This window comes from Sphingosinicella sp. (genome assembly GCF_013911755.1).
Classification (GTDB): domain Bacteria; phylum Pseudomonadota; class Alphaproteobacteria; order Sphingomonadales; family Sphingomonadaceae; genus Sphingosinicella.
Genome location: NZ_JACESP010000003.1, coordinates 1 through 57289 on the forward strand (window position 1 = coordinate 1; position 57289 = coordinate 57289).

At 65.2% G+C, this 57289-nt stretch carries 52 protein-coding genes, 1 tRNA gene and 1 pseudogene (1 of these 54 cut by a window edge); 37 read left to right on the forward strand and 17 right to left on the reverse strand.

All coding sequences use genetic code 11. The features are described from left to right. From H2052_RS03100 to H2052_RS03125, 6 genes are all read left to right on the forward strand, one after another. On the forward strand, nucleotides 1-1441 hold a 1441-nt coding region (locus tag H2052_RS03100), incomplete at its 5' end, for a DUF3363 domain-containing protein (protein ID WP_293777965.1). Between the two features lie 116 nt (nucleotides 1442-1557). Then, nucleotides 1558-1836, forward strand: coding sequence for a hypothetical protein (locus tag H2052_RS03105; RefSeq protein ID WP_293777968.1), 279 nt, complete (start codon nucleotides 1558-1560; stop codon nucleotides 1834-1836). Between the two features lie 78 nt (nucleotides 1837-1914). Then, the gene (gene dcm, locus H2052_RS03110) at nucleotides 1915-3177 is read left to right on the forward strand and encodes a DNA (cytosine-5-)-methyltransferase (RefSeq protein WP_293777971.1); all 1263 of its coding nucleotides are present in this window, start codon (nucleotides 1915-1917) and stop codon (nucleotides 3175-3177) included. After that, nucleotides 3170-3628 (forward strand): very short patch repair endonuclease, encoded by a 459-nt coding sequence (locus H2052_RS03115; protein ID WP_293777973.1) that lies wholly within the window; start codon nucleotides 3170-3172, stop codon nucleotides 3626-3628. The genes dcm and H2052_RS03115 overlap by 8 nt, the downstream gene beginning before the upstream one ends. Next, a complete protein-coding gene (locus H2052_RS03120) occupies nucleotides 3625-4848 on the forward strand; it encodes a type II restriction endonuclease (protein WP_293777976.1) in 1224 nt (407 codons plus the stop codon). The genes H2052_RS03115 and H2052_RS03120 overlap by 4 nt, the downstream gene beginning before the upstream one ends. Before the next feature lie 87 nt (nucleotides 4849-4935). After that, the gene (locus H2052_RS03125) at nucleotides 4936-5589 is read left to right on the forward strand and encodes a competence protein CoiA family protein (protein WP_293777979.1); all 654 of its coding nucleotides are present in this window, start codon (nucleotides 4936-4938) and stop codon (nucleotides 5587-5589) included. Nucleotides 5590-5838: 249 nt separating this feature from the next. Here H2052_RS03125 and H2052_RS03130 read toward each other — a convergent pair whose 3' ends face one another. The 6 genes and pseudogenes from H2052_RS03130 to H2052_RS03155 all read right to left on the reverse strand — a co-directional run bounded on the left by H2052_RS03130 (nucleotide 5839) and on the right by H2052_RS03155 (nucleotide 10681). Further along, nucleotides 5839-6519, reverse strand: coding sequence for an IS3 family transposase (locus tag H2052_RS03130; RefSeq protein WP_293777982.1), 681 nt, complete (start codon nucleotides 6517-6519; stop codon nucleotides 5839-5841). A gap of 82 nt (nucleotides 6520-6601) precedes the next feature. Next, nucleotides 6602-7456 (reverse strand): IS21-like element helper ATPase IstB, encoded by an 855-nt coding sequence (gene istB / locus H2052_RS03135; RefSeq protein ID WP_293777985.1) that lies wholly within the window; start codon nucleotides 7454-7456, stop codon nucleotides 6602-6604. After that, nucleotides 7453-8706, reverse strand: a pseudogene (istA, locus tag H2052_RS03140) (IS21 family transposase). Before istA ends, istB begins: the two are co-directional and overlap by 4 nt. 129 nt (nucleotides 8707-8835) lie before the next feature. After that, nucleotides 8836-8970, reverse strand: a complete 135-nt coding sequence (locus H2052_RS03145) for a hypothetical protein (RefSeq protein ID WP_293777987.1) — start codon at nucleotides 8968-8970, stop codon at nucleotides 8836-8838. After that, a complete protein-coding gene (locus tag H2052_RS03150) occupies nucleotides 8970-9323 on the reverse strand; it encodes a helix-turn-helix domain-containing protein (protein ID WP_293777989.1) in 354 nt (117 codons plus the stop codon). Before H2052_RS03150 ends, H2052_RS03145 begins: the two co-directional genes overlap by 1 nt. Before the next feature lie 164 nt (nucleotides 9324-9487). Then, on the reverse strand, nucleotides 9488-10681 hold the full coding sequence (locus tag H2052_RS03155; protein WP_293777991.1) for an RES family NAD+ phosphorylase: 1194 nt from the start codon (nucleotides 10679-10681) through the stop codon (nucleotides 9488-9490). A 329-nt stretch (nucleotides 10682-11010) separates the two neighbouring features. Here H2052_RS03155 and H2052_RS03160 point away from each other — a divergent pair, with 329 nt between their 5' ends. The 6 genes from H2052_RS03160 to H2052_RS03185 all read left to right on the forward strand — a co-directional run bounded on the left by H2052_RS03160 (nucleotide 11011) and on the right by H2052_RS03185 (nucleotide 18016). After that, nucleotides 11011-11946 (forward strand): hypothetical protein, encoded by a 936-nt coding sequence (locus H2052_RS03160; protein ID WP_293777992.1) that lies wholly within the window; start codon nucleotides 11011-11013, stop codon nucleotides 11944-11946. A 5-nt stretch (nucleotides 11947-11951) separates the two neighbouring features. Next, nucleotides 11952-12896, forward strand: coding sequence for a Shedu immune nuclease family protein (locus H2052_RS03165; RefSeq protein WP_293777994.1), 945 nt, complete (start codon nucleotides 11952-11954; stop codon nucleotides 12894-12896). After that, complete coding sequence (locus H2052_RS03170; RefSeq protein ID WP_293777997.1) at nucleotides 12893-13759, forward strand: restriction endonuclease; 867 nt, start codon at nucleotides 12893-12895, stop codon at nucleotides 13757-13759. The genes H2052_RS03165 and H2052_RS03170 overlap by 4 nt, the downstream gene beginning before the upstream one ends. A gap of 462 nt (nucleotides 13760-14221) precedes the next feature. Next, the gene (locus H2052_RS03175; protein ID WP_293777999.1) at nucleotides 14222-15985 is read left to right on the forward strand and encodes an ATP-dependent endonuclease; all 1764 of its coding nucleotides are present in this window, start codon (nucleotides 14222-14224) and stop codon (nucleotides 15983-15985) included. After that, nucleotides 15982-17685, forward strand: a complete 1704-nt coding sequence (locus tag H2052_RS03180) for an ATP-dependent helicase (protein WP_293778001.1) — start codon at nucleotides 15982-15984, stop codon at nucleotides 17683-17685. The genes H2052_RS03175 and H2052_RS03180 overlap by 4 nt, the downstream gene beginning before the upstream one ends. A gap of 103 nt (nucleotides 17686-17788) precedes the next feature. Further along, nucleotides 17789-18016 (forward strand): hypothetical protein, encoded by a 228-nt coding sequence (locus tag H2052_RS03185; protein ID WP_293778004.1) that lies wholly within the window; start codon nucleotides 17789-17791, stop codon nucleotides 18014-18016. A gap of 115 nt (nucleotides 18017-18131) precedes the next feature. Here H2052_RS03185 and H2052_RS03190 read toward each other — a convergent pair whose 3' ends face one another. Both H2052_RS03190 and H2052_RS03195 read right to left on the reverse strand, forming a co-directional pair. After that, the gene (locus H2052_RS03190; protein WP_293778007.1) at nucleotides 18132-19331 is read right to left on the reverse strand and encodes an XRE family transcriptional regulator; all 1200 of its coding nucleotides are present in this window, start codon (nucleotides 19329-19331) and stop codon (nucleotides 18132-18134) included. Nucleotides 19332-19366: 35 nt separating this feature from the next. Further along, nucleotides 19367-20068 carry a hypothetical protein gene (locus H2052_RS03195; RefSeq protein WP_293778010.1) on the reverse strand — a complete coding sequence of 234 codons (702 nt, stop codon included), beginning with the start codon at nucleotides 20066-20068 and terminating at the stop codon, nucleotides 19367-19369. A 377-nt stretch (nucleotides 20069-20445) separates the two neighbouring features. Between H2052_RS03195 and H2052_RS03200 the strand changes: the two genes are divergently transcribed. The 13 genes from H2052_RS03200 to H2052_RS03260 all read left to right on the forward strand — a co-directional run bounded on the left by H2052_RS03200 (nucleotide 20446) and on the right by H2052_RS03260 (nucleotide 34173). Next, a complete protein-coding gene (locus H2052_RS03200; RefSeq protein ID WP_293778013.1) occupies nucleotides 20446-22476 on the forward strand; it encodes a conjugal transfer protein TraG in 2031 nt (676 codons plus the stop codon). A gap of 4 nt (nucleotides 22477-22480) precedes the next feature. Next, complete coding sequence (locus tag H2052_RS03205; RefSeq protein ID WP_293778015.1) at nucleotides 22481-22903, forward strand: CopG family transcriptional regulator; 423 nt, start codon at nucleotides 22481-22483, stop codon at nucleotides 22901-22903. Then, complete coding sequence (gene trbB, locus H2052_RS03210) at nucleotides 22900-23877, forward strand: P-type conjugative transfer ATPase TrbB (RefSeq protein ID WP_293778018.1); 978 nt, start codon at nucleotides 22900-22902, stop codon at nucleotides 23875-23877. The genes H2052_RS03205 and trbB overlap by 4 nt, the downstream gene beginning before the upstream one ends. Further along, nucleotides 23877-24206: a TrbC/VirB2 family protein gene (locus H2052_RS03215; protein WP_184070424.1), complete on the forward strand. Its 330-nt coding sequence runs from the start codon at nucleotides 23877-23879 to the stop codon at nucleotides 24204-24206. The genes trbB and H2052_RS03215 overlap by 1 nt, the downstream gene beginning before the upstream one ends. Beyond that, the gene (locus H2052_RS03220; RefSeq protein WP_293778024.1) at nucleotides 24203-24478 is read left to right on the forward strand and encodes a VirB3 family type IV secretion system protein; all 276 of its coding nucleotides are present in this window, start codon (nucleotides 24203-24205) and stop codon (nucleotides 24476-24478) included. The genes H2052_RS03215 and H2052_RS03220 overlap by 4 nt, the downstream gene beginning before the upstream one ends. Then, the gene (gene trbE, locus H2052_RS03225; RefSeq protein WP_293778027.1) at nucleotides 24472-26937 is read left to right on the forward strand and encodes a conjugal transfer protein TrbE; all 2466 of its coding nucleotides are present in this window, start codon (nucleotides 24472-24474) and stop codon (nucleotides 26935-26937) included. The genes H2052_RS03220 and trbE overlap by 7 nt, the downstream gene beginning before the upstream one ends. Next, complete coding sequence (gene trbJ, locus H2052_RS03230) at nucleotides 26934-27659, forward strand: P-type conjugative transfer protein TrbJ (protein ID WP_293778028.1); 726 nt, start codon at nucleotides 26934-26936, stop codon at nucleotides 27657-27659. The genes trbE and trbJ overlap by 4 nt, the downstream gene beginning before the upstream one ends. A gap of 126 nt (nucleotides 27660-27785) precedes the next feature. Continuing rightward, nucleotides 27786-29075, forward strand: a complete 1290-nt coding sequence (gene trbL, locus H2052_RS03235) for a P-type conjugative transfer protein TrbL (protein ID WP_271259255.1) — start codon at nucleotides 27786-27788, stop codon at nucleotides 29073-29075. Between the two features lie 3 nt (nucleotides 29076-29078). Continuing rightward, nucleotides 29079-29861, forward strand: a complete 783-nt coding sequence (trbF, locus tag H2052_RS03240) for a conjugal transfer protein TrbF (protein ID WP_271256916.1) — start codon at nucleotides 29079-29081, stop codon at nucleotides 29859-29861. A gap of 161 nt (nucleotides 29862-30022) precedes the next feature. Next, entirely contained in the window at nucleotides 30023-30793 is a 771-nt protein-coding gene (trbG, locus tag H2052_RS03245; RefSeq protein WP_293778032.1) for a P-type conjugative transfer protein TrbG, read from the forward strand. Further along, on the forward strand, nucleotides 30790-31995 hold the full coding sequence (locus tag H2052_RS03250) for a TrbI/VirB10 family protein (RefSeq protein WP_293778034.1): 1206 nt from the start codon (nucleotides 30790-30792) through the stop codon (nucleotides 31993-31995). The genes trbG and H2052_RS03250 overlap by 4 nt, the downstream gene beginning before the upstream one ends. After that, nucleotides 31992-32210 carry a DUF2274 domain-containing protein gene (locus H2052_RS03255; protein ID WP_271256913.1) on the forward strand — a complete coding sequence of 73 codons (219 nt, stop codon included), beginning with the start codon at nucleotides 31992-31994 and terminating at the stop codon, nucleotides 32208-32210. Before H2052_RS03250 ends, H2052_RS03255 begins: the two co-directional genes overlap by 4 nt. Nucleotides 32211-32484: 274 nt before the next feature. Next, nucleotides 32485-34173, forward strand: a complete 1689-nt coding sequence (locus tag H2052_RS03260; RefSeq protein ID WP_293778435.1) for a recombinase family protein — start codon at nucleotides 32485-32487, stop codon at nucleotides 34171-34173. Here the strand turns inward: H2052_RS03260 and H2052_RS03265 are convergent. The 3 genes from H2052_RS03265 to moaA all read right to left on the reverse strand — a co-directional run bounded on the left by H2052_RS03265 (nucleotide 34157) and on the right by moaA (nucleotide 36111). Then, nucleotides 34157-34231, reverse strand: a tRNA-Asn gene (locus tag H2052_RS03265). The genes H2052_RS03260 and H2052_RS03265 overlap by 17 nt on opposite strands. A gap of 75 nt (nucleotides 34232-34306) precedes the next feature. Continuing rightward, nucleotides 34307-35089 carry an NAD kinase gene (locus H2052_RS03270; protein WP_293778039.1) on the reverse strand — a complete coding sequence of 261 codons (783 nt, stop codon included), beginning with the start codon at nucleotides 35087-35089 and terminating at the stop codon, nucleotides 34307-34309. Beyond that, nucleotides 35086-36111, reverse strand: a complete 1026-nt coding sequence (gene moaA / locus H2052_RS03275; RefSeq protein ID WP_293778042.1) for a GTP 3',8-cyclase MoaA — start codon at nucleotides 36109-36111, stop codon at nucleotides 35086-35088. Before moaA ends, H2052_RS03270 begins: the two co-directional genes overlap by 4 nt. 136 nt (nucleotides 36112-36247) lie before the next feature. Here moaA and H2052_RS03280 point away from each other — a divergent pair, with 136 nt between their 5' ends. From H2052_RS03280 to H2052_RS03290, 3 genes are all read left to right on the forward strand, one after another. Beyond that, nucleotides 36248-38332, forward strand: a complete 2085-nt coding sequence (locus H2052_RS03280; RefSeq protein WP_293778045.1) for a bifunctional diguanylate cyclase/phosphodiesterase — start codon at nucleotides 36248-36250, stop codon at nucleotides 38330-38332. A gap of 66 nt (nucleotides 38333-38398) precedes the next feature. Then, nucleotides 38399-39757, forward strand: coding sequence for a diguanylate cyclase (locus tag H2052_RS03285; RefSeq protein ID WP_293778047.1), 1359 nt, complete (start codon nucleotides 38399-38401; stop codon nucleotides 39755-39757). 26 nt (nucleotides 39758-39783) lie between these two features. Continuing rightward, the gene (locus H2052_RS03290; protein ID WP_293778050.1) at nucleotides 39784-40404 is read left to right on the forward strand and encodes a DsbA family oxidoreductase; all 621 of its coding nucleotides are present in this window, start codon (nucleotides 39784-39786) and stop codon (nucleotides 40402-40404) included. 38 nt (nucleotides 40405-40442) lie between these two features. On the opposite strand, the gene H2052_RS03295 is transcribed toward H2052_RS03290, so the two are convergent. The 4 genes from H2052_RS03295 to H2052_RS03310 all read right to left on the reverse strand — a co-directional run bounded on the left by H2052_RS03295 (nucleotide 40443) and on the right by H2052_RS03310 (nucleotide 45167). After that, nucleotides 40443-40823, reverse strand: a complete 381-nt coding sequence (locus tag H2052_RS03295) for a VOC family protein (protein WP_293778052.1) — start codon at nucleotides 40821-40823, stop codon at nucleotides 40443-40445. 90 nt (nucleotides 40824-40913) lie between these two features. Then, complete coding sequence (locus H2052_RS03300; RefSeq protein ID WP_293778054.1) at nucleotides 40914-41327, reverse strand: thermonuclease family protein; 414 nt, start codon at nucleotides 41325-41327, stop codon at nucleotides 40914-40916. A gap of 94 nt (nucleotides 41328-41421) precedes the next feature. Next, on the reverse strand, nucleotides 41422-44898 hold the full coding sequence (gene mfd / locus H2052_RS03305) for a transcription-repair coupling factor (RefSeq protein ID WP_293778056.1): 3477 nt from the start codon (nucleotides 44896-44898) through the stop codon (nucleotides 41422-41424). Next, nucleotides 44895-45167, reverse strand: a complete 273-nt coding sequence (locus tag H2052_RS03310; protein ID WP_293778058.1) for a succinate dehydrogenase assembly factor 2 — start codon at nucleotides 45165-45167, stop codon at nucleotides 44895-44897. The genes mfd and H2052_RS03310 overlap by 4 nt, the downstream gene beginning before the upstream one ends. An 86-nt stretch (nucleotides 45168-45253) precedes the next feature. On the opposite strand from H2052_RS03310, the gene recG reads away from it, so the two are divergent. From recG to H2052_RS03325, 3 genes are read left to right on the forward strand one after another with little or no spacing between them, the layout of a single operon-like run. Then, a complete protein-coding gene (gene recG / locus H2052_RS03315; protein ID WP_293778060.1) occupies nucleotides 45254-47317 on the forward strand; it encodes an ATP-dependent DNA helicase RecG in 2064 nt (687 codons plus the stop codon). Nucleotides 47318-47340: 23 nt separating this feature from the next. Further along, entirely contained in the window at nucleotides 47341-47850 is a 510-nt protein-coding gene (locus H2052_RS03320; RefSeq protein WP_293778062.1) for a hypothetical protein, read from the forward strand. A 59-nt stretch (nucleotides 47851-47909) separates the two neighbouring features. Beyond that, complete coding sequence (locus tag H2052_RS03325) at nucleotides 47910-48266, forward strand: GFA family protein (RefSeq protein WP_293778438.1); 357 nt, start codon at nucleotides 47910-47912, stop codon at nucleotides 48264-48266. A 9-nt stretch (nucleotides 48267-48275) separates the two neighbouring features. Here H2052_RS03325 and tyrS read toward each other — a convergent pair whose 3' ends face one another. After that, nucleotides 48276-49499: a tyrosine--tRNA ligase gene (gene tyrS / locus H2052_RS03330; RefSeq protein WP_293778064.1), complete on the reverse strand. Its 1224-nt coding sequence runs from the start codon at nucleotides 49497-49499 to the stop codon at nucleotides 48276-48278. Nucleotides 49500-49530: 31 nt separating this feature from the next. Between tyrS and H2052_RS03335 the strand changes: the two genes are divergently transcribed. Together H2052_RS03335 and H2052_RS03340 are read left to right on the forward strand one after the other, a co-directional pair. Continuing rightward, nucleotides 49531-50616, forward strand: a complete 1086-nt coding sequence (locus tag H2052_RS03335) for an anhydro-N-acetylmuramic acid kinase (RefSeq protein WP_293778065.1) — start codon at nucleotides 49531-49533, stop codon at nucleotides 50614-50616. 105 nt (nucleotides 50617-50721) lie between these two features. After that, complete coding sequence (locus H2052_RS03340; protein WP_293778067.1) at nucleotides 50722-51807, forward strand: branched-chain amino acid aminotransferase; 1086 nt, start codon at nucleotides 50722-50724, stop codon at nucleotides 51805-51807. A 23-nt stretch (nucleotides 51808-51830) separates the two neighbouring features. Here the strand turns inward: H2052_RS03340 and H2052_RS03345 are convergent, their stop codons facing one another. After that, nucleotides 51831-52478, reverse strand: a complete 648-nt coding sequence (locus H2052_RS03345; RefSeq protein WP_293778069.1) for an alpha/beta hydrolase — start codon at nucleotides 52476-52478, stop codon at nucleotides 51831-51833. A gap of 95 nt (nucleotides 52479-52573) precedes the next feature. Here H2052_RS03345 and H2052_RS03350 point away from each other — a divergent pair, with 95 nt between their 5' ends. The 4 genes from H2052_RS03350 to H2052_RS03365 all read left to right on the forward strand — a co-directional run. After that, nucleotides 52574-53632 carry a cysteine desulfurase family protein gene (locus tag H2052_RS03350; protein ID WP_293778072.1) on the forward strand — a complete coding sequence of 353 codons (1059 nt, stop codon included), beginning with the start codon at nucleotides 52574-52576 and terminating at the stop codon, nucleotides 53630-53632. After that, on the forward strand, nucleotides 53629-54756 hold the full coding sequence (locus H2052_RS03355) for a cysteine desulfurase family protein (protein WP_293778074.1): 1128 nt from the start codon (nucleotides 53629-53631) through the stop codon (nucleotides 54754-54756). The genes H2052_RS03350 and H2052_RS03355 overlap by 4 nt, the downstream gene beginning before the upstream one ends. Continuing rightward, entirely contained in the window at nucleotides 54753-55088 is a 336-nt protein-coding gene (locus H2052_RS03360; protein ID WP_293778077.1) for a 2Fe-2S iron-sulfur cluster-binding protein, read from the forward strand. The genes H2052_RS03355 and H2052_RS03360 overlap by 4 nt, the downstream gene beginning before the upstream one ends. A gap of 196 nt (nucleotides 55089-55284) precedes the next feature. Next, nucleotides 55285-57289, forward strand: partial view of an indolepyruvate ferredoxin oxidoreductase family protein gene (locus H2052_RS03365; RefSeq protein WP_293778080.1) — the 5' portion only. Its footprint extends 1451 nt past the window's final position; the window shows 2005 of its 3456 coding nt (coding positions 1-2005); the start codon lies at nucleotides 55285-55287; the stop codon falls past the right edge of the window.

The following is a 57289-nucleotide window of genomic DNA, read 5'->3' on the forward strand; positions in this document are numbered from 1 at the left end:
CTTCAATACCGGACATCCGCACACGCATATCATCGTCCGCGGCAAGGACGTCCGCGGCAAGGATCTCGTCATCGCGCGCGAATATCTCTCGCAGGGCATGCGCGAGCGTGCCGCCGAGCTTGTCGATCTGGACCTCGGGCCAAGGCTGGCACGCGACGTGCGCGCGTCACTCCGGCGCGATGTGGAGCAGGAACGCCTGACGGGCATTGACCGTGCCCTTCTTCGGGATGCCGATGCAGCAGGATGGCTTGAGGCCGGCGGCAAGGATGTATTCGACCGGGCCATCCGTATCGGGCGTCTTCGCAAGCTCGAACGCCTGGGGCTTGCAGCGCCCGCGGGGAAACAGCACTGGCAGCTCGCTCCTGACCTTGAAGCGGCACTGCGGCAGATGGGTGAGCGCGGCGATATCATCCGCACGATGCAGCGCGCGTTCAGCGCGCGGGGCGAGGCGCCCGCTCTGGCCGATCAGCTCATCTATGCTCCCGCCGGGCCCGGGGCGCGTCCGCTTGTCGGCCGTGTGATCGAACGCGGGCTCGCCGACGAGCTCGAGGATCATCATTATCTGATCGTCGAGGCCACCGATGGCCGCAGCCATTACGTTGCACTCGGCAAGGTCGAGTCTGTTGAATTGTGGGCTGACGGTGCCATCGTCCGGATCACGCCTGAAACGCCCCGCATCCGCGAGGTCGATTATACCGTCGCAAGGGTCGCGGCTGCGAATGATGGCCGGTACGACGTCGAGGCGCACCTTCGCCATGACCCGGCGGCCAGCCGCGCCTTCGCCGAAATGCACGTCCGGCGCCTTGAAGCGCTCCGGCGAAGAATCGGCAGTGCCGCGCGCGAGGCGGATGGCAGCTGGAGCATTGCGCCGGATCATATCGAGCGGGTTGCGGCGTACGAGAAGGCGAAGCTGAGGGACATGCCCGTCAAGGTCGACGTCCTCTCACCGCAGCCGCTTGGCAGCCTGATCGGCGCGCACGCCGCGACCTGGCTCGACAGGCAGCTCATAGCAGGCGTTTCGGATGTCGAGCGGGACGCAGGGTTCGGACATGCCGTGAACGGAGCGCTCGAGCGGCGGCGACAGTGGCTTATCGCCGCCGGCTTTGCCGAAGAGGTTGCGGGCGAGACAATCTATCGGCCCGACCTTCTCGAAACACTGCGTCGGCGCGAGATCCTGCGCGTCGGATCGCAGCTCGCGCGCGAACTGGGTCTGGAGTTTGTCGAGTCCGGGGAAGGCGCGCAGATAAGCGGCGTCTATCGCCGCTCGGTCGAGACACCGGGCGGCCGCCTTGCGGTGATCGGACGCTCGCGCGATTTTACGCTGGTTCCGTGGCGGCCCGTGCTCGAACGGCATGTGGGCAAGGCCGTCTCGGGCATCGACCGCGGCGACGCCATCGACTGGACGATCGGTCGGGGGCGAAGCGGTCCGGAAATATCGTGACCGGCATTCGAACGGGCGCTGACGATTCGGCCGTCGGGGGGGCGACTCCCGCGCTGCGGCCGGACGATGTTTTTACGTGTTTGTCAGGCCGCCCGTCGGTGTGCCATCGTGCCGTCATGCGCACCGTGCCCATGCTTCCCGACGGGAACTACCCGTTCAACGACGAGCGCCTGCCGTTGGCACAGCTGGCGTGGATCGAGATGCCGCGTGAAATGGAAACGCTGTTGCGCGCGCAGGCTCGCGAGAACGACACGCCAATCATCCGCGGCGTGCCCGTGGAGCTGCGCTGCCAGGGGCTTGAGACCGGCGATGCCGTCTTCATGGTGTACTGGCCGCACGAGGACGACAGGCTGCACATGCTGGCGCCGCAGTCGTTCCAGACGGGCCGGGCTTGATAAGAACAAAAAAAGAACACTTGCTGTCCGGGAGTCTTTCCGCCAGGGTGACGTAAATCGACACAGATGGGGGCGACGATGCGCAAACCGGCGGTACGGCGGAACGAGTTCACGAGGCTCTGCGCCCGCGCCGGACTCACCCTCGGGGAAGCCGCGACGCTGATCGAGGTATCAGAACGCACTGCGTACCGCTACGCCGATGGTACGGGCCGTCCGTCGCGCCTTGCCCTTCGCGTTCTGCGCGATGCTGCGCACACGGGCGGGGAAGATAGGGACACCGACGGAGAGGTTCCGTTCCGCTTTATCGACCTGTTCGCGGGCATTGGCGGCCTGCGAATCGGCTTCCAGGGCATCGGCGGCCACTGCGTGTTCACGTCGGAATGGGACCCGCACGCGCAGAAGACCTACGCGCTCAACTTCCGCGACAACCATCCGGTGGCGGGCGACATCCGGCCCTATGCTGAAGACCCCGACCTTGTCCCCGGGCATGACGTGCTGCTGGCGGGCTTCCCCTGCCAGCCCTTCTCGATCGCGGGCGTTTCCAAGAAGAATGCGCTCGGTCGTCCGCACGGCTTTCTGTGCGACACGCAGGGGACGCTGTTCTTCGACACGGCGCAGATCATCGCGCACCACCGCCCGGCCGCGTTCGTTCTGGAGAACGTCAGGAACCTCGAACGCCACGACAAGGGGCGTACATTCGCGACGATCATGAACGTGCTCGAGAAGGAACTCGGCTACCACGTACAGGCGCGCGTCATCAGTTCGGCGCCGTGGGTGCCGCAGAAGCGCGAGCGCATCTTCATCGTTGGCTTCCGCGAGCCGGCTGCGTTCGACCTGAACGCGCTGAAATTGCCTGAAGGCGGCCCGAAGCTCGGCAGCATCCTTGAGCCGCACGAAGCTGTCGATCCGAAATACACGCTGACCCCGAAGCTCTGGGCCTATCTTCAGGCCTACCGCGAGAAGCACAGCGCGAAGGGCAACGGGTTCGGCTACAGCCTGTTCGGCCCCGGCGACGTCACGCGCACGCTCTCCGCGCGCTACTACAAGGACGGCTCGGAGATTCTCATCGACCGGCCCGGCGGCCGGCCACGGCGCCTGACCCCGCTCGAGTGCGCGCGGCTCATGGGATTCGACCGCGGCGAGCGACGCTGGAAGATCGCGGTCTCGGACACGCAAGCCTACCGCCAGTTCGGGAACGCCGTCGTCGTGCCCGTTGTCGAGTTCCTCGCAAACGCCATGAAGCCCCATATCGAGGCGGCGCTGCGGAAGCCGCAAGCCGCACGTCAAGCTGCCGTCACCGTGAGCCGTCCGGACCGGGCGCCGCGCTACGCGCATGGCTGACGTCGTTCCGGCTGACGTGCGCAGCCGGATGATGGCGGGCATCCGCGGCACGAACACGAAGCCCGAACTGCTGCTGCGCTGGGGCCTTCACGCGCGCGGCTTCCGGTTCCGCCTGCATGACCGCACGCTCCCCGGCAAACCCGACATCGTGCTGCCGCGCTACCGGGCCGTCATCCTCGCGCACGGCTGCTTCTGGCACGGCCATGACTGCCACCTGTTCAAATGGCCCTCGACACGGCCGGAGTTCTGGCAGGCGAAGATCGCGCGCAACCGGGAGGTCGACGCACGGGCTGAGGCGGCCCTCGCCGAGCTGGGGTGGCGGCAGGGCGTCGTCTGGGAGTGTGCGCTGAAGGGCAGGGCGCGGCTGCCTCTGGACGCGGTGATCCTTGCCTGTGCAGACTGGCTCGGATCGGACCGGCCCCGGCTGGAGATCAGGGGGAGAGAGGCATGAGGCGGGGACAGCTCTCGGATTTTTTCGAAGGTGTCGTGGTCAAGCGGCTGAGCGCCGTGGAGACGACGCCTGCGACGTCCAACCAGCATGAGTTCAACGGTGCAGCACCGCTGCGCCGCCTGCTCGGGGATGATGATCGCAGGAACATTCGTGCCCGCTTCATCTGGCTTGGGCAGGAACAGGAAGCAGTGAGCGTCGACGGGATGGTGAGCTGGTACGACGCCCGCCGCAAACATCCGACACGCAGCGAGCACAGGCTCTACTATCCGGCCAATGAGGTTACGGGGATGATGGAGGCCGGTGACGTCTTCTTTCTTGCCCTCTGCCGCGACGGCTCCGCCATGGTAATCATTGTACCTTCAGGCAGCACGATCCAGAACCAGCTGCTGTGGCTTTTCGGTCTCGAGGCGCAGCCGGAGTTCAGCTTCACGTTCCAGGAGATCGATCCGGCGCACAATGCCGAGCTCGATTTTGCCGCACGCTACATTCTCGACGAACTCGGGATCGAGCCGGACGAGCCCGAGGCCGATATTCTGGACGGGCTCATTGACGGCTTCGGGTTCACCTTTCCGACAACCCGCATTTTCTCGCAGCTCGCCCGCACTTCGCTTCCGGATGTCTCGGCCGCCGATGATCCGGACCGGGCGCTGATCGAATGGATGGACCGGGAAGAGCAGCTCTTCCGCCGCCTTGAAAGACGGATCGTCGCGGCGCGGATCAGCGACGGCTTCCGTGCCGCAGACGGCGCCGACGTCGACGGGTTCCTGTCTTTCTCGCTTAGCGTGCAGAACCGCCGCAAGGCGCGCGCAGGGCAGGCGCTCGAGAACCACCTCGAGGCTGTTTTTACCGCGCAGGGCATCCGCCATGCGCGTGGCGCCGAAACCGAAAACCGCAACAGGCCCGACTTCCTGTTCCCAGGACAGGCAGAATACCGCGATTCAGCATTCCCGGCCGCACACCTGACCATGCTCGGCGCAAAGTCGACGCTGAAAGACCGCTGGCGACAGGTCCTGTCGGAAGCCGTCCGCATCGAGGAAAAGCATTTGCTGACCCTCGAACCGGGCATCTCCGAAAACCAGACTGAGGAAATGCAGGCCAAGCAGCTCCGGCTCGTCGTTCCGCGCCGTCTGCACGGAACCTTCCGGCCTGCCCAAAAGGGCTGGCTGATGGATGTGTCCGACTTCCTCTCGGTGGTCCGGGCCCGTCAGGACAGGGCCTGAGGCCGGGCAGGAGACCGGACGATGCCGCTCAGCTGTCTGGGACCCGCATGGCACACGTATTCAGGCGTTCGACCTCGATGAGGCCGCGTGGCAGGCGCTCCGGACAGGAACCGGCAGAAGCGCCATTTGCGCATGACGTGCTGCCTGGCAGAGGTTGTTCTCAAGCAGTCCGCGCGCGGGACGCGGTTTTTCTCGCACAAACGTACCGGAGCGTGCACCACTGGTGACGAAAGTGAGGAGCACCGTCACCTGAAGCTTCTGGCGGTCGAGGCCGCGCGGGCGGCGGGCTGGCATGCCGAGACCGAGGTTTGCGGTATCTGCTCCGACGGCGCGCAGTGGAGGGCTGACGTCCTTGCGACACGGGGTAAGGCGCGCGTCGCTGTCGAGATCCAGTGGTCCGGACAGACCGACGACGAGACAATGAGACGACAACGGCAATATCAGAGCGCAGGTATCAGGGGGCTCTGGCTTCTACGCCAGCCACGCTTCCCCGTCCTGCACGATCTCCCTGCTGTCTGCGTGGGCGGTAGCCTGTCCGAAGGTTTCATCGCGCTTCTGCCGCATGCCGGTAGGCGCATGACCCGCGCAGACCGTGTTGACCATGGTCAGTGGCGTCAGGCGGTGCCGATGGCGGAATTCCTGAGGGCGGCGCTGGAGCGGCGCCTCAGGTGGGGCACGGCGGTGGATGTCTTCGGCGCGAGTGTCGAGGTCGACGTTCGCGCAGCACGTCAAGCCTGCTAGCATGACAGCTGTAACGCCCGCACCGATATCATAACGGCGGTAACGCTCTCCAATCCGGGGATGTGTCTGGAATTTTCGCTGGCCGACGTTGGTGAATATCCATCGGTTGCAGACCGGATCGTCGGAAGTCTGCCTCAGAACCCGGATGGCAGCATATCAAGCCGCGATACAGCCGTACACAAAAGCGGACTGTGAATCGGCCTGCAATATTGACCCTGTTTGGAGTGGGCCCTTTGGGTCGGACAGAGGTTATGCAGCTGATTTGACCATGGCGCGGGCGTGATGCTCCTCGAACTGCGCGGGGCTGAGGTAGTCCAGTGCGGAATGCAGGCGACGTTGGTTGTACACGTGATCGATGAAGCGCGGAAGTGAGGCGGTTACGTCCTCGAAAGTTTCGAACGCCATCGGGTAGACGGCCTCGACCTTGAGCGTCTTCATGAAGCTTTCCGCCTTTGCGTTGTCGTACGGATTGCCGCGCCGGCTCATCGATCCAGCAACCTCGTGTGCTGTCAGGATCTCGCGGTAGGCTCGAGCCGCGTATTGCGATCCGCGGTCCGAATGGTGAATGAGACCGGGCGGTGGCCTGCGGCTCTCAAGGGCGACCTTGAGCGCCGCCATGGCGAGGCGGGCGTCGATCGAGCGGCCGATCGCGTAGCCGACCACCTTGCGTGACCAGGCATCCAGGATGATGGCGACGTAAGCAAAGCCGCCCGTGATCGCGACATAGGTGAGATCGGCAACCCAGAGTTGATCAGGGCCGGTCAGTACGAGTGCCTTGGCCAGATCCGGGAAAGTCGGCAGGTCATGAGCGCTGTCAGTGGTGGCGATATAGCGCCGCCGACGGCGCGGCTGCAGATCATGCTCGCGCATCAGGCGACGGATGCGCTTGTGGTTGGCAACGATGCCCTGGTGTCGGAGGGCCGCGCGCACGCGGTGTCAATGGGCACCGAAGTTTCCGCAGATGTGGGCACTTAAAATTCCCTATGTTGGTGGTTTGGGTGTGTTGCGGTGATCAGCCGTATTCGTGATCGGATTTTCCTTTCGTCGGTGGTCGTCCGCGGCGTTTTTGCGGCGGATTGAACGCGGCGCCGTTGCGCACGTTTTCGGGGACGAGCGCGGCGTGCTCGCGCATGCGGTAGCTGGAGCCCTCGATCTGGATCACGACGGCATGGTGCAGCAGCCTGTCGAGCAGTGCGGTGGCGACGACGGGATCGCCGAAGACGTCGCCCCATTCGGCGAAGCCCCGGTTGGAGGTGAGGATCATGGCGCCCTTTTCGTATCGGGCGTTGACGAGCTGGAAGAACAGGTTGGCGCCGCCCGGCGTGACCGGCAGGTACCCGATCTCGTCGACGACGAGCAGCGATGTCCTGGCGAGGAAGCGGATCTTCTCCCTGAGCATGCCTTCACGCTCGGCTTTGGTGAGTTGAGCAATCAGATCGGCGAGCGGGATGAAGTAGACCGCTTTGCCGGCGCGCACCGCCTCGACCGCAAGTGCCGTGGCAATGTGGCTCTTGCCGGTGCCGGGCGGGCCCAGCAGATGGACAACTTCGGCGCGTTCGATGAAGTCCAGGCCGGCGAGCGCCAGGATGCGGTTGCGATCGAGCGATGGCTGGAACGAGAAGTCGTAGCCGGCCAGCGTTTTGACGACCGGCAGCCGGGCCATGCGCAGGGCCGCCTTGATCCGCCGGTTCTCGCGCAGCGACAGCTCTTCGCCCAGCAGCTCGTCGAGCGCCTCGATTCCGTCGATCTGTCCCTGCTCGATACGCCGCAGGGTCGCGTCGAGGATTTCGAGCGCGCGAGGCATCTTGAGGCTGACCAGGCTCCGGCGGATGGAGTCGACGCGCGCCGATGGTGCCACGCCGTTCATGGCCGGCTCTCCATGGCGAGGCTCGCGCCGATGGCCTCGTAGACCGCCAGCGAGCGCAGCGGCACATGGTCGCCGATCCGTCCTACCGTCATCGGCCGATCCTGTGGTCGCGACGTGGGTCGTCCCATGCGATGGTGCCGGTCGATACGATATTGTCGGCGCCCTTCGAGCACGGGGTGTTCGGCAACGACGATGCCGCGGTCGATGATGCGGACCAGATCCGGCAGCTGCTCGATCTCGACGACCCGGCGCGTTCGGTCGGGAACGCTGTAATAATTGCCGCCGACGGCCACGAGCCCGTCGTGGCTGACCCGCCGCTCGAGCTTCAGGACCGCATTGAAGCGGTGCTCGGGCAGGCGCTGCAACTCTTCCTGTTCTTCGGCGAAGGCCTCGGCCACCACGCGCTGGGTCGTACCGTGCACCCGCGCATTGGCGACGGTGTCGAGCCAGTCGATGAGCTGGGCGTTGAGATCCTCCATGTTGCGGAAGGATCGCCCGAGGAAGAAGTCCTCCCGGATATAGCGGAAGGGCCGTTCGACCTTGCCCTTCGTCTTGGCGCGGTAGGGACGGCAAGCTCTGGGCTGGAAGCGGTAGTGCCTTGCCAGCCCCAGCAGCGAACGATTGTAGACGATGTGCCCCTGGTCATCCTCCCCGGTCACCGCCGTCTTCATGCGGTCGTAGAGAATCTCGATCGGCACGCCGCCCAGCGCCTCGAAGGCCTGCATGTGACAGCGCAGCAGCGTCTGCAGGTCCTGGTGCAGGACATAGCGGGCGAACAGGAAGCGCGAGTAGCCGAGCACCAGGCTGAACAGCCAGACGATGCGTACCACCCCCGGTTCGTCGGTAAACTCGACGACGAAGCGGGCGAAGTCGACCTGGCCCTGAACGCCGGCCCTGGTCTCGAAGCGAACCTCGTAGGGCTTGGGATCGTGCTCGGGGCGGATCGCCGCCAGATAGCGCTTCACCGCCGTATAGGCGCCGGAATAGCCCATCTCCCTGATCTCGCGGGTCAGTCGCGAGGCCGTCAGATCGGGGAACGCCGTCACCCGTTCGCGCAGGAAATCCATGTAGGGCGCGATCTTGCAAGGCCGACCCAATTTGCGCGGGCCGTACGCCGGCACCTCCACGCCGCGCTCGATTTATTTGCGCACGGTCTTGGGATCGCGCCCCGTTCGGCGCGCAATCGCCGTCACCGACAGCCCCTGCCGGTGCAACTCCAGTATCATCATGGCTTCTCCAAGTCGGATCATCGGCGCCGCCTCCCACAGGAGGTCATCGCGCCGATTTTGGCGTTGCCCAATGCGCCGGGGTTAACCCCGGCGCATTGGGCAACCACGTCCAACAATCAGGGAATTTTCAAAGCCCACTTTCGCGGAGAATTACACGCCCACTGACACGCGGCGCCAGCCATAAGCCTCGAACTCATCGCAGATCGCCTTGATCGCGTCGAGCAGTTCAGCCTCGGAAAGGCTTGGCGGCGGCTCGCGGTAGTAGGTCGAGCGGGCGATCTTCATCAGCTGGCAGCCCCGCTCGATGGATATACCGCTGGGCCGGCGATCGCGGATGTAGGCGCGCTTCTCGCGCGCTGTGTGCTGCGAGCAGCCCCTTTTAGAAACTCAAGCTCGAGCGCCTGCTTGCCGACCAGGCGTTCGAGTGCGGCGATCCGCGCCTCGTACTGCTGGATCAGGTCGGCCGCGTGGGCATCGTCGTCGAAGGCTCCTGCTTCGTACTTCTCGATCCAGACACGGACCAGCTGGCGGGAAATGTCATGGCGCTTCGAGAGCCCATGAAGCGTCTCACCCCCGAGGTACTCCTGGACGACCTGCCGCTTGAACTCGAGGCTGTGGGATCGGTGTTGTCTCGACATAGGCTCTTCTCCAGGAGCCCGACACCAGGGTCAAACAATCTCATTCCGCGTGTCCGACCCAAAGGGCCCACTCCACTCGGGGGTCAAGATCCCGCGCCGGTTGACAGCCAACGATTATTCCTCCGAAGTATCCCATGTGCGGGCTCGGTCGGCACGTACACCCTCTACCCATTCGAGGTCCGTCTCTCCGCGTTTCCAATAACCCGCAGCCCATCCTTGCGCACACGCAGATAGGCTTCGCGGCCGTCAGCGTTCGGATCGAAGCGAAGCTCGTGCGGTCGAAATCGCGCCCAGTCACCCAAGCCGAGATCGTCGGCCTCTTCCTCAGCCTTTTCCGGCTTCGGCGGCACCTCTTCAAAGACGGCGTAGTCGCGCTCAGGTCCGTCCTCACTCGTCGAGAACTGGTGCACCGACAACTCGGTCCCATCGGGAACGTCCAAAGGATCGACGCGGGACGCATGATGAAAAAGCACGACATTGCGCTGATCGCCCGGCTGCTGGACCGAACGGAAGAGGATGCCGTCCAGGCCCGGCGCGGGTCGCCGCGCAAGATAGCCGGCAATCATCTGCGTGATCAGATACTCGGTCGGCTCGTCGTCCGGCATCACTGGCGTCGTGATCCGGTCGCTCAGCCGCGCCATGAATTTCGCGAGCGCAAGGCGCCTCTCATAGTCAGGCTCGAACAGGCTGCCCTCGACATACAGCGACTGCAGCGCCGTTACGTCCAGGAGACGCACGTCCCTCAACAACTCGAACTCGCCTATGACGGCCCTGCTGCCGACCGGCGGCCGCACCTCGGCGAGCGCCACCTCGGGATCGGATGCGCCATAGAAAGCCGCAATGCCATGGGCGTTCATCCGCCCGGCTCTCGCTTTCGTGGCCGGCGGGGGTCCTAGGTGAAGGTCCGGCCGCAATAGCGCGTCGTCCAGCTCGGTGTCTTGATGGAACGCCCGTGCCCGGAAGAAGGTCTTGATCTCGTGATCGGGGCCGGCGGTCACGATCACCGGCTTGCCATCCCGCGTGACCTGCCCGTCGACTTCGTCGAACAGGCAACCCATCAGGGCCTCGGCGGCAGGATTGAAGTAGCGCGCCTCGACCTTCAGCGAGCGTTCCAGCTCGTGCCACTCTGCCGCGATCTCGCGATCGTCGACCCCCTTCGACTCATAGTGGCTGTCGCCTCCGAACTCGCATTCGTCGCCCATCTGCGCCGCTTCGAGATCCGCGTGTCGTTCCTCAAGGATGTCGAGTACGGCTTGAGCAAGCTCCTCGCTGATCGAGGCAGCATCGGCTATCGCGTAGAGCACCGGTTCGCCATGACGGTACCACTCAAAACTGATCTCGCGGTCGCGGATCAGCATTTCCTCGAACATATCGGGATCGGGCGACGTACGTTCGAAATGGCGGTCGAATGCGCCTTCGACATGGTCTGCTAGCTCCTCGACCGTAATCGTCGCTTCCTCCTCGGCACCGCAGAACGCGCACTCCGCTACGACGCCGTCTTGATCGATCAGCCCGCGAAGGAAGTCCTCGCCGACACAGCCGCGGCAGACCCGTTACTCATCATCCTTATCATTCGCCATCGACTCCTCCCGCGGAAGATCGCTCTATCCGGTAAGCGTGGTATTGCCATTTTACGTAAAATGATATAGTTACGTCAAACAATGATTCTGCGTGAAGGGCCAACCCTATGGAGTTCCGCTCGCCTACCGTCGCCGCCCAGCAGAACGCCGAGGCAATCGCCTATCTCACCAAGAACCTCGCAGATCAGGACGCCGGTCGCGCCCAGGTCAATGAGCTGATCCATGAGCTTGGCAACGCGGTTGACCGCTATCCCGACTGGCATCCCATCCTTACCGCGGCCGCACGGAAGGCTGGTGAGCACATCTCCAGCATAGAACAGCTCGAAGCCTATAAAGGCATCGACCACACGCGGCAGTTCGTCCGCGGCTTCGTGACCTGCCCCTATTCGCGCGAAAGAGCCGATAAGATCGTGGCCTCGGTAGGGAAGATACCAGACTTATATGCGCGCAGGCTCGACACACCGCTTTACGCGAACGATGCCCACCCGGTCGTCGTCGTCGCCATGAACGTCGAACTGGAGGCCGATGGCACCATCCGCAGCCGAGACGCGATCGCCTGGTTCGTGCAGCGTGCCGCGGCCTCTGCCAACGGTGCTCAAGTGGCGGAGACTTGGTGGAACATCCGCTCCCATATTCTCGGCAAGCCGCACGGCTCGCGATCGTCGCTCTTTGTGAACCAGCATGCCGGCCTTCACATGCGCAAAATCCTCGAGGCAATGAACGCCAGCGGCATGTTCGGCCCCGTCCTCGAATACTCGCTCGACATGCTATCACCCAAGAAGCGCGATGCCGTTGCCCGGACACTCCTCCGAAGCGCGATAGATGCTTGGGATGGGGAGAGCCCCTCATTCGAATTCGAGCTGCGCGGCGAGACCTGCATGGCGGCCATTCGGGACACCTGGAGCGACGGTATGGAATTGTCCATCCGCATCGAAATCGGCAAGCACGACCTTTACGTCACTGGGTTCCACTACCCAAAGGAAGACAAGATCACGCATGCGGACCCCACCGGCCGCCGCGATGTTGCGGAAAAGTTCTTATAGGATCCATGCCCCGAACAGCGGCCCGTCGCCCCCGCCAACAACTTGGACAAGAGATAACGGTCATCATGCGAGAAGTGCCCAACGAAGCGCTAGCCTCCGCGTTCGAGCAGCTTCTCGACGACGCGGACAAAGACGAGAACGACGTTCAGGCTTTTTTGGAACAGCACACCGAGCTGCTCGACACCAGCCCTTGGCTGCTCAATCACCGCCTTCACATGAACTGCGTGATTGCGAAGTTCCCGATCGGCGGCCGGACGGCTGACTTTGCCTATCTCACCAAATCATCCGACCGATGGACCTTCGTGCTCGTCGAAATCGAGCGTGCCAGCAAGCCGCTTTTCACCTCCAGCAGCAAGCACGTTGGCAACTCGTCGGAATTCAATGAGGCGCTCGCCCAAACCGCCGTATGGCGCGACCATTGGGAGCAACATCAAGCGGAAGTGCGCGAGCGTCTTCTGCCGCTGCTCGTCCCGCCCCCGATGGCGCGGAATCGCATCGAACTGCGCCGAGTCCTAGTCATCGGTCGGTCGACCGGAAAGGATTTCAGCCAGGCACAGCGCGATCGTATCGCTAGCATCGAGGAGGATCAGAAGATCAAGATCCTCACCTATGACTCGCTCCTGCGGAGCTACCGATCCGGATGGGGCGAGAAGAAGTGCGTCCTGTCGCCGCGCTCCACCGGCTATGCGATCAAGCACCTGGACGGCTGGCCCAAGCTGATCTTCGCCTATGTCCTGCCCGAGCACCTCTCTGTGCCGGCATCGATCGAGGCACGGCTGAAGACGGAGGGCTACCAGATGCACGCGTGGCGCAACAATCAGCTGCTGCGTTTCAACGAGAAATGGGCAACCGAGCCGACCGACGAGGAGGCCGGCGACGTGCACCCTGCGGTGCTCAGGGTCATTCGCGCCGCTGACAGAGCGCGCCCATCAAAGGCGAAGCGGCGATGAGCAGCCTGCGCTCGATCGAGCTTGGGCTGATCGACGAGGTCTTCCGCGGCGGCGAGAAGGGCTATGTGCTCGATTTCTCGAACCGGACCTTCGCCGAGTTCTTTGTGCGGGAGCTCGATATCGACATTGACGCCCCTCAATACGCCGTCGATGGGTCCTCCAAGGCTAAGCGGTTGCGCTGCTTTCTGGGCCAAGTGGACGACGGGACGGCAGCGCGGACACTGCGCGTCCTCTGGGAGCAACGTGAGGCGCTCCGTGGGCCCGGCACGCCGGATCCGATGCCTCGGGCAGCCGCTCAGGTCGCCGGATTAATCGCCAGGCTCGAAGGCACCGCTCCGCTCACGCCAGACAACGTCGTGCCGGCGCCGATGCTCGATGCGATCGATTTCGCACGGCTGCGAGACCGGCTGATCGCCATTCGTGATCTTGAGCCGCATCGCCGAGGCTATGACTTCGAGCGTTTCCTCACCGAACTCTTCGACGGCTTCCGTCTGAAAGCGCGCGAGCCCTTCCGCCTCGACGGCGAGCAAATCGACGGCAGCTTCGAACTCGGGAACGAGACCTACCTGGTCGAAGCGAAGTGGCTCAACCGCAAGGTCGGCGTTGCTGAACTCCACACCTTCCACGGCAAGGTGGAGCAGAAAGCGTCTTGGGCGCGTGGGGTGTTCATCAGCTTTGGCGGCTTCACTGAAGAGGGACTCCGAGCGTTCGGTCGCGGCAAACGCGTGATCGGTGTTGAGGGCAAGGATCTGTACGATGCGCTGGACCGCTGTATCGGCATCGATCGGCTGCTGGCGCTTAAGGTGCGCCGCGCCGCCGAGACCGGGGAGGTATTCGCGCCTCTCGCAGGTCTAATGCCCTGAGTCGTTGAACGTACGGGCGCAAAGCCGACCGGCTGATCTGCGCGACACGAATGACGGGTTTCAGCAAGAGCCGCCGCTCACATCGAAGACGCTGAACCTCTTGAGCTGGTCGAGTGCTGCCCGTGCGATCGGCACCAGTAGCGTGGCAAGTGCCGCCGCCAAAGGCGCCATCCGGTAGGTTGATTCGGATCCCTCAAACCTGCCTTTCATCTGTCAAACGGCCACACCGGTTCGTCAAATGGGTTTGGGACATTCCCGCCGTCCGCGGGCCTGAAGACGAAAGTCTGCTTTTGGCAAAACCGGCCTTGCCTAGGCGGTTAGCTGCTACTTTTGATCTGACTTTGCGACAAGAATCCTGAGCCACTAAGGAGCAATAAGCGGTAATGGGGGTGGTGCGGTGCTCGTCATGTCCGTTCCTATTGGCGAGAATCCGGGGAAGTTCGCCAATCGGGGGTGAAGAGCATGCATCTGGCGCAGCTGACGATCAAGAATTTCAGGCGTATTGCCGAGGCGACCTTGCTCTTCCGGCCCGGCCTCAACGTTATCGTCGGGCCCAACAATATCGGCAAGACTGCGGTGGTCGACGGCCTGCGCGCGCTGCTCGCTGGCGTCGACGATCCCTATCCTCGCTTCACGCTGGACGACATCCATCTACCCAAGGGGGGCACGGCATCCGGCGAGATACTCTTCGAATATGTCTTCCGCGGGCTCAGTCTGGATGACGAGGCCGACTTCATCCATGCACTGCGGGAGCGTGAAGACGGGACAATCGAAGCCGTGATGGGTGTGACCTACGGCGATGCCGATAAGTCCGGTCGCCTTAAGCCGCGGCGCTGGTGCGGCGACTTCAACGAAATCGCGATGACCTCCGCGATGCTAGAGAACCTGCGGAGCGTCTATCTCCAGCCACTGCGCGATGCCGAGCTCGGCCTGCGGCCCAGCCGCAACAGCCAGTTGTCGCGGCTGCTGCATCTCCTATCCGACGATGCCGGCAAGGTCGCGATCGCGACGGCACTCCGCCAGCTCGACGTTACACTGCGTGGCCATAAGCCGATCATGGATACGCACGCAGCGATCACCAGCCGGCACGGCGCAATGTTAGGTCCAAAGCTTGCCCAGGCGGTCGAAGTCGGGCTCGCCGGGACCGATTTCAGCAAGCTCGCAGCGCGCCTGTCGCTCGTCGTCGACACGTTCGAGATCGAGCGCAACGGCCTCGGCTACAACAATCTAATCTACATGGCGGTGGTGCTAAGCGAACTCGCTAAGAATGCCGACGCCGCCTTTCGCAGCCTAATTGTCGAGGAGCCCGAGGCGCACCTCCATCCCCAGCTTCAGGCCGTTCTGCTGCGCTATCTTGCCGAGATTGATTCGAGCACGACGGGCGAACATGCGGTCCAGGTGTTTGTCACCAGTCACTCGCCGAACTTCGCCAGCATCGCCGATCTCGACTCGGTCGTCTGCCTGGTCGAAGCGGGCGGCACCGCGACCGCCTTCCACCCCCGCACCGTGCCGTTCGGCAAGGGCAAGCGCGAGAAGCTCGCCCGCTATCTCGATGTCACCCGAGCAGAGCTTTTCTTCGCGCGACGCGCGCTGTTCGTCGAAGGCGCCGCCGAATTGCTGCTCGTCAGCGTGCTGGCGAACGTCCTCGGGCACGACTTACGCGACCACGGGGTCAGCCTGATCAGCGTGGAGGGGCTGAACTTCGACTGCTTCATGCCGCTGTTCGGCGACAAGGCCATCGCCATCCCTGTCGCGGTCCTCACCGATGCCGATCCGAGCATCAAGGTTCCTAAGCCTGGAACCAAGCCAGGTGAGAAAGTGAAGTACGACACGGTGGCGCTCTATCCCACGCTCGCCGACGTCATCGAACCCTCGGCCACCGCGCAATCAATGCTGGCGTTGCAGGACAGCTTGGTGAAGGTGTTCCACGGCCAAAAAACCTTCGAATATGATCTCGCGCTCATCGCTGGAAACCGCCCAACGATGTTGGCGGCGCTCAAAGACCTTCATCCTCAAATTGCCGAAGATCTCGCGGCCGAGGTCGGCGCTGCGGTTGGCGAGGCCGAAAAGGCGAAGGTCCTGTTCAGGGGCATGTTCGAGCGCGACAACGGTAACGTGTCGAAGGGTCGCTTCGCGCAGGCGTTGGCATCGCAGATCCAGGACAACAAGCTCGCGATCACCGCGCCGGCCTATATCCGCGACGCGATCGAGCATGTCTGCCAATGACCGCGTTGCTGTCGGACGAACAGGCCGGAATCGTCGCGCTGCCGCTTGGCCCGCTCGCGGTCTCGGCCTGCGCGGGCAGCGGCAAGACGCGCACCGCTGTCCACCGGCTCGCCGCGATGCGCCGGCTTTACGAGGGCAGGGGTATCGTTGCCTTGCTGTCCTTTTCGAACGTCGCGGTCGACACGTTCAGCAAGGAATATGCGTCCCTTCTGCGCGACCTGCCGGTGATCGGCCGCTCTGCCACCGTCGAGATCGACACGATGGACGGGTTCATCACCACCAACATCCTCCGTCCACACGGCCACCGCGTCATGAAATGCGCGCGCGCGCCGTTTCTGGTCGATGGCGCCGAACCGTTTCTGAACAGCTTCACCGTATGGGACGGCAGCCGGCCGAGGCCGACCACCGAGATCGATTTCGCCTGCGACGGCGCAAACTTCAAATTTTTGATCGGCAAGAACAAGGCAGAGCTCCCGGCTAACTGGGCCGCACCCGCGGTCGCCAGCCTTGGCAAGACCGGTGCCTATACCCATAATGCCGGGCGCTATTGGGTCCTGCGCGTGCTGCGCGAAAAGCCCTTCGTCCTGCGCGCGCTCGCGCGCCGCTATCCCCATATCCTTGTCGACGAGGCCCAGGATATTGGGCCTGAGCATCAAGCGGTCCTCGAACTGCTAATCGGGGCGGGTTCGCAGGTGTCGCTGATCGGGGATCCACATCAGGGCATCTTCGACTTCGCGCGCGCCAAGGGCGCGTTCCTCAAAGCTTATGGCGACCGCGCAGGCGTCGCGGCGCGGAGCCTCACCGTAAACTACCGCTCGCTGCCGGGGATCGTCTCCGTCGCGAACAGGCTGATCGGCGCGCGCGACACCGCGGCCAGGGTCGCCACCACCGAGCGCCCTTCGGCCTTCTACATGCCGTACAAGGCCGCGTCGCGCGACGCGGCGCTGGACTCGTTCCGCAGTCTGCTCGTTGCTGCGGGCCTCGATCCCGCAAAAGGCGCGGTCTTGTGCCGTTCGAACGATCTGACTGCCGAGTGGCGCGGTGAGATGGACGCGCAGGGAGTCGGTGTCGTCCGCTGCCTAGCCGAGGCGGCGATCAGCCGCGAACGTCGCGACTTCCTGCGCGCGTACCAGCAGACCTGTCTTGGACTCACGGGCCTACTCGCGCCGAAGCACGGTTCGCTTGCGGTCGACCTCGCGCGGCCCGCTGACGAGACGATGCGGGGGCTGCGCCAACGCATCTGGGCGTTCGTGCGCGATCCTGCGTCCGGGCTGCCCGCAGCGAGCTTGATTGCCGATACCGGCTGGCACCCCGCGCTGAAGGCGCGCGTTACCGGTCTGGTCGCGGTGCTCGGTGCCGAGTTTGGGCTACAGGCCGCCGAAAATCTCGGCCAACGCCTGGCGAAGAAACAACTTCCCAATGCACCGTTGCTCGCAGCCCCGATCCTAACGGCGGCGGCAGCGCCCTCGTTCCGCACCTCGACCGTGCACCGGGTAAAAGGCGAAAGCATTGATGCCGTCCTCTACGTTGCCAAGAAGTCGCACGTCCGCGCTTTGCTCGACGGCACCGACACCGAAGACGGGCGGATCGGCTACGTTGCGCTGACGCGTGCCAAGGACCTGTTCGTTCTGGCGGTGCCGGACACGGCCTTGCGCGCATTCGAGCCGGAGCTGCACGCTTCTGGCCTGGTGCGTGCGTGACGGCTGTCCGCGGACGCCGAACCGCTCGTCGCGACCGGTAGTGCGTTGTGCGCGAGGAGGGCGTTGCGATGGACAGGCTCAGGCCGTCCATCAGATAGGTAAGGTGAACGCGCGTCGGGCTGTTCGATGGTCGCCCGAAATCCCGACGCCGCTGACCAACGTCAACGGTCTGGTCGTCGAGGGGCTCTGCCGTGTGCGCAACAGCTATCATCACGGCGAGAAGTTCGTTGGCGGGCCCGAGGGACAATATCATCGCGACAGGGTGCTGGTCGCCGAGGCGCATGCGGTGCTGGACGAGGCGGTCGCTTGGTCGCATCTTATCAAGGGCTGACTTGTGGCATTGATGACGCCGTTTCCGGGCGTAGAGACCTGGGTCGCTTGCCAACCGGCATGGCGCACGCGGCACCTTCTTCTGGTGTGGGCGCAAACGACTGATGCGAAGCTAACTAAGGTTTGCGCCGATCGCTCAATGACACGACTTCAGCATCCCCGTCCGTACGCGCGCTAACGACGCGCATCGACGGTTTCAGTCGCACCAAGTTCGGCGGCGCGGGAGAGAGATATTCCTCTGAAAGTCCGCTCAGGTTCGCGATGTCCGCAGCGCTGAGTCCGATCTCTCGAACGAGGTCGGAGCGACTGACGATGCCCTCATCGAGGATCATCTCAATCGACGCAGCAAGATTATGAGGCTGCTCAACCGGCAACTCGCCGTCCAGGGGCTCAAACCCGCGCCAGCGCCGATAGCTGTAATACTGCCAGAGTCGCCGCTCGTATTCGGGCGTGATGCGTTCCATTGCGGCCAGGCGCTTGATCATTGCGGCGACGGCGACTTTCCACTTGGGCTTGATGCTGAGCAGCGCCTCCAGCGAAAGCGAGTAGACGTCGTCGCCGAACGAGGACTCGGGCAGCAGGAAGGCGCCGGCGAAGGCCATGGCCTGTTCTTCGATGAGTGTGAAATGTTCAGCCAGGTTTTGAGGACTGACTCGGCGATGCAGGACGACGTGCCCGAGTTCGTGACCAGCATCGAACCGGCGGCGCACACCGACGTTCTTATCCCGCGCTAGAAGAATGTAGGGTCGGCCATTCTCGGCCCAACGCGAAACCCCGTCGAGCTTGGCCGAACCGATCTCGTCCTGGGCAACGACGATGCCGGCGTTCTCGATCACCAGCAGAAGGTCCTCTATAGGCTCCTCGCCGAGCGACCAATGTTCGCGCAGTGCGCGCGCATAATGCTCGATGTCCGCGATCCGCAGCGTCCGGAAATCGCGATTGCCGATCAGGTCCGGAACATCGACCGTCGGCAGTTCGACGTGCTCGCTCACCGCATTGTCGATCGCCTCGACAAAACCGAGCTTCGCCTCGGCCTTGTCCCGCATGCGCCCCAGTTCCGACTTCATCGAGCGGAAGAAGGCAGCGCCTTTCGCTCGGTCGACCGGCTTGAAGAACCAGCTCACCTCGACTCCGAGCACCTCCGCGAGACGTGGCAGAACGGCAGGGTCGGGCTTCTGATCGTGATCGTCGCTCTCCCACTTCGAGATCGTCGTGTCGGCCCGCTCGACAAGCTCGGCCAGTTCCTTCTGTCGAAGTGCGCGCGCGCCGCGCGCCATGCGCAGCCGCGCTGGCACGAACCCTTCAACGCCGGGCATGATGCATCCCGTTCATTACGAATCCTTCCCGACCGTCACTTCTTGGGTGCGGGCTTTTTCCTGAGTTTCGGCAGCTTGCGCTGTACGGCTTTGCGGACAGGCTTCTTCGTACCCGCGATCTTCTCGCGCAAATACCCCATGATCTGCTCGAACGAGTAGCTGTGATAGCGCTGCTTCAGGTCAGTCGATGGCACCCACAAACCTACAAACGAAGGAATCTCCGGCGTCGCTGCGTTGTGTTCCGAGACGATCAGGCCGCCGAACGCGCCGTCAGGGATGAGCGTGGACACGGCACCCGCCGCTGGTTCGAAAAGCGTGCCTTGGGGATCGAGCGGTGCGTTACGGGCGCACAACGTCTCGACATAAGAGGACCGCGTCCGCAGTTGGCGCGGCGCGCCGTTGTAGCGGCTGAAAACCAAACCAAGGACCAGGGTGAAAGCACCGATCCGAACCGTCGGGTAGCTCCAGGTTGCGGGCGTGGTCCAGCTGGTGCCGACTTCAAGAGCCGTCCGAGCTCCGGCGGCGCGGACCGCCCGCTCCATGAAATGACGCCGCAACGTGCCTCGCGCCTGCTTTGCGGACGGCACGTTCGCCTCGGGAATCGTCCGGACCGCATCAGCGGTTGCCGCGACCATCTCCTCATCGAGCGCCTGAAAGAACCGTAACAGCTGTTCGAGGTCGGCTGAGCGGGTCAGCAGATCAAGCGGGACGAGGGGTCGATGCGGCATCTGGCGCACTTTCGTATCTATGACAAATGACGTATAAACTTTCGTGCGACGGTTGCAACCCCTATCCTGTTGGCGTCGCGTCCGTAGGTAATGGCAGGTTCGGGCTTGAGCGGACGTTCCTGCAACTGCTTCGGAACGGCTCGTGTTGGTCGGTTCGAGACGTCGACACCGACGCATTTGAATGTCTGCCGTCCCGTTTTCTGATCTCCGAAGCCGCCGTTCCGGTCAGTCCGACGTTGCAGTCGAACCCCTAATGCCGGGCAAGAAACGAGCTGTTTGCGTCAATAAGCACTAATATGCATCAAAACTGTACTGTCCCGGACTGCCCACAGATCTGATCATCCCGACTCGTGAAGACGCGGCTTTTGCCCGTCGGGAGGTGCGGGATGACGCCCACAAAACTTCTCATTGGCCAGATGCTGGCGGTTCTTGCCGTCATGACGCTGGGCGTGTGGGCGGCGACACAGTGGACTGCGGCGATGCTGGGCTATCAGGGCGCGCTCGGGGTGGCATGGTTCAACCTCTTCGGCACACCCATCTACGATCCCTGGTCGATCTTTTTGTGGTGGTACCACTATGAGGCGTATGCGCCAGAAATCTTCGACGAAGCCGGTCTGATTGCCGGGGGAAGTGGATTTCTGGGCTGCGCTGCGGCTATCGGCGGCTCGCTGTGGCGGGCCCGCCAACAGCGCCGGGTCACGACCTATGGTTCAGCCCGCTGGGCGGGACGACGGGAAATCGCCCGCGCCGGGCTGTTTGGATGCTCCGGCGTATTTCTGGGTGGTTTCAGACGGCATTACCTCCGCCACGACGGCCCCGAACACGTCATGGCGTTCGCGCCGACGCGGTCGGGCAAGGGCGTGGGCCTCGTCGTTCCGACGCTGCTCAGCTGGACCGGTTCGGCCGTAGTCCACGATATCAAGGGCGAGAACTGGGCGCTGACCGCGGGCTGGCGGCGTTTGTTTTCCCACTGTCTCCTCTTCAACCCGACCGATGTGCGCTCGGCATTCTACAATCCGCTGCTTGAGGTGCGGCGCGGTGAGCACGAAGTGCGCGACGCCCAGAACATCGCCGATGTGCTTGTCGATCCCGAAGGCGCGCTTGAACGCCGCAATCACTGGGAGAAAACCAGTCACAGCCTGCTCGTCGGCGCGATTCTTCATGTTCTTTACGCCGAGGAGGAGAAAACGCTGGCCCGCGTCGCGGCGCTCCTCTCCGACCCTGAGAGGAGCTTCGTCTCGACCCTCGGGCGCATGATGGCGACCAACCATCTTGGCACTGCAGAGGCGCCCCGGGTCCATCCGGTGGTTGCATCGGCGGCGCGCGAGCTCCTCAACAAGAGCGAGAACGAGCGCTCGGGCGTCCTGTCGACCGCGATGTCATTCCTCGGGCTCTACCGCGATCCCACGGTTGCGATGGTCACGTCGCGCTGCGACTGGCGCATTGCCGATCTTGTCGAGGCTGAGCGTCCGGTCTCGCTCTATTTTGTCATCCCGCCCGCCGACATTTCCCGGACAAAACCGCTCGTCCGGCTTGTTCTGAACCAGATCGGACGGCGGCTGACCGAAGATCTCGAGGGCGCGAAGGACGGGCGCCGTCACCGCCTGCTTCTGATGCTCGACGAGTTTCCGGCGCTGGGGCGGCTCGACTTCTTCGAATCCGCGCTCGCGTTCATGGCGGGCTACGGAATCCGTGCCTTCCTGATCGCGCAGTCGCTCAACCAGATCGCCAAAGCTTACGGCGAGAGCAACGCTATCCTCGACAACTGCCATGTCCGCATCGCGTTCGCGACCAACGACGAGCGCACCGCGAAGCGGATCTCGGACGCCCTCGGCACAGCAACCGAGCAGCGGGCAATGCGCAACTATGCTGGCCACCGTCTCGCGCCGTGGCTCGCGCATGTCATGGTCAGCCGCCAGGAAACCGCGCGGCCGCTGCTGACCACGGGCGAGGTCATGCAGCTGCCGCCCTCCGATGCGATCGTCATGGTGTCGGGGCTAGCGCCGATCCGCGCGAAAAAGCTGCGCCACTACGCCGATGCCAATTTCACGCAGCGCCTGCTGCCGGCGCCGAGGCTCGAAGGCGACGTTTATTCAGATCGGCCGGTTCTACGCGTCCACGACTGGGAAGGATATGGCCCGAGGCCGCTCATTAAGCGTCCGAAGACCACCCCAGACGTGTCCGAAGCCGGAGACGGGGGACTTCAGCGCCAGCGGGTGCCGGGACAGAAGCCGCGAAAGGTGAAGGCTGTGCAGCCAGCGCCCGAGCGCGCCCATGTAGGCGGCGGCGCCGATGCGGCCACAGACAAGCTGGCAATGGATCAGGCGCGCGCCGCCGGAAGGGGCCAGCAGCAGGGCGTGCAGCGCGCGCATGCGATGAATCAGGGTCGCGGTCGCGACCTCGTCCCGGGGATCTGACGCGATGAAGACGCGGCACAACCTCTATCTGGAGCGCGAGATCGGCGACGCGCTGACGGCGATGGCGGCGGCGCCGGGGACAAACAAATCGAAGATCGCGACCGAGGCAATTGCCGCCTACATGGCGCGGCGCGCACAGCGTGAGATCGATGCGCTGATCAAACCGCGCTTCGACCGGCTGTCGCGAAATGTCGGTCACCTGCAGCGCGATCTGGGCGTGCTCATCGAGGCGTTTGGCCTGTTTGTCCGGCATCAGCTCATCCTTTCGGCAGGAGCGCCGGACCCGAGCGCGGCCGTACTCGCACTCGGACATCAGCAATTCGAGGCCTTCATCGGGCAGCTGGGGCGGCAGCTTGCCGCCGGAAAATCCGCGTTCGCTTTCGAAGAGGCGGCGGACGAGGACGGCGATACGGAGATTGCCGCATGAGCCCCGCGATCGCCCTCGAACGGCGCCGCACGATGCTGCAAACGGCGATGGGACCGGCGATCGGCGCCGCGCTCGGCGATGCGCGCGTCCTCGAGATCATGGTCAATCCCGACGGTGCGCTCCGCCTCGACATCGCAGGCGAGGGTTGCGTCGATACCGGCGTGCGAATGGGCGCCACCGACGTCGAACGCATCATCCGCCTCGTCGCCAGCGGCGCGCGGACACCCGTGCATGCGGGGGCGCCCATCGTCTCGGCGGAGCTGCCGGCGGACAAGGGCGGGGCAGGGGAGCGATTCGAGGGCGTGCTGCCGCCGGTCTCGACCGCACCCTGTTTCTCGATCCGCAAGCCGGCGGCGCGCATCTTCACGCTTCTCGATTATGTCGAGGCGGGTGTTCTGACGGCTGAGGCTGCGCGCATTCTGGCGCTCGCTGTCGCCGGGCGCCGCAATATCCTGATCGCGGGCGGGACCTCATCGGGAAAGACGACGCTTGCCAACGCGCTGCTCGCCGAAATGGCGGGTATCAACGAGCGTGTCATCCTCATTGAGGACACACGCGAACTGCAGTGCGCCGCACGCGACAGCATTTCCCTCAGGACCCGTCCGGGCAGCGTCAGCATGGCCGACCTCGTCCGCTCGACGCTGCGCCTGCGGCCCGACCGGATCGTCATCGGCGAGGTGCGGGGCGGAGAGGCGCTCGACATGCTGAAGGCCTGGAATACCGGTCACCCCGGCGGCATTGCGACCGTCCATGCCAACAGCGCGCTGGCAGCGCTCGACCGGCTCGAACAGCTTGTCGAGGAGAGCGTTGTGAACGCGCCGCGCCGGCTCATCGCCGATGCGCTCGACATGGTCGTGTTCATTTCCGGGCGCGGTCCCGGCCGGCGCGTGAGCAGCATTCTCGGCGTCCACGGCCTCGATGCCGCCGGCGTCTGGTCAGTCACACCCATTCATCCCGAGCAAGGAGACAAATGATGACCCGTAATTTCTCGTGCCGCTGCGCCCTCGTCCACGCGGCAATCGTTGCGCTTGGGGTGGGCATTGCGACCAGCGCCCATGCGGCAGGTTCCGGCATGCCGTGGGAAGAACCCCTGCAGCAGGTTCTCGAATCGGTGCAGGGACCCGTCGCCAAGATCGTCGCGGTGATCATCATCATCGTGACCGGCCTCACGCTAGCGTTCGGCGAATCGGCGGGCGGATTCCGGCGGCTCATCCAGATCGTCTTCGGCCTGTCGATCGCGTTTGCCGCGAGCTCGTTCTTCCTCTCGTTCTTCAGCTTCGGTGGCGGGGCACTTGTCGGATGAGTGTGCACATCGATGCCCCGCCCGAAGGCTTTGAGGTGCCCATGCACCGCGCGCTTGTCGAGCCGATCCTGCTTGGCGGAGTGCCGCGCACGATCGCGATCGTGAACGGCACTGCCGCCGCCGCGCTCGGGCTGGGATTGCAGCAGTGGATCGCGGGGCTCGCGCTCTGGGCGCTCGGTCATACGCTCGGCGTGTTCGCCGCGCGGCGCGACCCCGACTTCGCGACCGTACTTGCGCGTCACATACGCCAGAAGGGTTACTGGTCGTGCTAGCGCTCCATGAATATCGCCACCGCGCCGATCGGCTCACAGACCATCTGCCGTGGGCGGCGCTTGCCGCGCCCGGCGTCGTCCTCAACAAGGACGGGAGCTTCCAGCGCACGCTTGCGTTCCGCGGCCCCGATCTCGAAAGCGCGGGCGAGGCGGCGCTTGTTTCAGTCTGCGCGCGCGCCAACAATGCGCTGCGGCGTTTCGGATCGGGCTGGGCGCTCTTCTTCGAGGCCGCGCGCCAGGAAGCGCCTGGCTACCCTTCAAGCCGTTTCCCCGACGCCGCTTCGTGGCTCGTCGACGAGGAACGCCGTGCCGCGTTCGAGGCTGCCGGGCAGCATTTTGAAACCCGGTACTATCTGACGCTCGTATTTATGCCCCCGGCCGATCAGGTCGATACGGCGGGGAGGGTGCTGCTCGAACGCGGCAGTGGCGACGCCGGGCAGAAGGGCCGCGACTGGCGGCATGCGCTTCGCGAATTCATCGCCGAGACCGACCGCGCGCTCGATCTTTTCGCGGGCTTCATGCCTGAAATGCGCGCACTCGGCGACGCTGAAACGCTCACATACCTGCACAGCGCCATATCCGCGCGCCCGCATCCCATCATTGTGCCCGACGTTCCCATGTACCTCGACGGGCTGCTCGTCGACACGCCGCTCGTCGGCGGGCTCGAGCCAAGGCTCGGCGATCTTCATATACGCACACTGACGCTGACCGGATTTCCGGGGGTCAGCCGCCCGGGACTTCTCGATGCGCTGAACGACGCCGATTTTGCGTACCGATGGGTGACGCGCTTCATTGCGCTCGACAAGGCGGACGCGGCGCGTGTGCTGACGCGGCTCCGCCGGCAATGGTTCAACAAGCGCAAGTCGATCACCGCGCTGCTCCGCGAGATCATGTACAACCAGCCCGCGCAACTCCTCGACAGCGACGCCGGCAACAAGGTCGAGGATGCCGACCTTGCGCTTCAGGCGCTCGGCGAAGACAGCGTGGCATTCGGCTATCTGACGACGACGATCACGGTCGCAGATCGGGACCGCACGCGCGCCGACGAAGAGGTCCGAGCGGTCCTGCGCATCGTGAACGGTCTCGGTTTTGCGGCCATTCGCGAAGAGGTGAATGCCGTCGAGGCCTGGCTTTCCTCGCTCCCCGGTCACGTTTACGCGAACGTCCGCCAGCCGCTTGTCCATACGCTCAATCTTGCGCATCTGATGCCGCTCGCCGCGATCTGGGCCGGCCCTGAGCAGAATGCCCACCTTGACGGCCCGCCGGTATTCCACGCCGAAACGCGTGGATCGACGCCGTTCCGCCTGTCGACGCACGTCGGCGATGTCGGGCACATGATGGTCATCGGCCCGACGGGCGCGGGGAAATCGGTGCTCCTCTCGCTGCTCGCGATGCAGTTCCGCCGGTACGACGGCGCGCAGGTCTTCCTGTTCGACAAGGGGCGTTCAGCACGCGCGGCAACACTTGCGTGCAGCGGTGGATACGCGGATCTTGGCCTTGTGGCGAACGAGGCCGTGCTCGCCTTTCAGCCCCTGAGGCACATCGACGTACCCGCCGAGCGTGCCTGGGCGGACGACTGGATCTGCGGTCTTCTTGCGCACGAAAAGCTGATCCTGACCCCGGAGATCCGGGAGACGGTCTGGTCGGCGCTCGCCAGCCTTGCTGGCGCGCCGCCTGCCGAGCGGACGCTGACCGGGCTTGGACTGCTTCTGCAATCGGAGGATGTTCGCGCGGCGCTCGCGCCGTTCACGCTCGAAGGGCCTTACGGCGCACTTCTCGATGCAGCTGACGACGCGCTCGCCATCGCCGACCTTCAATGCTTCGAAACCGAGGCGCTCCTGGGGACGCCGGGTGCCGCAGCGCCGGTGCTCGCGTATCTGTTTCATCGCCTCGAAGCGCGGTTCGATGGCCGCCCGACGCTCCTCATCCTCGACGAGGCCTGGGTCTTCCTCGACCATCCGCTGTTCGCGGCGCGGCTTCGCGAATGGCTGAAGACACTGCGCAAGAAGAACGTCGCGGTCGTATTCGCGACGCAGAGCCTTGCAGATATCGCTGGCAGCGCCATTGCGCCTGCAATCATTGAAAGCTGCCCGCAGCGCATATTCCTGCCGAATGATCGCGCGCTGGAGCCGCAGAGCCGCGAGTCCTATGCGCGCTTCGGGCTCAGCGGCCGGCAGCTCGAGATCATCGCGCGCGCGGAGCCGAAGCGGCAATATTATCTGCAGTCGGCGCGCGGCAACCGTCTGTTCGAACTCGGGCTCGGACCCGTCGCGCGCACGTTCTGCGGTACCTCCGACGCGGCCGGGCAGGCGCGCATCGACGCGATTCTCGCCGCGCATGGCCCGGATGGCTTTGCAGCTCACCTCCTTGAAAGCGCCGGTCTCGACTGGGCCGCGGCGCTGCTCGCCGATTTTCCAGGCGCTGTTTCCGCCCCCGACAAGCAGGGAGACCGACCATGAAAACCCGTTCGCACACATGGCTATTGCGCGGTGCCCTCTGGTGCGCGCTCGGCATATCGACGCTGACGCTCCCCGGGCCGGCGCTTGCGATCCCGGTGTTCGACAGTGCCAACTATGCGCAGAACCTTCTCGTTGCCGCGCGGACGCTCGCCCAGATCAACAACCAGATCCGGTCGCTGCAGAACGAAGCGCTGATGCTGACGAACATGGCGAAGAATCTTTCGCGCGCGGCCTTTCCAGAGGTCGATGTACTCGCCCGGCGTCTTGCCGAAATCGATACGCTGATGAAGCGCGCGAGCGGGATCGGCTTCGAGATCGCGGACTTCGACGCGCAGTTTCGGGAGCTGTTCCCGGACGCCTTCGATGCGGCCGCGGGCAGCGACGCGCATGTGCGCGCCGCGCGCGGTCGCCTTGAAGTGAGCATGGCAGCGTTTCGTCATACGATGGACGTGCAGAACCGCATCGCAGCCGATGTCGAGGCGGATGCCGGGACACTCGCCGCGATCATCGCGCGAAGCCAGGACGCCGAGGGCAGTTTGCAGGCGCAGCAATCAACGAACCAGCTGCTCGCGCTTGCCGCGAAACAGCAGCTGCAAATGCAGCAGATGCTTGCCGCGCAGTTCCGGAGCGAAAGCGCCGAGCTCGCACGGCGCGCGCAGGCGGAAAGCGACGCGCGCGCCGCGACACGCGCCTTTCTGGGATCAGGCAAGGCCTACGAATGAGTTGAGACGGGCGCAGCTCCACCCCTCCCGGCTGCCGCCGTCTCGCCGCGGATGTCCCCGTATGGACTGTCGCCTCCAGGCCCGGGGGCATCCGCGGCAAAGCTTTGAGGAAGCGTGAGCGAACACATGGACGACCTCGGCGTCATCGACCGGTTTCTGGATGTCTTCATCCGCTACATCGACAGCGGCTTCGGCCTGCTGGGCGGCGACGTGGCGTTCCTCACCACGATGCTGATCGGCATCGACATCACGCTCGCCGGGCTGTTCTGGGCGCTCGGCGGCGAGGACGATGTCATCGCGAAGCTCGTGAAGAAAATCCTCTATGTGGGGGCTTTCGCGCTCATCCTGAACAACTTCCCCGTGCTCGCTGATATCGTCTTCCGATCGTTTGCGGGGCTCGGGCTTGTCGCCGGCGGCGGCACGATCAGCGCAGACGACCTCCTGAAGCCCGGACGTCTCGCCGGCACAGGGTTCGAGGCGGCCTGGCCGCTTCTTGATCAGGCGAGCAAAATGCTGGGTATTGCGAGCTTTTTCGACAATGTGCTCGTCATCACCGTACTGCTGATCGCGTGGGTGATCGTCATCGCCGCGTTCTTCGTTCTCGCGGTCCAGCTTTTCATCACGATCCTCGAATTCAAGCTGACCGCGCTCGCGGGCTTTGTGCTCGTGCCGTTCGCACTCTGGAACCGCACCGGCTTCCTCGCCGAGCGCGTGCTCGGCAATGTCGTAGCCTCGGGCGTCAAGGTGATGGTGCTCGCCGTCATCGTCGGCATCGGCTCAGGCTTCTTCGGCGACTTCGTGGGTGCGCTTGCCGGCGCGGAGCCCGATATCGGCGCAGCGATGAGCCTCGTGCTCGCCAGCCTCGCGCTTTTCGGCCTTGGCGTCTTCGGCCCCGGCATTGCCTCGGGGCTTCTCGCGGGCGCACCGCAGCTTGGCGCCGGCACGGCATTTGGCACGGCAGCGCTCGCCGCGGGCGGACTTGCCATGGGCGGCGCAGCCGGACTTGCAGCGGCGCGCGGGCTCGCAGGCGGGACACTCGGCGCGATCCGGGCAGCGACAACGATGGGCGCTGCTGCCTCGACCGCTTACCAGCTCGGCCAGGAAACTTCGGGCACGACCACGATGCGAAGCGGTCTGGGCGGAGTTGCCTGGGCCGCAAAGGCCGGTGCCGTCCGGCGGGCCGGTGAGGCGCTCGGGGTCGGTGCCGCCGCCGAGCGCGGGCGCAAGGCTGCGTGGCGGGCCGGGATGGCGCCCACAAGAGGCGCGAATGCCTCCGGCGAATCCGCTCCCGCCTGGGCGCAGGCGCTCCACGCCCGGCAGATCCAGCGCCAGCGCCGCCATGCCGTGGTCCATGCGCTCCGCGACGGTGACCGCGGCGGTGCGGGCGCCGCTCCTGACATCAGCGAAAGGGACTGAACGATGATCTTCAAACGAAGCCTACAGCGTTACGGGCAGACGCCCGAACCGGAAACGCCCTACCAGCGTGCCGGTCAGCTCTGGGACGAGCGTATCGGATCCGCGCGCGTACAGGCACGCAACTGGCGCCTGATGGCGCTCGGCAACCTCGCGCTCGCAGCGGGACTCGCCGCTGCGCTCATCTGGCAATCGCAGCAGTCTCGCGTCGTGCCCTACGTGGTTGAAGTCGACCGGCTCGGTCAGGCACTCGCGGCCGTACCGGCGACGCAGGATTATACTCCGGGCGACCCGCAGATCGCATGGCATCTTGCGCGGTTCATCAAGAACGTCCGCAGCGTGGCGCTTGATCCGGTCCTGATGCGCGAGGCGTGGCTCGCCGCCTATGATTTTGCGGACGAGCGCGGCGCGCGCTTTCTTGATGAGTACGCACGCGAAAACGATCCGTTCGCGGAGATCGGAAACCGCAGCGTCTCGGTGCAGGTGACGAGCGCGCTGCGCGCCTCGGCGCGCTCGTTTCAGCTGCAATGGACCGAACGCCGCTATCAGCATGGCAGCCTTGCACGAACCGAGCGCTGGACCGCAATCCTGACCTTCGACGTCCGGCCCCCGCGCTCCGTAGATGTCCTCCGCAAAAACCCGCTTGGACTCTACGTCACCGCGATCGACTGGAACCGCGAGATCGAGCCTGAAAGCGCGGGGCCGCCTGCACAGCCCGTCCCCGTGGAAACGCCTGCGGAAGCGATGGGTGATCCTCTCATCCCCACAGAAACGAGGTTAGAACCATGAACCGATCATATTCCAAATCCCTTTTGCTGGTGGGCATTGCCGTCGGCACCGGCACAGCAGCGCCGGTAGCACGTGCCGATGCATCATCACTTCACGTACCGCCCGGCATCGCAGGCTCCAACGTGCCTACGATCCCCACGGCGGCACGATCGGGAGTCTCTGTGATACGTCCCGCAGACAATGTGGACGCCGCAAACCGCGCCGCACTGCGGGAACCGGGCAGCCACAACTATCTGAATGCCGTTCAGGTCTACCCGTACAGCGCCGGCGCACTTTACCGGGTTTTTGCAGCGCCCGAACGGGTGACCGATATCATGCTCGAGCCCGGCGAGACCCTTATCGCCGTCGCTGCCGGCGATACCGTGCGCTGGACGGTCGGCGATACGGCGAGCGGCGCGGGGGAGACGAGGCGCACGCATATCCTCGTCAAGCCGCTTGCGCCGGGTCTCTCGACCAATGTCGTCATCACGACCGACCGGCGCGCTTATCATCTTCTGCTCTCGAGCACGGCGGCGAGCGCAATGACCGCGCTTTCGTGGACCTATCCCGAGGATGCACTGCTGGCACTCCGCCGTGCCGAAGCCGCCGCCGCAGCGCGGACGCCCGCCGCGTCCGGTCTCATGCTCGAGGATCTGTCGTTCGGCTATACGATCAGCGGCGACAGCCCCGTCTGGCGACCGCAGCAGGTATTCGACGATGGTCGCCAGACCTTCATTGCGTTCGCGCCGGCCATTGCGGCGAGCGAGGCACCGCCACTCTTCGTGCTCGACGCGAAAGGCAGCGCCATGCTCGTCAACTACCGGATGACAGGACGCTATTATATTGTCGACCGCCTGTTCGACGTCGCTGAACTTCGGCTTGGCGAAAAGCCCCAGACCATCGTGCGGATCGTCCGCGACGGCCAGACCGGCAAGCGGCGGAGGCCGTCATGACGCCGGACACGGTAGAAGCGACAAGCGAGGTCGCGCCGCAGCCGCCCAAGCTTGACCCTGAAACGCTCGTACTGCGCGGGCGGCCGCCCCGCGTCATCCGGTTCAGGCGCGGCGTCATCGTTTGCCTCGTCGGCGCCGGGGCTTCACTTGTCCTGGCCGCTCTCTGGTTCGGGCTCGAGCCGGCACAGCCGGCGCGCAGCGACCCGGTCGAGCTTCCTTTGCGCCCGCGGCACGAGCGCGTCGCCGATGTTCTCGCCGGCGCGCCAAAGGATTATGCGGAGATTCCCGTGCTCGGGCCGCCGCTTCCCGGTGACCTTGGCAGGCCCATTCTGGCGCATCGCCGGTCGGCGGGGCTGGAATCCGAAGCCCCGTTAACCCCGGTGTCCGACGCTGCTGCCGCCGAGGCAGAGCGACGCGCGGCAGAGTTGCAGGCGGCGCGGGCTTCGGGTGTCATGGTACGGCTTGAACGGCGCGGAAGCTTGGGCAGCGGAATAGCGGCGGGGGTCGGCATTTCATCCGATCTGGCGTCGGCTGAGCCCGGGGAGCCGGACAGACCCGGTATCGAGGACCATGCCGACGCGCTGATGAAGACGAACGGGCGTACGCTTCCGCAAGCTCTTGTGCCGTCCGGATCGCCTTATACGCTGAGCGCCGGCAGCGTCATTGCCGCAAGTCTTCTAACCGGTTTGAACTCCGACCTTCCCGGTCTCGTCACAGCGCAGGTGACCGAAGGTGTCTACGATACAGCGACTGGACGCGTTCTGCTCATTCCGCAGGGCGCCCGGCTAGTCGGACGCTACGACAATGCGGTCGCTTTCGGGCAGAGCCGCGTGCGCGTCGTCTGGGAGCGTCTGATCATGCCGGGAGGTGCCTCGGTCGCGCTCGGCAACATGCCCGCGGCGGATACTGCCGGCTACGCAGGCCTCAGCGACAGCATCGACCGGCACGGGGGCACGCTCCTCAAAGGCGTTCTGCTCTCCAGCCTGCTCGGGGTTGGCGCCGAGCTCAGCATTGAGGGTGAAAGCGATCTTGTCGAGGCGCTGCGCGAGTCCGCGCAGCAGGGCACGGCGCGCGCCGGCGATCAGGTCGTGGCGAAAGCGCTCGGTATCCAGCCGACGCTGACAGTGCGGGCCGGCTGGCCGCTCCGCGTCCTCGTGCACGAGGACCTGATCCTCTCGCCATGGGAAGGAGGGAAGCGATGATCAGGCTTCCGAAGCTTCCGGACAAAACGCCGATCAAACTTGCAATCACGATTATGCCGGATCTCGATGAGAAGCTGCGTGCATATGCCGGCTTGTACAAGGATTTTTACGGCAATGAAGAGTCCGTATCGTCTCTCGTCCCCGCAATTCTCGATGCTTTTCTCGAGGGAGATCGCGAATTTTCAAGGAGAAGGAAGAAACTGGGCGCTAAGTGATTTTATTGTTGGGAAAATATCGAAATATATTTCGAAAATATTCGATATATTTGTTCTTTATATTACTTCTTTACTATCTGGACTGTGGGAAAGCATCGGAGCATCGTGGTGCGAACGCGTCACCCTCGTAGGAAAATTGGCGGCAGAAAGGTGAAATCGACACCGCCGCACGAGGGTCTTTGCGCTTTGGTACGTCATATGGCTCGAGTAGCGGCCGAACGCGACTACGGCCTGCTGCTCGAACACGGTGTTCAACCCGGCAGACCAGGTGAAGATGACCATGAAAAGAGCAGCGATTTACGCAAGGTACTCAAGTGATTTACAAAGCGATGCATCGATCGAGGATCAGGTGCGGGGAGGCAGGGAGTTTGCGCTGAGGAACGGCTGGGATGTAGCCGAAGCGCGCATCTACACCGACCATGGCATGAGCGGCGCCAACATGATGCGCCCCGGACTTCAGATGCTGCTCATCGATGCGCAGGCGGGAAAGTTCGACGTTGTCGTGGCCGAGGCGCTCGATCGCCTATCCCGCGACCAGGCCGATGTCGCCACCATCCGCAAGCGATTGCTCTTCGCCGAAGTCGACATGCACACGCTGTCGGAAGGCGAGATCAGCGAGCTTCACATTGGTCTTAAAGGCACAATGAATGCCCTGTTTCTGAAGGATCTGGCGATCAAGACGCGCCGGGGTCAGCGCGGGCGCGTCGAGAGCGGAAAGTCGGGTGGCGGACTGCCCTACGGCTACCGCATCAAATCCGTCGGCGAGTTTGAGATCGATGCCGCGGAAGCTGTGGTGGTTCGGCGTATCTTCAAGGAATATGCCGACGGTGTCAGTCCTCGCCGGATTGCGGCGATGCTCAATCGCGAGGGCATCGCGAACCCGTCCGGTGCAGGCTGGACGCAGTCGACGCTCAACGGCAATCCGAAACGCGGAACCGGCATTCTCAACAATGAGCTCTACAACGGGCGCCGGATCTGGAACCGCACGCGCAAGGTCAAGGATCCTGATACGGGTGTGCGGCTGTCACGGGAAAACCCGCCGGAGGAATGGGTCGTCCACGACGTGCCCGAACTTCGCATTGTGGACGAGGCTCTCTGGAGCAGGGCAAAGGCGCGGCAGGAGCGCATGCAGCATTCGTCGCTCAGCCTTCAGAACAAGCGGCGGCCCCGGAACCTGCTGTCGTTCCTTCTGAAATGTGGCGAGTGCGGTGGCGGCTTCAGCAAGTCGGCCCGTAATCATTACGGCTGTTCGACATCCCAGAACAAGGGAACCTGCCGCAACTCGCTGCGGATCAGGCAGGACGTGCTCGAGGGTGCAGTGCTCACGGCGCTTAAACAGCACCTGATGCGTCCCGAACTCTGTGCCGAGTTCTGCCGCGAGTACATGGAGCATGTGAACCGGCTGCGCTCCGAACGAAATGCAACGATCAACGCCTGGCAGGCCGAACGGGACCGTCTGCAGGGGCGTCGCGACCGGATCGTGAAGGCCGTCGGTGACGGCTACACGAGCGAGGACATGAAGAACGAGTTCAATGCGAACTTCGCCCGTCGCAAGGAGCTTGACCGGCTTTTGAGCGAAACGCCGCGGGCGCCTGTGTTGATGCACCCGTCGATGTCCGAACGTTATCGGACCGAGGTGACCGAACTGACGCGACTGCTTGGATGCAGCGACCGCAGAACCGAGGCAGCGGACGCGCTGCGATCCCTTATCGACAGGATCATCCTCACCCCGAACGAGGACAGAACCGGGCTCGTGGTCGACCTTCACGGCGACCTCGCAGGCATCATCAACCTCGCGGCCGATCGTGATGGCAAGCGGCGGGGCACGGCGCTCGATGCACTCACGCTCGACGCACTGAACCGTTTTCGTATCAATGCGATGCAGGAAAACGTTCAGCGCGCCTCTCAGCGGAGGGCCGGTCGCGTTGCGAAATGTCAGGAAAGGTTGGCTCCCCGGGCCTGATTCGAACAGGCGGCCGTCCGATTAACAGTCGGATGCTCTACCGCTGAGCTACCGGGGAACGATGTCAGGCGGCGGCGTATATCAGCGGAAATTTCGGCTGCCAAGCCCGGAATGCATAACCTGAGGACACTGTTCAGGTCAGGAACTGTTCCATCGCGATGCGGTCGTCGAGCGCGTATTCGGGGTCGAACAGCAACTCCAGCGTGATCGAGCGGTCGGTGCTGATGCGCACGACGTCCACATCGCGCACTTCCAGCTGGTCTGCGACCGCGCTCACCGGGCGCTTTCCGGCCTCCAGCATCCGGAATTCCACCACCGATGCGTCGGGGATCAGTGCGCCGCGCCAGCGGCGGGGACGGAAGGGGCTGATCGGGGTCAGCGCGAGGAGGTCGGACTGAAGCGGCAGGATCGGGCCGTTCGCCGAGAGATTATAGGCGGTCGAGCCTGCGGGCGTCGCCACCAGCACGCCATCGCAGGTGAGCTCCGACATGCGCACGCGCCCGTCGATGGATATTTCGATCTTGGCGGCCTGCCGCGTCTCGCGCAGCAGCGAGACCTCGTTGATCGCGGGGGAGACGATGCGGTCGCCGCTGATCGTGCGCGCATCCATCTGCAGCGGGTGCAGCTTGAACGCGCGCGCGTTCTCGATGCGTTCGGCGATGCCGTCCGGGCTGTATTCGTTCATCAGGAAGCCGACCGTGCCGCGGTTCATGCCGAAGACGCTTGCGGGCCGCCGCCGATGGAGCACGGCGTGGAGCGTCTGCAGCATGAAGCCGTCGCCGCCGAGCGCGAGGATGATGTCGGCTTCGGCCTCGCTTGCCCAGTCGTAGAGCGGCAGGATCGCCGCCGCGGCCTCGCGGGCGGCGGGGGTGGGCGAGATGGCGAGCGCCACCTTGCCGGGGAGCTTTCCGGTCATCCGCCCGTCACGCTCATGTGGCGGGGAACAGCGGCGCGGGGACCGCCGCGCCCGATGACGAAGTCGTGGCCCTTGGGCTTGCGCGTGATCGCCTCGGCGATCGCTGCATCGAGGTCGGCGTCCGATGGCGAGCGGCGCACCGCGGCGCGCAGGTCGGCGCTGTCTTCCTGCCCCAGGCACATGTAGAGCCGCCCCGTCGCGGTCAGCCGCACGCGGTTGCAGCTTTCGCAGAAATTGTGGGTGAGGGGGGTGATGAACCCGATCCTGCGCCCCGTCTCCGCGACCTCCACATAGCGCGCGGGGCCTCCCGTCACATAATCGGTCGGCCGGAACGTGAAGCGCTTCGCAAGCTCCGCGCGCACGATGGAAAGCGGCAGGTAGTGGTCGGTACGGTCTTCGTCGATCTCGCCCATCGGCATCGTCTCGATGAAGGTGAGGTCGTGCCCTTCGCGGCCACACCACGCCGCCATGTCGCCGAGTTCGTCCTCGTTGATGCCGCGCAGCGCCACGGTGTTGATCTTGACCGCGAGCCCGGCGGCCTTTGCAGCGGCGATGCCGTCCAGCACGCGCGGCAGCTCGCCCCAGCGCGTGATGCGCCGGAAACGGTCGGCGTCGAGCGTGTCGAGGCTCACGTTCACGCGGCGCACGCCTGCGGCGGCAAGCGCTTCTGCGTGCTTCGCGAGCTGGTTGCCGTTGGTGGTGAGCGTCAGCTCGTCGAGGCCGCGCCCCAGATGCCTTGCGAGCGAATCGACGAGGCTTGCGATGCCGCGCCGCACGAGCGGCTCGCCGCCCGTCAGGCGCACCTTGCGCACGCCGCGCCGGATGAAGGCCGACGCGATGCGGTCGATCTCCTCAAGGCTCAGCACCTCGGACTTGGGCAGGAACTGCATGGTTTCCGCCATGCAGTATGTGCAGCGGAAATCGCAGCGATCGGTCACGGAAACGCGCAGGTACGTCACCGCCCGCCCGAAGGGGTCGATCAGCGGGCTTTGCCCGGCCGTCTCTGCGCTCACATCCTGCATCATCTTCCAGAGTTAGTCGTGCCGGGGGCGGGGGGCAAGTTTTGGCGTTGATGGCGGCGGTTCCGGCCGTCTCGACGCTGGCCTTTGCAGGGCGCCGTGATAGTGTTACAGCCCTGCGGTCTCCACACGAGGTGAAATGCACGGCTCATCGCTTTCAGCGCCCGTCTTTCTCGCCTCATTCCGCTACCGGCGCGAAGCGCAGGATGCCATTGAGGCGACAGGACGTCCGGTTATCGTCAGCCTCCGGCCCGACGATGCCGCCCGTCGCTATGCCGCGTCGGAAGCGCTGATCGCCATTGTCGACGCGCGCGGCGCGCTTCAGCGGGGCCTGCAGCAGGTCGAGCAGCTTGCGCAGGCAGTGCAGGAGCGGCGGGGCGGCCTTCTGGTGCTCTTGTCGCGCAGCGACGCGGCCTCGCTTGGCGATGTCTATACGGCGGGCGCCACGCACTATCTGATCAGCCCATTTGGCGCGTCCGAACTCGGTCAGTCGCTGCGCTTCGTCGAGCGCTCGATCCGGCGGATGCAGAAGACGAGCGCCGAGGCGGCGGTGGCCTCCGCGCAGGCCTCGATCGGCGGCACGGCGCGTTGGGAATGGAGCGTGGGCGACGATTTCGTCCGCATCGGCCCGCCGCTCGCGCTGCTCATCGGCGATCCGCCGCACACCGACCGGCTTTCGCTCGACGATGCCTTCCTGCGGCTCGATCGGCGCGCGCGGGCGCAGGCACGCCGCGCCGTCCGCCGCATCTGGCAGGCGGGCGTCCCCGGGGAGGTCGAGCACCGCCTCGTTCTCGATGGGCGGCCGCACACCTATGTTCACCACATACGGCCGACGCGCGATGCCGCCGGCAGTGTGATTGGGCTCACCGCCACGGTCGAGGATCTTGATTCCACGCTGATCGAACGTCGCCTTTCCGCGCATTTCGACACGCTGACCGGCCTTGCGAACCTCCGCCACGCCCGCGCGTGGGTGGATGAGAAGCTGAACACGCGCGCAGGGCACAACCCGGCCTGCATCGTGGTGATGTTCGCGATCAGCCGCTTCGATCAGGTGAACGCCGCCTATGGCCGCGCGGTCGCGGATTCGCTGCTGCAGGCCGTCGGCCGCCGCCTGCGCCGTCTTCTGAACGACCAGACTGCCGAAAGCGAACTTCCCGCGCGTCTGGGCGGCGCCGAGTTCGCCGTCGCCTTTGCGGGACCGATCACGCTCAATCAGGCGGTGTTCTTCAGCCAGCGCATCGGCAAGGGCTTCGAGAAGCCGTTCATCGTCGGCGGGCGCGTCATTCACCTTTCGTGCCGTCTCGGCATCGCCGCGAGCGACGAGGAGGTAACGACTGCGGACGAACTGTTCCAGCGCGCGAGCGCCGCGCTCTCCAGCGCGAAGGAACTGGATCCAAACAGCTTCCAGGTCTTCCTTTCGGACGAGCACGGCAACCCGGCGCGCTTCGCCAGCCTGGAGGCGGACCTGCGTGCCGCGGCCGAACGGCGCGGCCTCAGCCTGCTTTATCAGCCGCAGGTCGATATCGTCACCAACCGCATCGTCGGCGTCGAGGCGCTGGTGCGCTGGGAGCATCCGCTCTACGGCGTGCTGCCTGCCGAAACGCTGTTCGCGATCGCGGAGCGCGCCGAGTTCGGCACGCGGCTCGGCGAGCAGATCATGCGTCAGGCGTGCAGCGAAGCGGCGGCGTGGCCCGAGCATCTGCGCGATCTCAGGCTCTCGATCAACGTCACGGCGGCGGACATGCGCGCGGCCGATTTCGAGCGTATCGTCGTGGAATCGCTCGCCGACAGCCACTTCCCGGCCGCGCGGCTGACGCTTGAGGTCACCGAGGGCGGCCTCGTCGAGGATCTGGAGCACGCGTCCGAAATCCTCTCCAAGCTCCGTCAGCGCGGCATCAGCGTCGCCATCGACGATTTCGGCACCGGCTACTCGTCGCTCGCCTACCTGAAGTCACTGCCGCTCGATATCCTCAAGGTCGACAAGAAGCTCGTCACCGATCTCTCGGGCTCGACGCGCGACCGCGTGATCGTGCGCGGGGTCGTCGATATGGCGCGTTCACTCGGCATGGTCGTCGTCGCGGAGGGGGTCGAAACCGAGAGCCAGCTCGAAACGCTCGTGCGCGAAGGCTGCAACTGGTATCAGGGCTATCTGTGCAGCCCGCCGCTCGCGCTCGGCGACCTTCCGGGGTTCGTGGAAAACTGGCAGCGCGCCCGCGCCGCTTGACCAATCCTTAACTGCCGTCCCTTAGAAAGCTCTGTGTTAACGCTCTAACAGGGGGCAGGCTGGTTCGTGCAGGCCAATCGCGTACTCGTTGTCGGCAAGGATGAAGCGCACGCGAAAGCGGGCGTCGCGAAGATCGCGGCCGACAAGTTCACCCAGGTGCAGGCCACCTCGTGGATGGAAGCGATCCCACTCGCGTCGAGCGGGCGCTACCAGCTTGTCATCGTGCTCGCGGGCGCAGAAATCGGCATTGCCGCCGTCACCACCTTCGCGCGCAGCGCCGAGCGGTGGACACAGCGCGAGGGCATGATGCTCGTTGCGCTCACCGAAGATGGCACCGCCGCGCTTCACCGCGATCTCCAGCACGCAGGTTTCGACGATATCATTCACCGGCCGATGCATCCGACACAGGTCGCGAGCCGCGTCGCCATTCTGCTGCGCCTCTCCACGATGCGCCGCGAGCTTGTCCGCCGCCAGGCGACCGCGCGCGGCTTCACGAGCGGCGACGGGCTTTTCCTCGCCCCCGCCGAGCCCGTGATCGCAAGCCGCCGGGCCTCGGTCCTGCTCATGCAGTTCGATCAGAGCGCCCACTGCGCCGAACAGTTCAACCGCGCCGTCCGGTCCTGCACCGAGGCGACGATCTGCGATGATCCGGAGGCGGCGCGCGCGCTCCTCTATCGCGGTGGGCTTGATGCCGTGCTGCTCTGCTCGGCGGTCGACCCCAGGAGCGCGATCGATTTCGCGGACCGGATGCGCCGCGTTCCCGCGCTTTACAATCTCCCCGTGCTGCTCGCGACGCCGGACGTCGGGAAGCTCGATCTCGATATGGTGTTCAACGCCGGCGTCACCGATGTCGCGCCCACCTGCCTGTCGAGCGAGCAGCTCTCTGTGCACCTCACCTCGTTCAAGCGGCTCGAGGCGCTGCGCGCCGCGCTTGCCGTGCGCTACACGCAGCATGTCGAGATGGTCATCCGCGATGGCCTCACCGGCTTTGCGGGGCACGGTTTCGGCATGGCGCATCTGCAGGCAACGTTGCAGGATTGCGCCGAACTCTCGCTTCCGGTCGCCGTGGCGGGGCTCACGATCGAGAACCTCGACGAGATCAATGCCGTGCACGGCTATCTCGCGGGCGACATCGTGATGCGCCGCGTCGGCGACATGGTCCGCCGCTGCATCCGCGGGGAGGACATGGCGACGCGCCTCTCCGGCAGCCGCATCCTCGTGCAGTTCCCCGATACGCGCTATGCCAGTGCGAACGTCGCGATCCGCCGCCTTGCGAACGTCCTTCGCCTCCAGAAAGTCGATCTGCCGGGCGGTGCTTCCATCGCGCTCAGGATCGGCTACAATCTCGCCTGCTGGGATGGCGATGCCGATGCGCGGGCCCTCGTTGCGTCGCTGAAGGCGCGGAAGGTCGCAGTCGCCGCCTGATCCGGCTCCCGTGCGGGAGGCTTTTCATGGCGATCACTATCGATGTCGTTTCGGATTTCGTCTGCCCGTGGTGCTGGATCGGCAAGCGCCATCTCGATACCTTCGCGGGCGAGGCCGACATAGAACGCCGCTGGCACCCCTATCTGCTCCACCCGGACATGCCCGAAGGCGGTGTCGACCGCGCGGCGTTCGTCCGCCAGAAGTTCGGCAGCGACGCGCGTGCGAAGGAACTGGGGGCGGGTGTCACTGCCGCCGCGAAGGGCGTCGGCCTCGATATCGACTACAGCCGCGTAGAGCGCGTGCCCGATACCCGCGATGCGCACCGCCTCGTGCGCTGGGCGGGCGGGCAGGCGCGCGCGGACACCGTCGCCGAAGGTCTGTTCCGTGCCTATTTCAGCGAAGGCCGTGATATTGGGGATGCCGCTGTCCTCGCCGACATCGGTGCATCAGCAGGCATGGACCGCGCCATTCTGGAAGGGCTTCTCGCCGGCGATGCCGACAGGGACATCATTGATGCGCAGGCGGATCGGGCCCGTTCGATGGGCGTCAGCGGCGTTCCCACGCATATCTTCGCAAACAAGGTCGCCGTGGTCGGCGCGCAGCCGATCGAGGCGCTGAGGCAGGCGGCGGTGCTCGCCGCCGCCTGAAACCGGGGCGTGCCCGGAAGCCGGGCACGCCGTTTTCGTCAGCCCAGCCGGTGCATCACGCAGAGCTTGTTGCCGGCGGGGTCACGCAGATAGGCGAGATACAGCTTGCCGAAGCTGCCTTCCCGAACGCCGGGCGGATCTTCACAGGTCGTGCCGCCGCTCGCCACGCCGGCGGCGTGCCAGGCGTCGGCTTCGGCGGGCGATTTTGCGGCAAAGCCGATCGTCCCGCCATTGGCGCAACTGGCGGGCTCGCCGTTGATGGGGTTCGTGACGGCGAAGATGCCGGTCTGCGTCATGTAGAAAATGCGGCCCTTGTCATCCATTGTGCCCGGCGGAATGCCGAGCGCACCGAGCGTCGCGTCGTAGAACTTTTTTGCGGCGGCTGTATCGTCCGCGCCGACCATGATGTGACTGAACACCTGTTCTCTCCTCCACGAATGCCGCAGGGGGATGAGGCTTCAAAGGCGCTGATGGCATGCGCCCAGAGGCCCATCAAGTCCGCAGTTCCGCTAGCTGGCGTCTCCGCAGCGCAGCCAGCCGTAGCGCTTCACGGCATGGCCAGCGTTCACCTGCGCGCAGGAAAGGTTGATGCTGCCCGACCAGCACTGAAGGATGGCACGGCCGTAATGGTCGGTTTCCAGCTGCTCGCAGCGCACGTTATCGCCCGCCACCAGCGACCTCAGATGATCGCGGCTCGCATAGGGGTCACCGGGCGTGCAGCGGCGCCCCGGTCGGCACGCGCCCGGCATTTCCGGGGCGTCGATGCCGTACAGACGCCCTCGGCGTATTCCCCGGCAGTTGATGTTGTCCCCGTCGTGAACGTATGGCGCCGAGCAGGTGAATGTGGAGCCGCCGTCCGGAGACGGCGCCGCAAGGGGCACGCCGTCCCACAGGAACACCGTGCCGAAGACGCAGAGCGACATGATAGCCGTGACCGACCAAAAGGCGCGCGTGCTGAGCGGGGTATGCGGAATGCTGGCCACACACCCGAGGCTACGCCCCGAAACTTAAGCAAACCTAACCCGCCAGCTTCCCCATCGCCCGCGCCACGTTGAGCCCACCCTGCAGTCGCGCTGCCGGGCTCGGCCAATCGCGACCGATGAAGAGCTTGTGGTCGGGGCGTAGCCTCGCCACCTGCGCATTCTTCTGCACGAACTCGATCAGCTTGCCTGGCTTCGGGAAGCTCCCGGCGTGGAAGGCGATTAGCGCGCCCTTGGGTCCGGCTTCCAGCTTCTCGATGTTGGCGGCCTTGCAGTGCAGTTTGATTTCAATGACCTTCAGAAGGTTGCTGACCTCATCTGGCAGCTTCCCGAAGCGGTCGATCAGCTCGGCCGCGAACGGCTCCACGCCCGCCACCTCGTCGATGTCGTTGAGACGGCGATAGAGCGCCATGCGAAGGTTGAGGTCGCCCACGTAGCTCTCGGGGATGAGGATCGGCGCATCCACCGCGATCTGCGGACTGAACGCCTCGCGCGGCCGGTCGAGCCCTGCCGCGTCGGCGCGCGCTGCCAGCATCGCCTCTTCCAGCATGTCCTGATACAGCTCGAAGCCGATCTCGCGGATATGCCCGGATTGCTCGTCACCGAGCAGATTGCCCGCGCCGCGAATATCCAGATCCTGCGCGGCAAGCTGGAAGCCCGCGCCCAGCGTGTCGAGGTTCGAAAGCACCTGCAGCCGCTTCGTCGCGGTCTCGGTGATCATGTGGTTCGCGGGCGTTGTCAGGTACGCATAAGCGCGCGTCTTCGATCGGCCCACGCGGCCCCGGATCTGGTAAAGCTGGGCGAGGCCGAACATGTCGGCGCGGTGGACGACGAGCGTATTGGCGCTCGGAATGTCGAGCCCAGATTCGATGATCGTCGTGGAAACCAGCACGTCATAGCGCTTGTCGTAGAAGGCCGACATGCGCTCCTCGACCTCGGTCGACCCCATCTGCCCGTGTGCGACGATGAACTTCACCTCGGGGACGTGGCTTCGCAGGAACTCCTCGATCTCGGGAATGTCGGCGATGCGCGGCGTCACGAAGAAGCTCTGGCCGCCGCGATAATGTTCGCGCAGCAGCGCTTCGCGCACCACAACCTCGTCCCACGGCATCACGTAGGTGCGCACCGCCAGCCGGTCGACGGGCGGCGTTGCGATGATCGACATGTCGCGCAGCCCCGACATCGCCATCTGCAGCGTGCGCGGGATCGGCGTCGCGGTCAGCGTCAGCACATGCACGTCGGATTTCAGCTGCTTCAGCCGCTCCTTGTGGATCACGCCGAAGCGCTGCTCTTCATCCACGATGACAAGACCGAGCCGCTTGAAATTGATGTTCTTCGATAAAAGCGCGTGCGTTCCGACCACGATGTCGACGCTGCCGTCGGCAAGCCCCGCGCGCGTCTGCGCGGCCTCGCCTGCCGGAACGAGCCGCGAAAGATGCCCGATCTTCACCGGCAGGCCATCGAAACGCTCGCGGAAGTTCTGCGCGTGCTGCCGCGCCAGCAGCGTCGTCGGGCAGACCACGGCCACCTGGTGCCCGGCCATCGCACCCACGAACGCCGCGCGCAGCGCCACCTCGGTCTTGCCGAAGCCGACATCGCCCACGATCAGCCGGTCCATCGGCTTGCCCGCCGCAAGGTCGGCCACCACATCATCCACCGCGCGCAGCTGGTCGTCGGTTTCGGCGTAGGGGAAGCGGTCCACAAACGCCCCGAAAGTAGACGCCTCCGCCTCGAAAACCTTCCCAGGCCGAGTCGCTCTCTCCGCGGCTACTTTGAGGAGTTCATTCGCAATCTCGCGAATCCGCTCCTTCATCCGCGCCTTGCGGGCCTGCCAGCTCGCGCCGCCCAGCTTGTCGAGCGCCACGCCTTCGGAGTCCGATCCGTAGCGCGAGAGAACGTCCATGTTCTCCACCGGCACGTACAGCTTGTCGCCGCCCGCGTAGGTCAGGTGGACGCAGTCATGCGGGCTCCGGCCCACTTCGATCGTGGTCAGCCCCTCGTAGCGCCCGATGCCGTGGTCCGCGTGAACCACGAGGTCGCCGGGCGTCATCATGGAAATCTGGTCCATGAACGCGTCGGCCTTGCGCGCCCGCTTGACGCGCCGCACCATCCGGTCGCCGAACATGTCCTGCTCGGAAACGAGCGCGACCTCGCCGGTCGTGAAGCCATGGTCGATCGGCAGCACCGCCATCGCAGCGCCGCCGCCCTTGGCGGCACCGAGCGCCTCCTGCCAGTTCTCCACGATGTGCAGCGGACCGAAGCCATGGTCGGCAAGCAGCGTGTGCAGCCGGTCGCGCGAACCTTCGGTGTAGCTTGCAAGCACCACGCGGTGGCCGCTCTTGTGCAGCGCCGCGACGTGCGTGCCGACGGCCTCGTAGATGTTCGCCTGCGCCGCGCGCTCGGGCGCGAAGTCCCGCGCCGCCGTCACGCCGAGGTCGAGCACGGCGTCTTCGTCGGGCCGCGCGAAGTGCGTTGCGAGGTGGACGCGCCGCGCCTCCTGCATGACATCCCACTCGGCCTTGGTCAGGTAGAGAGCGTCGGGCGGCAGCGGGCGGTAACTGCCCGGATCGCGCGTCATCGCGGAAACGCGGTTGCCGTGATAATCGTCGATGGCGGCGAAGCGCTGTTCGGCGGCAAGGCTCGTGCCCTCGTCGCGCACGATGATATCGGCCGCGCCAAGATAGTCGAACACCGTGCCGAGCCCATCCTCGAACAGCGGCAGCCAGTTCTCCATCCCCGCAAGCCGCCGCCCGTCGCTCACCGCCTGATAGAGGGGGTCGCTGGTCGCGGTCGCACCGAACAGGTCCACATAGCCGCGCCGGAAGCGGTGGATGCTGTCGACCGAAAGCAGCGCTTCCGAAACCGGCAGCAGGTCGAACCCCGCGCTGGTGCCGCTGGTCATCTGGCTCGCCGGGTCGAACAGCCGCAGCGTCTCGATCTCGTCGCCGAAGAAGTCGAGCCGAAGCGCATGGTCGCCGCCTGCCGGGAACAGGTCGAGGATGCCGCCGCGCACCGCGAATTCGCCGGCGTCCATCACCGTGTCGGTGCGCACGTAGCCGTTTGCGACGAGCATCTCGGCAAGCGCGTCGCGGTCGATGCGCTCGCCAGGTGCGATCCGCGCACTCAACTTTCCAAGCCGCTCTGGCAGCAGCGTGCGCTGAATGAGCGCGTTCACCGTCGTCGCGACAAGCTGAGGCGTCTTCACGGGCCGCATCAGCCCCGCGAGCCCCGCCACCCGCTCCGCTGCCACGCGCAGGGACGGCGAGGCGCGGTCGTAGGGCAGCGAGTCCCACGCCGGAACGTACAGCGTCTCCACCTCCGGCGCGAAGAAGTGCGCGGCATCGAGAAGCTGGTGCGCGGCGAGGTCGTCGGGCGCGATGAACACCGCACGCGCGTCCTTCGCGAACGCGGCACGCGCGAGGTCCGCGAGTAGCCACGGCTGGAAACCGGCAGGCGCGCTCGCAAGCGTCAACGACGCCCCGGCTTTGGCGATGACCTCGATGTAATTCTTCACTCCGGCGCCACCATAAAATCGAGCCGCTTCAAGGCATCCAGTAGCGGCCCGTGCCAGCGTTCCGGCGCTGTGTCGGTGCCGATCGCCCACGCCATGATCTCCACGTCATCCTCTTCGAGAAACGCTTCCATCCATGCGATTTCGGCTTCGTCCCAGCCAGCGAGATAGCGGTCGGTGAAGCTGCCGATCATGATGTCGGCTTCTTTGGTGCCGCGGTGCCAGGCGCGGAAGTGGAGCCGCCGCCGGCGCGCGTCGAGGGGATTGGTCATCTGCGCTTTCGCCAATAGCAATGAGACGGAAAGCGCATTTGCGCCTCCCGCTGCATGGGGTTAGTCAGTTCGCGAAGCGAGATACCATGCGGCCCGATATCCTCAACCCCCTGTTCGCGGAAATCGCGGCGCTGAAAGGCGTTGGCCCGGCGCTCCAGCGTCAGCTCGAGCGGCTGGATATTGCGCGCGTCATCGACCTGCTCTTTCATCTGCCGACCGGCGAGATCGAGCGCCTGCGCGTCGATGCCGTGCACGGCGGCCTTGAAGGGAAGGTCGTCACGCTCGCGGTCGATGTCGTGGGTCACGAGACGCGGGGGCCGAAGTCGCCGCTGCGCGTCCGCGTGCTCGACGGGGACGGCAACCCGCTCGATATCGTGTTCTTCACCGATCGCGGCGGCTATGCAAGGCAGCTGCTCCCCATCGGCGAACGCCGTATGGTCAGCGGCCGCCTCGACCGCTTCGGACAGAACCTCCAGATCGTCCACCCGGATCATGTCGTGGTGCCTGAAAAGGCGGGGGACATACCCGAGCGTGAGGCCGTCTACGGTCTCACCGAAGGCCTCACCAACCGCCGCCTCCGCACGCTTGTCGAGCACGCGCTGGAGCGTCTGCCGGAGCTTCCCGAGTGGGCAGGCGCCTCGCTCGTCCGGCAGCGCGGCTGGCCGCGCTGGCACGAAGCGCTTGCCGCGGCCCACGCCAACGACCGCGCCGTGCGCGACCGGCTTGCCTATGACGAACTTCTCGCAAACCAGCTTGCGCTGCTGCTGATGCGGCAGGCGTCGCGCAGACGCGGCGCGCTGCCGCTCCGGGGAGACGGCAGCCTCATCGAAGCCATGCTCCGCGCGCTGCCGTATCGCCCCACCGGCGCCCAGCAGCGCGCGATTGCCGAGATCACCGGCGATCTCGCGCAGGCCGCGCCGATGCTGCGGCTGCTGCAGGGCGACGTCGGCTCGGGCAAGACGCTGGTCGCGCTCGCCGCCATGCTTGGCGCTGTCGAGGCGGGCGGGCAGGCGGCGATGCTCGCCCCGACCGAAATCCTCGCCCGCCAGCACATGGCGAACATCGCCGCGATGCTCGGCGGTATCGGCGTCCGCGCCGAAATCCTCACCGGCCGCGAAAAAGGCGCTCAGCGCAAGGCGATCCTCGCCGACCTCGCTGCGGGCGACATTCACATCCTCGTCGGCACCCACGCGATCTTTCAGGAGGCGGTCGACTACCGCAACCTCGGCCTCGTCGTGGTGGACGAGCAGCACCGCTTCGGTGTCGCCCAGCGCCTGATGCTGGCGGACAAGGCCGAAAAGACGGCGCACATGCTCGTGATGACCGCAACGCCGATCCCCCGCACGCTTACGCTGACGCAGTACGGCGAGATGGATATCTCGAAGCTCGACGAAATGCCCCCCGGCCGCACCCCCGTCGAAACCCGCGTCATCAGTCAGGAACGGCTGGAGGAAGTCGTCGAAGGCGTGGGCCGCCTGCTCGCCGATGGCGGCCGCGCCTACTGGGTCTGCCCGCTTGTCGAGGAAAGCGAAACCGGCGCCGAACTCGCCGCCGCCGACGCACGCCATGCCATGCTGAAGGAACGCTTCGGCCCTGTCGTGGGCCTCGTCCACGGTCGCATGAAAGGCCCCGACAAGGACGCGGTGATGGCGGATTTCCAGGCCGGTCGCATCCAGCTTCTTGTCGCGACTACCGTCGTCGAGGTCGGCGTCGATGTGCCCGAAGCGAGTCTGATGGTCATTGAGCAGGCTGAACGGTTCGGCCTTGCCCAGCTCCACCAGCTCCGCGGCCGCGTCGGGCGTGGCGCCGCGCGCTCCGTGTGCCTCCTTGTCCGGGCGCCTAATATCTCGGAAACCGCGCGCAGCCGCCTCGCGCTCATCCGCCGCTCGAACGACGGCTTCGAAATCGCCGAGGAAGACCTGAAGCTGCGCGGCGGCGGCGAGCTCCTCGGTGTTCGCCAGTCGGGCGACCCCGAATTCCGCATCGCGACACCCGAACAGGTCGGCGCACTCGTCGAGGCCGCGCGCGACGATGCCCGCCTTCTCGTCGAGCACGAAGGCGGACTTTCGGGGCCGCGTGGCGAGGCGGCACGCATTCTTCTCTACCTCTTCGGGCGCGACGCCGCTGTCGGCCTCTTGCGTTCCGGCTAGCCGTTTGCGACAGCCGCGAAACGATGAAGACACCGCTTGCAATCGCACTGCTGCTCGCACTCGCCGTGCCGTCCTTCGCCGGGGCGAGCGATTGGGCGTCGGCGCGGCTTGAAAGCGCGATGTTGGCCTATCAAACGGGCGACTACCGCAAGGCGCAGCGCAATTTCCAGCGCCTCGCAGAGCACGGCTCAGCGATTGCGGAAACGATGCTTGGCGTCATGTACGCCAAGGGGCACGGCGTTCGGGCGAGCCCGGCCGTTGCGGCAGGATGGTTCCACCGCGCCGCCAATCGCGGCTACGGTCCGGCGCAGATCGCGCTCTCGGATGCCTTCGCGCGCGGGCGCGGTGTCAGCCGCGACATCGGCAACGCCTATTTCTGGGCACTTGCCGCCACGACCGGCGGAGATCGCAGCGCCGAAGCGTCCGGCCGTATGCGGGTCAAGACGCTCGGCATCTCTCTCAGTCCCGAAGCGCGCGCAAAAATAGACGAGGACGTCCACAACTGGCGCCCGAGGGCACAGCGGCAGCGGTAGATCGGAGGCTTCCGAAGGTGCGCACGGGGTCTTGCCTGTGTGGAGCGGTGAGCTTCACGGTGGAGGGTGATCTGCCCGGGCCGGATGGGTGTCATTGCATCCAATGCCGGAAACAATCAGGCCATTATTTTGTATCGACCGATGTGCTGAGGTCCGCGCTTACTATCCAGGGACAGGAATACGTCCGCTGGTTCCAATCCTCCGAAAAGGTGCGTCGGGGCTTCTGCGGGGTTTGCGGCTCATCGCTCTTCTGGGATCCGATCGGCCGCGATTGGACCGGCATCGCAATGGGCGCCTTCGATACGCCGACGAACGCGCGCCTCGCCGTGCACGTTCACACCGCCGAAAAGGGCGACTACTACGACATCGTCGACGATGTGCCTCAGTTCAGCACAGTGCCGCCCCAGCCGCACTGAACGGCGATCTTACCCGAAGTTCACCACGCCGTGCCGCTTCTTCCCCGCCGACACGCGCACCGCGCCGGCGCCTGAAACCATCGCCGCGGCATCCGTCACCGCTTCGCCGTTCACGCGCGCGCCGCCCTGCGTAATCAGGCGCCGCGCTTCGCCCTTGGAGGCGGAGAGGCCGAGGTCGACCAGCGCGTCGACAAGCGGGATGGAGCCGGTCGCGGCGATGTGCGGCAAATCCTCGCCGGCGCCGCCCTCCGCAAATGTCGCGCGCGCGGTTTCGGCTGCCCCCGTGGCTGCATCTTCACCCCGGCACATCGTTGTCGCGGCATTCGCAAGCGCTTCCTTGGCGGCGTTGATCTCCGCGCCTTCCAACGCTTCCAGCCTTGCGATCTCATCGAGGGGCATGTCGGTGAACAGCCTCAGGAAGCGCCCCACGTCGGCATCATGCGTGTTCCGCCAGAACTGCCAGTAGTCGTAGGCGGGAAGCGACTCCTCATTCAGCCACACGGCGCCCGCCATCGTCTTGCCCATCTTGCCGCCGTCGGACGTGGTAATCAGGGGCGTCGTCACGCCGAAGACCTCAGTTCCGTCCACGCGGCGGGCGAGTTCGACGCCGTTCACGATGTTGCCCCACTGGTCCGATCCGCCCATCTGCAGGCGGCAGCCAGCGCGGCGCGAGAGTTCGAGGAAGTCGTAAGCCTGCAGAATCATGTAGTTGAACTCGAGAAACGACAGCGACTGCTCGCGCTCGAGCCGTAGCTTCACCGAATCGAAGCTCAGCATCCGGTTCACCGAAAAATGCTGGCCGATGTCGCGCAGGAACGGAATGTATTCGAGGCGGTCGAGCCACTCGGCATTGTCGACCATGATTGCGTCGGTCGGCCCGTCGCCGAAAACGAGGAAGCGTTCGAATATGCGCTTGATCGAAGCGACGTTGCTCGCGATCGTCTCGGTCGTCATCAGCCGCCGCGCTTCATCCTTGAAGCTCGGGTCGCCGATCTTGCCCGTCCCGCCGCCCATCAGCACGATCGGCTTGTGGCCTGTTTGCTGGAGCCGCCGCAGCAGCATGATCTGCACGAGGCTGCCGACATGCAGCGAGGGCGCCGTCGGATCGAAGCCGATATAGCCGGGCACGACCTGCTTCTGCGCCAGCGCGTCGAGCGCGGCTGCGTCGGTCTGCTGATGGATATAGCCGCGTGCGTCGAGCAGGCGTAGGAGGTCGGACTTGAATTCTGTCATAGCGGGCGGGCGATAGCATGGGGGAAAGCGTATGAGTAGCGGGCTTTATCGCGCCGTCGGCCTGATGTCAGGCACCTCGATGGACGGGATCGACGCCGCGCTCATCGAAACCGATGGCGAAGCGCACGTCCGCCCGCTCGGTTTCCACAGCGTGCCTTATGCCGAGCAAACCCGCGAAAAGCTCCGGGCGTCGATCGAACGCGCGCTCGCGATGGAAGCGCCCGGCGAGGACCCGGTGATCAGTGCCGCAGCGGCGGAGATCACCGCGCTTCATGCCGATGCGGTGCGCTCGCTGCTGGAGGACGCCTCCGCCGACATCGTCGGCTTCCACGGCCAGACCATCGCGCACCGCCCCGAGCGCGGCTGGACCTGGCAGATCGGCGACGGTTCCGGCCTCGCGCGTGCGCTTGGGATTCAGGTGGTCGCGGACCTGCGCTCGGCCGATGTAGCAGCAGGCGGGCAGGGCGCGCCGCTGCTCCCCGTTTATCACCGCGCGCTCGCCTCCGGGCTTGGAGGGCCGGTCGCGGTGCTCAATCTCGGCGGCGTCGGCAATATCACCTTCCTCGGCGCCGACGATCAGATGATCGCGTTCGATACCGGCCCAGCCAATGCCCTTATCGATGACTGGGTGCTCGCCGCGCGGGGGCTCAGCCATGATGCGGGCGGTGCCATCGCGGCGTCGGGCGTTGCCCACGAGGAGGTGCTGGCGCGCATGTCGAACCTCGACTGGTTCGCCGTCCCGCCGCCCAAGTCGCTCGATCGCCACGATTTCTCGCTGAACGCCGTCAGCGGCCTGTCGGTCGAGGATGGCGCGGCGACGCTGACGGCCTTCACCGCTGAAACCGTCAGGCTCGCGCTCGCGCATCTGCCTGTGCCTCCGACGCGGTTACTTGTCACCGGCGGCGGCCGGCACAACGCCACGCTGATGCGGATGCTCGCGGAGCGGACCGGACTCCCGGCCGATCCGGTCGAAGCCGTCGGCTGGCGCGGTGATGCGATGGAGGCGGAAGGCTTCGCCTATATGGCGGTGCGGCGTCTCCGCGATCTGCCGATCAGTTTCCCCGGCACGACGGGCGTGCCGTTGCCCACCGTGGGCGGTGTCATCTTCCGGCCCTGACATTCCTGTATGGCGGGTGGCTTGCCAAAGGCCTGCGCAATTTTCTAACAAAGCGCGCGAGTCGTCGCTGGGACCGCGGCCCGAACGAGTTTTAAGGAGAGAATGATGACATCCGGTCTAGAATTCCGCGTCACCCCCGCGACGCCGGTCCCCGCTGCGGAGCGTGCGAAACTGATTGAAGACCCCGGATTCGGAAAGCTCTTCACCGATCACATGGTGACGATCGAATGGACCGAAGGGAAAGGCTGGCACAACGCCGAGGTGCGCCCGCGCGCGCCGTTCTCGCTCGATCCGGCGGCCGCAGTGCTGCACTACGCCCAGGAAATCTTCGAAGGTATGAAGGCTTATCGCGGGCGCGGCGGCGAGATCACGATGTTCCGCCCCGAAGAGAACGCGCGCCGCTTCAACGAGTCGGCGGACCGCATGGCGATGCCGCGGATTCCCGAAGAGCTGTTTGTCGAGGCGGTCGAAAAGCTCGTCGCCCTCGACCGCGACTGGATTCCGAGCGGCGAAGGGAGCCTTTACCTCCGCCCGTTCATGTTCTCGGATGAGGTGTTTCTCGGCGTCAGGCCCGCCGCGCACTACATCTTCTGCGTTATCGCGAGCCCGGTCGGCCCTTATTTCAAGGGCGGCGGCAAGCCGGTCACGATCTGGGTGTCCGACAACTACACGCGCGCGGCCCCTGGCGGCACCGGCGCGGCGAAGTGTGGTGGCAACTACGCGGGCAGCCTCATCGCGCAGGCGGAGGCGATCCGCGAGGGCTGCGATCAGGTCGTGTTCCTTGATGCGGCCGAACGCCGCTGGGTCGAGGAACTCGGCGGAATGAACGTCTTCTTCGTGATGGACGACGGCAGCATCATCACACCGCCGCTCGGCACGATCCTCCCCGGCATCACGCGCGCCTCGCTCATCGAGCTGGCGCGCGCCGACGGCATGAAGGTGGAAGAAAAGCCGTACAGCTTCGATGAGTGGAAGGCCGATGCGGAAAGCGGCCGTCTGCGCGAGGTATTCGCGTGCGGAACCGCAGCTGTCGTCGCTGCCATCGGCACGGTGCGCTATCGCGGCGGCGAATTCACCATCGGCGATGGCACGACGACCGGCCCCGTCACGCAGAAGCTGCGCAGCGCACTCGTCGGCATCCAACGCGGCGAGTCGAACGACGAGCGCGGCTGGATCCGCAAGGTCGGCTGAGGCTTTGCAGCTTGCGGCCGACCTTAACGGTCGGTCGCGAGCCGCATGTCGAGGTACGTGTCGATCACGCTCATCAGGTCCGTCATCTCGTTCGCGAAAAAGTGGTTCGCGCCGGGAACGGTCTCGTAAGTGATCGTGATGTGCTTCTGCGTCTTCAACTTGTCGACGAGCTTCTGAACCGCGCCGTGCGCGACGACCTCGTCGGCGAGGCCCTGCACGATCAGGCCCGACGACGGGCATGGCGCGAGGAAGCCGAAGTCATACATGTTCGCGGGCGGCGCCACCGAGATAAAACCCTTGATCTCCGGGCGGCGCATCAGCAGCTGCATCCCGATCCACGCGCCGAAGCTGAACCCGCCCACCCAGGTAACGGGCGCTTCGGGGTTGAACTGCTGCAGCCAGTCGAGCGCGCTTGCCGCGTCCGACAGCTCGCCAACGCCCTGGTCAAATGTCCCCTGGCTGCGGCCGACGCCGCGGAAGTTGAAGCGCAGCGTCGCGAAGCCGCGCCGCACGAACGACTGGTACATCGCCTGCACGATGGCGTTGTTCATCGTGCCGCCGCCCTGCGGGTGCGGGTGGAGCAGAATGGCGACGGGCGAGCGCGGCTTGTTGCCGGGCTGATAGCGTCCCTCGAGCCGGCCTTCCGGTCCGGGGAAAATCACTTCGGGCATCGGTGGTCCTGATACTGTGCGCGGGAAAGCTCGTGCCTATATAGGAAAGACCCTTCCGGACTCAATGAATGAGTCGCGTTCAGCAAGGCAGTGAATTGAAGGCACGAATCTATCTCGACTGGAATGCGACCGCCCCGATGGCTGTTCCCGCCGTTGAGGCAATGGCGGAAGCCGCGCGCGCGTGGGCGAATCCGTCGTCCGTTCACGCCGAGGGACGCCGCGCGAAGGCGCTTCTGGAGGACTGCCGCGAACGCATCGCCGCAGCGCTCGGTGCCTTTCCGCAGCAGATCGTGTTTACCAGCGGCGGCACCGAGGCGCTCGCGCTCGCGCTGAACGGTGCCAAGGCAAACCGTCGCCTCGTCCTTGCGACCGAACACACCGCTGTCCTCGCCGCCGCGCCGGATGCCGTTATCGTCCCCGTCGATGCGAACGGCCTCGCGCAGCTTCCGACGCTGCAGGCCGGTGATCTTCTCGCCGTCAGCCACGCCAACAACGAAACCGGTGTCATCCAGCCGCTCGCGCAGATCGTCGAAACCGCGCACGCGGCCGGTGCCCGCGTTGTGTGCGACGCCGTGCAGACCGCCGGAAAACTTCCGCTCCCGCCCGCCGATTTTGTCGCCCTCTCCGCGCACAAGCTCGGCGGTCCGCCCGGTGTGGGCGCGCTCATCGTGCGCTGCGCCGACGATTTTGCCGCGATCCAGAAAGGTGGCGGGCAGGAGCGGGGACTTCGCGGCGGCACCGAGAATCTTGTCGGCATCGCCGGTTTCGCCGCCGCGCTCGAAGCGCGCCGCGCGGACACCGACTGGCCTGCCCGGGTTGGCGCTCTGCGCGATCGCATGGAGACCCGCCTCACCGCGCTCGGTGCGGAAGTCGTCGCCGCGTCCGCGCCCCGCCTGCCGACCACGAGCATGGTCCGCATGGCGGGCGTTCCCGCCGCCACGCAGCTCATCCGTTTCGACATGGCGGGCATCGCCGTTTCCAGCGGCTCGGCATGCTCCTCGGGCAAGGTGGGCGCCAGCCACGTGCTTGCCGCGATGGGGATCGGGTCTGCCGACGTGATCCGCGTCAGCCTAGGCTGGACAACGACTGAGGCCGAGATCGACGCCTTCTGCGCCGCATGGGAAACGCTCGCGGCGGCAAGGCAGGCGGCATGAACATCTACCTCGATTATCAAGCAACGACGCCCGCCGATCCCGCCGTCGTTGCGGCGATGGAGCCGTTCTGGACTGGTAAGTTCGGCAACCCGCACAGCAATCATCGATACGGTTGGGAGGCCGAGGCCGCTGTCGATGTCGCCCGTGCCCACATCTCACGTCTTCTCAACATCCAGCCAGAATCCGTTGTTTTTACAAGCGGTGCGACCGAAGCGAACAATCTTGCGTTGAAGGGCGTCATGGCCCGGGCCGGGCGTCGCCGCCTCGTCACCGTCGCCACCGAGCACAGCTGCGTCCTCGAATCCGCGCGCTACCTCGAAACGCGTGGCTTCGATCTCACCGTGCTCGGCGTGGGTCCGGACGGCCTCATCGATTTCGGAGCCCTTGAAGCCGCGCTCGGCCCCGACGTCGCACTCGTCTCCGTGATGGCGGTCAACAACGAGATCGGTGTCATCCAGCCGATTGCCGAGATCGCCGCCGCCGCGCATGCCGCCGGAGCCTTGTTCCACTGCGACGCCGCGCAGGGCTTCGGCAAGATCCCGCTTGATATGCCCGCGCTCGGCATCGACCTCATGAGCCTGTCGGCGCACAAGGTCTCCGGCCCCAAAGGTATCGGCGCGCTCGTTCTCCGTTCCGGCCTCGATCTCGAACCGCAGATGCACGGCGGCGGTCAGGAAGGTGGTGGCCTTCGCTCCGGCACGCTTGCCGCGCCGCTCGCGGTGGGTTTCGGCAAGGCCGCCGAGATCGCCGCCGCGCGCATGGGCGAGGATACCGCCCACGCCGAAGCGCTGTGGGATGCCTTCCTCGCCGCGCTGCACGTGCCGCACGCCATAAACGGCAGCACTGCGCACCGCTGGCACGGCAACATCAACCTGCGCTTCGAAGGGCTGGACGGCGACCGCCTGATTGCGGACCTCCGCCGCCTTTCCATCTCCTCGGGCGCTGCGTGCGCCAGCGCGAAGGGGCGCCACAGCCATGTTCTTGAAGCGCTGGGGCTCAGCCGTAAGCAGGCAAAGGCCAGTCTTCGCATCGGCTGGGGTCGTTTCAGCACGGACGAGGAGGTGCGTGCCGCTGCCGAGATGATCGGCGATGCCGTGTTGATGCAGCGAAGGACGGCGGCATGACGCTGGTGCGCTTCATATCGGCCGACGGGGCCCGCATCGTCGAGGTGGAGGCGAAGCCGGGCGAGCGTGTGCTGGAAATCGCGCAGCTTCACGATCAGCCGCTGGAAGGTGTCTGCGAAGGCCACATGGCCTGCTCGACCTGCCACGTCATCGTCGCGGAGCGGCACGCCGCGCTGCTGCCGCGTCCGAGCGTGGAGGAGGAGGACATGCTGGATTTCGCCTACGGCGTCACGCGCAACTCCCGGCTCGCCTGCCAACTGTACACAACCGAAGACCTGTCGGAGCTTGAGGTGAGGATGCCTGCCGGCGCGGTGAACATGCAAAGTCGCTAGATTCTGTCTTTCTTTCGGCGTTTGGAAAGGTTCGAAGAATAATTCTGCCAATCGATAAAAGATTGTAGGCAAAGTCTGCTCAAAATGTGGAGTTTGGCGCCTATATCGGCCAAAAATGTGACACCGAAACGTTGTAATAATCTTGCGTGAAAAAAGATAAGGCAGTATAACTGACCTATTGAGGGAGAATCGACACATGGCCACCAAGCCCGCCATCACGCTCAGCGACAAGTATCTGCTCGAAGACGGGCGGGTGTTCATGAGCGGCGTGCAGTCGCTGGTCCGTCTTCCCCTCATCCAGAAGGCGCGCGATCGCGCTGCCGGCGTCAACACGGCTGGCTTCATCTCCGGCTATCGCGGCTCCCCGCTCGGTACCTACGATCAGGAACTGTGGCGCGCGAAAAAGCTTCTCGAAGCACAGGACGTCCGCTTCGTCCCCGGCGTCAATGAGGAGCTTGGTGCCACCGCCGTCTGGGGCACGCAGCACGTCGGGCTCAATCCGCACCGCAAGTTCGATGGCGTGTTCGGCATCTGGTATGGCAAGGGTCCCGGACTCGACCGCGCCATGGACGTTCTTAAGCACGCGAACGCGGCCGGCACCTCGCAGCACGGCGGCGTCCTCGCCATCGTCGGCGACGATCATGGCGCCAAGTCCTCCACGCTTCCGCACCAGTCGGACCACAACTTCCTCGCCGCCTTCGTGCCATTCCTCTACCCGGCGAGCGTCGACGAATATGTCGAATACGGTCTGCTCGGCATCGCCATGTCGCGCTTCGCCAGCACGTGGGTCGGCTTCAAGGCGACCGCCGACACCGTCGAAACCTCAGCGACGATCGACCTCGCGAAGGAACACCGCCGCATCATCGTGCCCGGCGACTTCGAAATGCCCGAAGGCGGGCTTGGCATCCGCGAGGGCGATATCTGGCGCGAGGAAGACACGCGCCTGCAGCGCTACAAGGGCTTCGCCGCAATGGCCTTCGCCAAGGCGAACGGCATCGATCGCACGGTGTGGGATACGCCGCGGCCCCGTTTCGGCATCATCACCACCGGCAAAGCCTATGCCGATACGATGGAGGCGCTCGACGCGCTCGGCATCGACGCTTCGGTCGCGCGTGACATCGGCCTTCGCATCTACAAGGTCGGTATGCCCTGGCCGCTGGAGCCGGACGGCATCCGCCAGTTCTGTGAGGGCCTTGAGGAAATCCTCATCATCGAGGAAAAGCGCGAATTCATCGAGCATCAGGTCCGCTGGCAGCTCTACAACTGGCGCGAGGACGTGCGCCCGCGCATCGTCGGCAAGCAGGACGAGAGCGGCGAATGGCTGCTCAGCCCCGATAACGAGCTGACCCCCGGCATGATCGCGCACGTGATCGCCAGCCGCATCCAGAAATATCACGATACGGACCGCATCCGCGCCAGCCTCGCCTTCTTCGAAGAGCGCGCGAGAACGTCGGAGAGCTATGCGCCGCCGATCAAGCGCGCGCCCTATTTCTGCTCGGGCTGCCCGCACAACACGTCGACGAAGGTGCCGGAAGGCAGCCGCGCGATGGCCGGCATTGGCTGTCACATCATGTCGATGTGGATGGACCGCGAAACGGGCAACTTCACGCAGATGGGCGGGGAGGGCGTGCCGTGGATCGGCGAGGCGCCGTTCGTGGACGAACCGCACATCTTCGCGAACCTCGGCGACGGCACCTATTTCCATTCCGGCAGCCTCGCCGTGCGCCAGTCGATCGCGGCGGGAGTCAATATCACCTACAAGATCCTCTACAACGACGCCGTTGCCATGACCGGCGGCCAGCAGCACGATGGCGATATCTCGGTCGGCCAGATCGCCGCGCAGATGCTTGCCGAAGGCGCGAAGAAGGTCGTCGTCCTTACGGAGGACATGTCGCGCTACGAGGGCGAGACCGTCTCCGGCGTGCCGGTAAAGGATCGTGACTATCTGCCCGCGATCCAGAACGAGTTCCGCGAGACCAAGGGCCCCACGGTCATAATCTACGACCAGACTTGCGCTGCGGAAAAGCGCCGTCGCCGCAAGAAGGGCAAGTTCCCCGATCCCGATCGCCGCGTGTTTATCAACACCGCCGTCTGCGAAGGTTGCGGCGATTGCTCGGTACAGTCGAACTGCGTGTCGGTGGAGCCCGTCGATACCGAATTCGGCCGCAAGCGCCGCATCAATCAGTCGAGCTGCAACAAGG

Coding starts and splice junctions, on each gene's coding strand:
- dcm (WP_293777971.1), top strand. CDS start 1,915: ATGCGCAAACCGGCGGTACGGCGGAACGAGTTCACGAGGCTCTGCGCC.
- H2052_RS03120 (WP_293777976.1), top strand. CDS start 3,625: ATGAGGCGGGGACAGCTCTCGGATTTTTTCGAAGGTGTCGTGGTCAAG.
- H2052_RS03355 (WP_293778074.1), top strand. CDS start 53,629: ATGAACATCTACCTCGATTATCAAGCAACGACGCCCGCCGATCCCGCC.
- H2052_RS03270 (WP_293778039.1), bottom strand. CDS start 35,089: ATGACCGGAAAGCTCCCCGGCAAGGTGGCGCTCGCCATCTCGCCCACC.
- H2052_RS03150 (WP_293777989.1), bottom strand. CDS start 9,323: ATGTCGAGACAACACCGATCCCACAGCCTCGAGTTCAAGCGGCAGGTC.
- H2052_RS03145 (WP_293777987.1), bottom strand. CDS start 8,970: ATGAAGATCGCCCGCTCGACCTACTACCGCGAGCCGCCGCCAAGCCTT.
- H2052_RS03280 (WP_293778045.1), top strand. CDS start 36,248: ATGCACGGCTCATCGCTTTCAGCGCCCGTCTTTCTCGCCTCATTCCGC.
- H2052_RS03290 (WP_293778050.1), top strand. CDS start 39,784: ATGGCGATCACTATCGATGTCGTTTCGGATTTCGTCTGCCCGTGGTGC.
- trbB (WP_293778018.1), top strand. CDS start 22,900: ATGAGCCCCGCGATCGCCCTCGAACGGCGCCGCACGATGCTGCAAACG.
- H2052_RS03180 (WP_293778001.1), top strand. CDS start 15,982: ATGACCGCGTTGCTGTCGGACGAACAGGCCGGAATCGTCGCGCTGCCG.
- H2052_RS03255 (WP_271256913.1), top strand. CDS start 31,992: ATGATCAGGCTTCCGAAGCTTCCGGACAAAACGCCGATCAAACTTGCA.
- H2052_RS03260 (WP_293778435.1), top strand. CDS start 32,485: ATGACCATGAAAAGAGCAGCGATTTACGCAAGGTACTCAAGTGATTTA.
- H2052_RS03345 (WP_293778069.1), bottom strand. CDS start 52,478: ATGCCCGAAGTGATTTTCCCCGGACCGGAAGGCCGGCTCGAGGGACGC.
- H2052_RS03155 (WP_293777991.1), bottom strand. CDS start 10,681: ATGCTGATCCGCGACCGCGAGATCAGTTTTGAGTGGTACCGTCATGGC.
- H2052_RS03340 (WP_293778067.1), top strand. CDS start 50,722: ATGACATCCGGTCTAGAATTCCGCGTCACCCCCGCGACGCCGGTCCCC.
- H2052_RS03215 (WP_184070424.1), top strand. CDS start 23,877: ATGACCCGTAATTTCTCGTGCCGCTGCGCCCTCGTCCACGCGGCAATC.
- H2052_RS03220 (WP_293778024.1), top strand. CDS start 24,203: ATGAGTGTGCACATCGATGCCCCGCCCGAAGGCTTTGAGGTGCCCATG.
- istB (WP_293777985.1), bottom strand. CDS start 7,456: ATGAACGGCGTGGCACCATCGGCGCGCGTCGACTCCATCCGCCGGAGC.
- H2052_RS03250 (WP_293778034.1), top strand. CDS start 30,790: ATGACGCCGGACACGGTAGAAGCGACAAGCGAGGTCGCGCCGCAGCCG.
- tyrS (WP_293778064.1), bottom strand. CDS start 49,499: ATGACAGAATTCAAGTCCGACCTCCTACGCCTGCTCGACGCACGCGGC.
- recG (WP_293778060.1), top strand. CDS start 45,254: ATGCGGCCCGATATCCTCAACCCCCTGTTCGCGGAAATCGCGGCGCTG.
- H2052_RS03190 (WP_293778007.1), bottom strand. CDS start 19,331: ATGCCCGGCGTTGAAGGGTTCGTGCCAGCGCGGCTGCGCATGGCGCGC.
- H2052_RS03205 (WP_293778015.1), top strand. CDS start 22,481: ATGAAGACGCGGCACAACCTCTATCTGGAGCGCGAGATCGGCGACGCG.
- trbJ (WP_293778028.1), top strand. CDS start 26,934: ATGAAAACCCGTTCGCACACATGGCTATTGCGCGGTGCCCTCTGGTGC.
- H2052_RS03170 (WP_293777997.1), top strand. CDS start 12,893: ATGAGCAGCCTGCGCTCGATCGAGCTTGGGCTGATCGACGAGGTCTTC.
- H2052_RS03160 (WP_293777992.1), top strand. CDS start 11,011: ATGGAGTTCCGCTCGCCTACCGTCGCCGCCCAGCAGAACGCCGAGGCA.
- H2052_RS03335 (WP_293778065.1), top strand. CDS start 49,531: ATGAGTAGCGGGCTTTATCGCGCCGTCGGCCTGATGTCAGGCACCTCG.
- trbF (WP_271256916.1), top strand. CDS start 29,079: ATGATCTTCAAACGAAGCCTACAGCGTTACGGGCAGACGCCCGAACCG.
- H2052_RS03165 (WP_293777994.1), top strand. CDS start 11,952: ATGCCCCGAACAGCGGCCCGTCGCCCCCGCCAACAACTTGGACAAGAG.
- moaA (WP_293778042.1), bottom strand. CDS start 36,111: ATGCAGGATGTGAGCGCAGAGACGGCCGGGCAAAGCCCGCTGATCGAC.
- H2052_RS03175 (WP_293777999.1), top strand. CDS start 14,222: ATGCATCTGGCGCAGCTGACGATCAAGAATTTCAGGCGTATTGCCGAG.
- H2052_RS03320 (WP_293778062.1), top strand. CDS start 47,341: ATGAAGACACCGCTTGCAATCGCACTGCTGCTCGCACTCGCCGTGCCG.
- H2052_RS03300 (WP_293778054.1), bottom strand. CDS start 41,327: ATGTCGCTCTGCGTCTTCGGCACGGTGTTCCTGTGGGACGGCGTGCCC.
- H2052_RS03310 (WP_293778058.1), bottom strand. CDS start 45,167: ATGACCAATCCCCTCGACGCGCGCCGGCGGCGGCTCCACTTCCGCGCC.
- H2052_RS03360 (WP_293778077.1), top strand. CDS start 54,753: ATGACGCTGGTGCGCTTCATATCGGCCGACGGGGCCCGCATCGTCGAG.
- H2052_RS03200 (WP_293778013.1), top strand. CDS start 20,446: ATGACGCCCACAAAACTTCTCATTGGCCAGATGCTGGCGGTTCTTGCC.
- H2052_RS03105 (WP_293777968.1), top strand. CDS start 1,558: ATGCGCACCGTGCCCATGCTTCCCGACGGGAACTACCCGTTCAACGAC.
- H2052_RS03115 (WP_293777973.1), top strand. CDS start 3,170: ATGGCTGACGTCGTTCCGGCTGACGTGCGCAGCCGGATGATGGCGGGC.
- trbL (WP_271259255.1), top strand. CDS start 27,786: ATGGACGACCTCGGCGTCATCGACCGGTTTCTGGATGTCTTCATCCGC.